Below are 57671 nucleotides of genomic sequence, written 5' to 3'. Positions count from 1 at the left end.
GCAACGCCGACGTCGAAGGCTCCTGGCTCCGTTCCGGCCCGTTCCGCGTACACGGAGGAGCTCTCTTCCCACTCGACCGCGCCCTCGAACGCGGAACCATCAGCATGCGCGGTTACGAACGGACCCTTCGCGTCGCCTGGACCCTCGCCGACCTCGACCAGTCCCCGACGCCTACGCCCGACCACATCGGCCGGGCCCTTTACCTCCGGAGAGGAGCGCCCCCATGACCGAGAGCTTCTGTGCGATCCCTGCCGCATCCGAACGATGCCGGGGTGCGTTCGATGGCCAGGGCTGCACTCCGCTTGCGGACCCGGACTGCCGGTGCGGTGCGGGTGGGGGCGGGGCGAACCCGCCCGACCGCACGGTTTCTCGCCGGGTGAGAGACGTTCCGGGCGTGAGCGCCTCCGTCCGCGAAGACCGCCGCTCTCTCCGCCGCTCGGAGGCGACGGCCTCCCCGTCGCCGCGATCCGGCAGGGGGGCGGCCGGAAGGGAGTGAAGCGGAAAAGGGGAGGGCGGCCGGAGATCGCCCCGGAGATCGCGTCGCTGAGCGCCCGCACCTCCGTGCCGTCGTCCAGGCGAGCACGAACCGGTCGTCGGTCTGCGCGCGCTGCCCTGTCCTTGCCGCTGTGTCGGTCCTCGCGGCCGCATCGGACCAGCGATCCACCCTGCGGACGCGGCTCGGGGGCTGCGGCGATGGCCGATAGCGACACTGTTCTCGGGACGCCGGTGCGAGAGATGCTCGCGCTGCTTCGACCGGTCATCGCCGACGGTGCGGATCTCGGTGGAGCGCAGGCGATCGCTGCGGTGTTCGCCGAGGCGGCGTTCTCGACGCTCGTCGAACCGGGGGATACCGATGCGGTCGCCCTGCTGACCGCTCTCGGCGCTCGGCGAACGTTGCGTGCTGTGGCGCTGGGCGAATCGGGGGAGTCCGTCCGCGAACGGACTCTGAGGTCCGAAGCTCACGATCCCGCGCTGAACGCTGAACGCATCAACCGCGCTCTCCAGCGCTGGCGGACTCGGCTCGGCCAGGACTCGCCCGCGCGAGCTCTTCACCGAGCCCACCTGCTCAGAGTGACGCTCGTCCTCCCCGATTCGCCGTTCTGGCCGTCCGGATTGGACAGCCTCGAACACGGCCGCCCGCTCGCGCTGTGGGTCCGTGGAGATCCCTCTTCGCTGAGCGGGCTACGCCGGTCCATCTCGCTCGTCGGGTCGAGGACCGCCACGGGTTACGGCACGCATGTCGCGCTGGAGAGTTCCGCCGGTCTCAGCGATCGAGGTTTCGCCATCCTGTCTGGCGGAGCCCTTGGAATCGACGCTGCCGCTCACCGCGCGGCGATCGCGAGCCACCGGCTGACAGTGTGTTCCCTCGCCGGGGGCGCGGACCGCCTCTACCCGGCGGCGAACACCGAACTCCTGACCCGCATCCTGGCCTCTGGTCTGATCCTCGCAGAACTCCCACCGGGCTCGGCTCCGACCCGGTGGCGGTTCCTGATGCGAAACCGTCTGATCGCCGCCGTCAGCCAGGCGACCGTCGTCATCGAGGCCGGGCGCCGGTCTGGTTCGCTGAACACCGCCGGCCACGCTGCTCAGCTCGGTCGTCCTCTTGGGGCTGTGCCCGGGCCGGTGACCTCACCGGAATCTGCGGGGTGCCATCGTCTGATCCGCGAATACGCTGCCACCTGCGTCACCTCGGCAGAGGAGATGGCTGAGCTGGCGGACCCCTTCACCGTCGCTGGGCCAGACCCGGTGGCGGAACCCGTCGATACCCGCATTCTTCGCGAGCTCTCCCGGACGGCCCCGCGCTCACGCATCGACGTAGCTGCACGGACAGGAATCGAACCTGCCGAGCTCTCCGCCGCGCTCGGCAGGATGTCCGCGCTGGGCCTTGCGATCGAGAGCGCCGGCGGCTGGAGGGCGGTCCAGAGGTGAAGGAGCCGCTTCCCCTCTCTTGCGCTGTCGCTCCGGAGCCTTGCACTGCGGGGCTCGGAAGCCGCTGGCGCTGGGGTGACCCCACGCGGGCGATGCTGCTCGCCTGCGGAGGGTCGTACGGCGGGTTGGCCCTCGCTGAGGGAAGCTGAGGAGGTGGACTTCCCGCACGCGATCGACGGGTACGCGCGTCATCTCACGGCCGAACGCGGCTACTCGCCGCAGACGGTCCGCGCGTACCGATCGGACCTGGCGAGTCTCATCGACTTCGCCGGCCGGCGAGGAGTGCGCGACACAGACGATCTCACCCTCGACCTCTACCGGGACTGGTTGTGGGACGCTGCCCAGCGCGGCCTCGCCAAGGCGACCCTCGCCCGGCGTTCCGCCTCCGCCCGCGGATTCAGTGCCTGGCTCGCCCGCCGTGGAGCCTCCGGAGGCGGCCCCCCTGTCCCCATCGCGGAAGACTCCATCGCTGACCGTGCCGCAGCGGGCATCGTTCCACTCGCCGGCTCCGCCCCGCTCGCCGCTTCTGACCCGCTCGCCGGCTCCGTTTCGGCATTCTCCACCTCGGCGTCCGCCAGCTCCGGCTTCGCTTCGACGCCCGCTGGGGCCGTGATCTCCGGCAGCTCCCCCCCGGCCGTCACCGGTTCTGACTCGATGCCTGCCATCTCAGGCCGTTTCTGTGCCGTCTCCGCTTCCGCTGCTCCCGCAGGCGACGTCCCGATCGTTCCCGTTCCGGCCCTCTCGGCCCCCGATGCCGCGGCACGATTGCGGGCGCCCAAAGCGGACAAGACGCTTCCTCGGGTGCTCCCCCGTGCCCACATGGACGGCATTCTCGCCTCACTCGCTGCCAGCGCGGCCGGAGGAGAGGCGGCCGCGGTGCGGGATGTCGCCGTGGTCGAAGTGCTTTACGCGGCGGGTGTCCGGGTGAGCGAGCTCACCGGGCTCGATGTGGATGATGTCGACTTCGATCGATTGACGGTTCGCGTGCTCGGGAAAGGGCGGAAGGAGCGCGTCGTGCCGTTCGGGTTTCCGGCCCGGGACGCGCTTCGTGGTTACCTGCGGGCGGCGCGGCCCCAGCTGGCGACGCCCGGGTCGGGGCCGGCGCTCTTCCTGGGTTCCCGGGGCGGGAGGCTCGGGACCCGGGCGGTCTACCGGGTCGTCGCACGTCTGCTGGCCGCTGTGCCCGGTGGCGGACCGGCTGGCCCGCACACGCTCCGGCACACGGCGGCCACCCACCTGCTGGACGGGGGAGCCGACCTGCGAGCGGTCCAGGAGATTCTGGGGCACGCCAGCCTGGGGACCACGCAGATCTACACCCATGTCTCGGCGGAGCGGTTGAAAGAGACGTACCGGATTGCCCACCCGCGGGCTTGATGCCCGAACGGGACCCAGCGGAAGCAGGATGGACGGTGGCAGTGTCGCGAAGAAGAGCAGCGGTGAGACATACCCGCCGTCGATGCGGACGCCGACATGGAGGCAGGCGCCGTCGCAGTGACCGCCCGTTGCGACGGCGGTGAGCGGATCTCCCGGAGACACGGACTCACCGACGGTGAGCGTCGTCGTCACCGGCTCGTAACTTGAGAGGACGCCGCTCGTGTGTTCCACGGTGAGCACGGGCCGATCGGCCACCGTCCCGGCGAAGCGGACGACACCGGATGCCGGGGCTGTGACGGGAGTGCCGGGCGCTGCGGCGAGGTCGATGCCGCGATGTCCGGCGGCGTACGGGGTGGGCGGCGCAGCGAAGCTCTTGAGCAGGCGGACGGGGGAGACCAGCCAGGACCAGCGTCCGGACCGGGAGACGCGGTCGCCGAGGGCGCGCGTGGCTCTGCTCGCCGTTTCGGCCGGATGCGCCAACGCCGGAAGGGCTGCCTGCGCTGGCCGGGACCGGGCGGCGGCGAATGCTGTCTCAGGTGCGGGTGCTGTCGTCTCGTCGCTCGCGATCCGTCCCTCGCGGACGGGGAGCGTCCCCGCCAGCATCCCGAGCATCGCTCCGATCGCGACCAGCTGCCACCGGTGTCCCGCCCGGTGGGGTGGCCTGTGCCCGCCTGCGCGAACCGCTGGCGACGATGTTCCCCGCATGCGCGCCCCTTTCTCCTGGCTCCCCACTCTTTCGGCGTCGGGAGGCGCTCGCACACGCCGTTCGCTATCTGTGCAGAACGTGGTTCCGCCGCAGCCCTGTGGACGACCCGCCGGACGCTAGCTCCCGCAACCGTGCGACCCGGCGTACCGTGTCTCACGCCCCCCTGAGACGGGTGGGCATACAACCGAAGAAGGATGAGATGTCTGAGCAAAACAGGGAACCCGCGGAGACGAGCGAGGAGAGCGCACTACAGCCCACGGCCGCGATGCGGCGGAAAGTCACCGGTCTGGCGCTTGCGGCAGCGGTCGGGGGCTTCCTGTTCGGGTTCGATTCGTCCGTCATCAATGGGGCCGTCGACTCGATTCAGAGGAATTTCGCACTGAACGCCTTCGTCACAGGGTTCATCGTCGCTATCGCCTTCTTCGGGTGCGCCGTCGGCGCGTTTGTCGCGGGGCGGCTCGCCGACCGGTGGGGCCGGTTGCGGGTCATGCTTCTGGGCGCCGTTCTCTTCCTCATCAGCTCGGTCGGGGCCGGGCTCGCGTTCTCCGTATGGGATCTCGGTCTGTGGCGCATCGTCGGCGGTCTCGGAATCGGAATCGCCTCCGTCGTGGCTCCGGCGTACATCGCCGAGATCTCCCCGCGGCAGTCGCGGGGACGCCTCGGGTCCCTGCAACAGCTCGCGATCACCCTCGGCATCTTCGTGGCGCTGCTGTCCGACGCTCTGCTCGCAGGGATCGCGGGGTCGGCGTCCAGCCAGCTCTGGCTCGGGCTCGAAGCGTGGCGCTGGATGTTCCTTGTCGGCGTCATCCCGTCGGTGGTCTACGGCGTCCTGGCACTGACGCTGCCGGAGTCGCCGCGCTATCTGCTGACGACCGGCCGGCACAAAGATGCACGGGCCATTTTCTCGACGATGGTGCCAGAGGGCGATGTCGACCGGCAGGTCCGCGACATCGAGCGCGTGATCGAGGAAGACAAAGAGGGCAGGAGGGGGACCCTCGCCGGAAACCGCTTCGGCCTCAAACCGATCGTGTGGATCGGAGTCATCCTCTCGGTGTTCCAGCAGTTCGTCGGCATCAACGTGATCTTCTACTACTCGACAACGCTCTGGCGTGCGGTCGGCTTTACGGAGAGCAACTCCCTCCTGATCACGGTGATCACCTCGGTGACCAACGTCGTCGTGACGATCGTGGCGATCCTCCTGGTCGACCGGGTTGGGCGCCGGCCGATCCTGCTTACGGGATCGGTCGGGATGGCGCTGGCGCTCGGCGTCATGGCTCTCTCGTTCACCTTCGCGGTCAAGCAGGACGGGGCTGTCTCCCTCCCGAGTCCGTGGGGTCCGCTCGCACTGGTGGCCGCCAACGTGTTCGTCGTCTGCTTCGGTGCGTCGTGGGGGCCGCTGGTGTGGGTTCTGCTGGGCGAGATTTTCCCCTCCCGCATCCGAGGCAAGGCGCTCGGAGTCGCCGCAGCGGCCCAGTGGATCGCGAACTTCCTGGTCACCGTCTCCTTCCCGCCGATGTCGGACTTCTCGCTGCCGTTCACCTACGGGATGTACGCTGTATTCGCGGCCCTGTCGTGGTTCTTCGTGTTCTTCAAGATCCCGGAGACGAACGGCATGGCGCTGGAGCACGCTGAGACGCTCTTCCAGGAGGCAGGTGGCCGTCGGCGTGGCATCCAGGTACGTTCCAGCGGCGACTCGGTCTAGGTGTGATGTCCAGGGGGGTTGTTTCGGCGATACGGTCGTGAGGAGTTGAGGGGCGAGGGCCTCCGGTTGTGAAGTGGAGCTGTTCAGTTCAACCGCTTCACGATCCAGGAGGCCTTCGTGTCCCACGTTAACGCTGCTCTCACACCGCGCGCTCGTCTGCGCCTTGCCAGGCTCATCGTCGAGGACCATTGGCTGGTCTCCGTCGCAGCGAAGATGTTTATGGTCTCGCCCGTTACCGCGCGGAAATGGGCGGCGAGGTTCCGCGCCGAAGGCACGGGAGGGATGACCGACCGGTCTAGCCGCCCACGATCGATGCCAACGCGGACGCCGTTGCCCGTGCTCAAGCGGATCGTGCGGGCGAGGTGGCGACGACGCCTGGGGCCGGTGCAGATCGCCGGCGAGCTTGGCCTTCCCGCCTCGACCGTCCACGCCGTCCTGGTGTGCTGCCGCATCAACCGGCTCTGCACCATTGATCGGGTCACGGGCGAGCCGATCCGTCGCTACGAGCACGACCACCCTGGATCGCTGATCCATGTCGACGTGACGAAGTTCGGCAACATCCCCGACGGCGGCGGCTGACGATTCGTCGGCCGCGTCCAGGGCGAACGCAACCGGGAAGCGACCGCCACCCGCACGAAGAGCAGGAACCACCGCTACGAGCCACGGTTGGGCACCGTGTTCGTCTACACGATCATCGACGACCACTCCCGCGTCGCCTACGCCGAGATCTGCTCCGACGAGAAGGCGGACACCGCGATCGGTGTCCTGCGGCGTGCTGTCGCCTGGTTCGCCGACCGGGATGTCAGCGTCGAACTCGTCCTCTCGGACAACGGCTCCGCCTACAAGTCCTACGCCTGGCGAGACGCCTGCACAGAGCTCGGGATCAGGGCGAAGAAGACCCGACCATACCGACCACAGACCAACGGGAAGATCGAACGCTTCCACCGCACACTCGCCGACGGCTGGGCCTACGCCCAGTTCTATGGTTCAGAGGCCGAACGACGAGAAGCACTCCCCGGCTGGCCCCACTTCTACAATCATCACCAGCACCACTCCGCCATCAGAGCCCCACCCATTAGCAGAATCGACAACAACCTCCCTGGACATCACACCTAGCCCATCTGGGCCTCTCCGACGCGTATATCCGCACCATCGCGTGGCGTGGTGAAGCGGTCGGCGTCGGTGGCGACGGAGCACAGGTCCATCTCGCGATGGCGGCGTGGAACTGGAGTTCCCCGCATTCGGCGGACACCGGCATCGATCTCGCCTGGTCGCAGTGGCGACGGCCGTCTCCGGACACGCTGCCGGTGAAGGCGAAGTGCTCGACGGCCTACACGATCGGGACGCTCGCTTCCATCGACGCGCGCAAGCAGGGTGCGGATCACCGATGCCCTGTTCGTTACGCACGATGGGCGTATCGCCGATGTCACCGGAGCGAACATCTTCCTGGTGAAAGGCCGAACACTTCTGACGCCGATCGCGGACAGTTTCCTGGGCGGTATCACCCGGAAGACCATCCTCGACAGAGCGCACGAACTGGAGCTCCTGACCGAGGTCCGCCATATCGACCCGTCTGAACTCGTGCAGGCGGACGAGGCGTTCGTCTGCGGCACTGCATACGAAGTAGTGCCGGTCCGAAGCGTCGGTGACCATGTCTTTCGCTCCTCACAGGTCGGTCAGACGGTACGGAACTGGTATCTGGACAGGGTTCATGGTCGGTAGCGTGATGGGCGAGGCGCGGAGCCTTGCGGGAGATCGTCTGCTCATGGTGGGTCTGGACTGGCCAGCGGTGGACACCGCTCTTCAGCTGAGAGTCGACGTCACTGTGATCTGCTCGCGAGCGATCGCGCGCTCAGGACTGCGGAAGCTCGACGGCGTGAAGGTCCTGCTGGTCGAGGACCACAGCCGGCTGGACGACTGCCTGGCGGTCCTCGCGCTCGAACGGAATGGACAGCGCACCCATCGACCTCAACACGGCGACGGCTGAGCAACTCGAGACACTGCCGCGGATCGGTCCGGTTCTGGCGCGTCGCATCCTCGACTGGCTCACCGCGAACGGCCGGTTCGCGGCGGTCACCGATTTGATGGAGGTGACCGGGATCGGCCAGAAGGTCTTCGACGGTCTTCGAGACCGGGTGCGGGTCTGATGCCCGACTTCCGTCTCGCCGCCCCCGCCGCTCTGCTCTGGGCGGCCTGCGCCCTCGGCGTCGGTGTGCCGCAGGCGGCGCCGTTCGTCGCCGTGCTGGACGCTCTCGGAGCAGTCCTCGTTCTCCTGGCCGCCCTCCTGCTCGATCGCTCCCCTCTGCGTGGGGCCTCCGCGATCGTTGCGGTCGGGCTGGCGACGGCGGCGGCCGGCCTGGCTGTCGTCGCCGCCATCGCTCCGCTGCGGGTCGACGCTGCGCTATCCGCCGCTGCCGCGGCGGGGGAGCGGGCGCAAGTGGCGATGCGTATCGAGAGTACACCTCGGCGTGTCGCCGCCGGCTTCGACGGCGAGACGTGGTGGAGCATCTGCGGAACGACTGTGGCGATGCGCGGTGCGACACAGGGTCCGGCCGCCGGCGGGGACGGCGCGCGGAGAGCGCGCGCCGGTGTTCCGATCCGGCTCGTGGCCCCGGCTTCCGCTGAACGGGTTACCCGGCTCGCTCTCGGCGCGACAGCGTTGGCTGAGGTCTCGCTCCGCGTGGAGGAGCCGGGTGGGGCGACGGCCTACTCGGTGTTCGCGGACTTCGAACCCTCCGTCGGCGAGGGACCGTCGCCGTGGCTCGTTTGGACGGGCCCGCTCCGCGCTGGGCTGGCCGGGGCGTCCTCCGGAACGCCGGGAGACGGTGGCGACCTTCTGCCCGGTCTCGCGATCGGGGACGAGACGGCCGTCGGCTCCTCCTTGGACGCGGCGATGAAGGCGAGCTCCCTGAGCCATCTCACCGCGGTCTCCGGGGCGAACTGCGCCATCGTGACCGGGCTGGCGTTTCTGGCCTCCGCCCGGATCGGGCTCGGCCGACGTCTGCGCATCGTCGTCGCGGCCGGGGCGCTCGGCCTCTTCGTGTTGCTCGTCGGACCGGGGGCGAGTGTCCTGCGGGCCGCGGCGATGGCGCTCGTGATCTTGATCGCTCTCGCGCGCGGGCGCTCGGCAGCGGGTCTTCCCACTCTGTCGCTGGCGGCCATCGTCCTGCTGTTCCACGATCCCTGGCTGGCGCGCGACTACGGCTTCGCGCTCTCGGTGCTGGCTACGGCCGGGCTGCTGTTGCTCTCGCGCCCGCTCGGTGAGGCTCTGGCACACCTGCTGCTGCGCCGCCTGGCTTTCACGCTCGCCGTTCCGGTGGCGGCACAGGTGGCCTGCCAGCCGGTCCTGCTGCTGCTCGCCCCCGGGTTGCCGCTCTACGGAGTGGTGGCGAATCTCCTGGCTGCGCCGGCTGCGCCGATCGCCACCGTCCTCGGCTCTCTGGCCTGTGCGCTGCTCCCGTTCGCTCCGTTCGCAGGCCAGGCGATCGTCTGGCTCGCCTGGCTGCCCTCGGCCTGGATCGCCGCTGTCGCCCGATTCGTGAGCAGTCTGCCCGGCGCGGCGCTCCCGTGGCCTGGCGGATCGGTCGGCGTCGCGCTCTGCGTGTTCCTGACGATCACGGTGGGGCTGGTGCTCGCCCGCAGGCATCTGCCGGGTATGATCGCCAGGCTCGCCGTCATCGCCCTGGTCACTGCGGCTGGGGCTACACGGGAGCAATGGGGGTACCGTGCTCGCCCGGGTGCTCGGACTCCCTCCTGGCTGGCAGATCGCTGCGTGCGATGTCGGGCAGCGCGATGCCCTGGTGATCCGCGACGGCGGTTCGGTCGCGATGGTCGACGTCGGTCGCTCCGCCGAGCCGGCCGCCTCCTGCCTCGACCGGCTCGGCGTCGGCCGAATCGCGCTGCTCGTGCTGACCCACTACGACGCCGACCACGTCGGCGGTCTCGACGGAGTCGTCGGGCGGGTCGACCGTGCTCTCGTGGGGCCGCCGACGCGCCCGGCCGACGAGGCCGTGCTCCGCACGCTCGCTGCGGCGGGCGTCGCGACCGAGCAGAGCAGAGCCGGACTCTCCGGCCGCCTCGGAGGCGTGAGCTGGCAATTGCTCTGGCCACCGGGCGAGGAGCCATCGGGCGCGACGTTCTCCGGCAACGCCGGGAGCCTCGTCCTCGAAACGAAGGGGAACGGACTACGAACGCTCGTCCTCGGTGATCTGGGCGAGGAGGCGCAGAATCGGCTTGTCAGCACGGGGACGGTGCGACCAGCGGACGTCGTCAAGGTCGCCCACCACGGTTCGGCCGATCAGAGCCGTCGGCTCTACGAACTCCTCAGCGCCCGGCTCGGTCTGATCTCCGTCGGCGCGGACAACGGCTACGGCCATCCCACCCGGCACGCCCTCGATCTGCTCGCTGCGGCGGGCACGGCTGTGGCTCGCACCGACCGGTCGGGGACGCTGCTTGTCTCGCCGGGAGCCGGCGGGCCTATTCTCTGGGGCGAGCGGCCGGCGGAGGCCGATGCCAATGGTCACCCCTATCCTGGATACGGACGAGGAGGAATGTGGCCACCCGAGCATCGAGCAGAGCCGGCGCGAGCAGATCGCGTGCCGCAGCGATCGCGATCCCGCAGCTGTCCTGGAGCCAGATCCGGCCGGCTCCCGTCGTGCTCGTATCCGGTACGGAGAGTTTTCTCGCCGACCGGGCGGTGCGTCAGCTCCGCGAAGCTCTCCGTGCGGCCGATCCCAGCCTGGAGATCAGCGATGTTTCGGCCGCCGACTACGCCGCGGGGGAGCTGCTCACACTCGCGAGCCCTTCCCTCTTCGGCGAACCGAGGCTGATCAGGGTCGAGGCGGTCGAGAGGTGCAGCGATGCCTTTCTCTCCGAGACACTGTCCTACCTGGAGGAGCCCGCCGAGGGGGCGGTCGTCGTGCTCCGGCACGCGGGCGGTGTGCGAGGCAAGAAGCTGCTGGACGCGATCCGCTCCGGGACCGGGAACGGGGTCGAAGTGGTGTGCGCCGAACTGAAGAAGGACGCGGAGAAGTACGAGTTCGCTCAGGCGGAGTTCGCGCGGGCGGGTCGCTCTATCTCGCCGGGCGCGCTCAGAGCCGTCACCTCGGCGTTCGCCGACGATCTGGCTGAGCTCGCCGCGGCCTGTCAGCAGTTGCTGTCCGACTCTGCCGAGCAGATCGTCGAGGCGACCGTCGACAAGTACTACAGCGGGCGCATGGAGACCAACGCCTTCCATGTCGCCGACGTCGCTCTTGCCGGGCGCTACGGAGAGGCGCTGGTGACGATGCGGCACGCGCTCGCCTCCGGAGCCGACCCGGTGCCGATGGTGGCTGCTTTCGCAAGCAAGATCCGCACGATGGCCAAACTCGCCGGCGCACGAGGCGGCTCCGGGCAGTTGGCCCAGCAGTTCGGGCTGGCGCCGTGGCAGGTCGACCGGGCCAGACGCGATCTGCAGGGCTGGGCGGAGGAGGACCTCGGCCGGTGCATCGAGGTGCTCGCCGAGACCGATGCCAACGTCAAGGGAGGTGGACGCGACCCGGTCTTCGCCCTGGAGACGATGATCAGAGTCGTGAGTTCCCGGGTCCGTCTCTGATGGCGTCCGAGCTGGCCCCCACCGGCGGAGCCGACCGCCTCGGGACACAGCGAACCCCCGGTTCCGGATCGGAAGCGGGGGTTCGTCGCGGCGCGGGACAGGTTCCGCGATGGTCGTCGCGTCAGAGAGCGGCGACCTGCTTGGCGATCGCAGACTTGCGGTTCGCCGCCTGGTTCTTGTGGATGACGCCCTTGCTGGCCGCTTTGTCGAGCTTCTTCGACGCCAGACGTAGCGCAGAGGACGCCTTCTCCTTGTCACCGGTGGCCACGGCCTCGCGGGTGGCGCGGATGGCCGTCTTGAGCTCGCTCTTGACCGCCTTGTTGCGCTCCTGCGCCTTCTTGTTGGTGCGGTTACGCTTGATCTGCGACTTGATGTTTGCCACGGATGATTACTTTCGTTCGTGAGTGATTTCGGATGTGCCGTTCAGCGAGAGAGGGCGCCTCGCGGCGTTCGTGCGGACAGACCCACACGCAAGCCAACACATCATTTTAGCAGCGGCCAATGCGCGGACCAAATGTGCCCGATCGGCCGCGGCCGGCGGCTGGCGCGTACGAACCGGAAGTGAGCTCGTCGATCAGCGACGGTCCGTTTGGCTCCCAGCTCAGGGTGATCCTGGCCTTCGTGCCGCGAGCGCTCTGCGAGAGCAGCAGCGCCTCTGCGAGTGCGCCGCCAAGGCGGTCGGCTGTCTCCGCCGCGCTCTCCTCCTCGACGCGACCGGCGAGTCCCGCCGCGTCGGCCGCCGCGATCCCGAGCTCGCGGACCGTCGGGTTGGCGCCGCTGGCCCCGATATAGATCTCGCCGGCTCCGCCGTTCTCGAGAGCGAGCGCATAGACCGCCGCGAGGTCGTCCACATGCACGGTCGCCCAGTGCTGGGAGCCGTCGCCGATGAGACGGAGCGCCGGAGCAGTGGCCGACCCACGGGGAGCGTCGGCGAGCAGCCGGGCAAGTCCGCCGCCGCGACCGTAGACGATCGAAGGCGCGACGACGATGCCGCGCACGCCGTCCGCGGCGAGGACGAGCGCTTCCGTCGCCCCACGCCAGACGGTCAGTGCGGGTGGCGCGGACGGGGATTCCTCGGCGATGTCCGCGGCGTCGCCGTACGTCCAGATCCCGCCGGTGTGGACGAACGGCTTCCCGCTGCCGGCGAGTCCGGCGAGCACCGCCGGCACCAGGACCGGGTCGGCCTCCTTCGTGGAGGCGAGGTGGACGACGCCGTCGCTGGCGCGGGCGGCGTCCTCGACGAGCGCGGCGTCGGCCGCGTCGCCGACGATGGCGTCCGCGCCCGCCGCGCGCACCGCAGCGGTCTTCGCTTCGTCGCGCACCAGGGCGGTCACCGAGTGGCCCTCCGCGAGGAGACAGGGGAGGACAGAGGAGCCGATGTAGCCGGTCGCGCCGGTGAGGAGAATCTTCATGCCATCGGTCAACGCTGCGGACGGCGCCAGGCATTCCCGCACGGGCGGGCGGCGAACGATCCCGCAAGATGCGCTGGGCGAGCGCGACATCCCGGTGATCTTCGGTCCGATTCTCTCCTCGCGGTCCACAGTGGCGCTGCGCGATCGGGAACCTCGCCAAGCTGACGGCGGCCGGGCATTTCGCGTCGCGATCACGACCGATCATCCGGTCGTCCCCATCAACTCCCTGGTGCATCAGGCCTCGTTCGCGGTGAACGAGGAGCTTCCGCGTCGGCGCGCTCGCCCCGGGCCTGGACGGCGTCGGCCGCGTGACCGCGAGCGCGCCGAGCGCTTCGTCTGATTCGTTCCGGTCGCGAGACACCCGCGGCGGGTTCATGGGAGAATGGCGGCACGATGTCACCACGAGCCCTGAAAGTCCTCGAGCCCGCCGCGACCGACCCGGCGCTCATCCGCAACTTCTGCATCATCGCCCACATCGACCACGGCAAATCGACGCTGGCCGACCGCATGCTCCAGATCACCGGCGTCGTCGCCGAGCGGGACATGCGCGCCCAGTACCTGGACCGCATGGACATCGAGCGCGAGCGCGGCATCACCATCAAGAGCCAGGCGGTCCGGATGCCGTGGGGCTTCGACGGCGACTTCTACGCCCTCAATATGATCGACACCCCGGGCCATGTCGACTTCACCTATGAGGTGTCCCGCTCGCTGGCGGCCTGCGAGGGCGCGATCCTGCTCGTGGACGCGGCCCAGGGCATCGAGGCGCAGACCCTCGCGAACCTGTATCTGGCGCTGGAGAACGACCTCACCGTCATCCCGGTGCTCAACAAGATCGATCTGCCCGCCGCCGATCCGGACAAGTACGCGGCCGAACTCGCCGGCCTCATCGGCGGCAAGCCCGGCGACGTGCTCCGCGTCTCCGGCAAGACCGGCGTGGGTGTGGACGATTTGCTCGACCGGGTGGTCCAGGAGATCCCGGCGCCGGTCGGCGCCGCCGACGCACCGGCGCGCGCCATGATCTTCGACTCCGTGTACGACAGCTACCGCGGCGTAGTGACCTATGTCAGGATGATGGACGGCCGTCTGGGTCCGCGCGAGCGAATCCAGATGATGTCCACCCGAGCCACCCACGAGATCCTCGAGATCGGCGTCTCCTCGCCCGAGCCGACCGCGTCCAAGGGTCTCGCCGTCGGCGAGGTGGGATATTTGATCACCGGTGTGAAGGATGTCCGCCAGTCGAAAGTCGGCGACACCGTGACCTCTGCGGCGAAGCCCGCCGTGGACCCGCTGCCCGGCTACACCGAGCCGAAGCCGATGGTGTTCTCAGGCCTGTACCCGATCGACGGCAGCGACTACCCGGAGCTGCGCGAGGCCCTCGACAAGCTGAAGCTCTCGGACGCCGCCCTCGTCTACGAACCGGAGACCTCGGTCGCGCTCGGGTTCGGTTTCCGCTGCGGCTTCCTCGGGCTCCTGCACCTGGAGATCATCACCGAGCGGCTCTCCCGCGAGTTCGGACTCGACTTGATCACCACCGCACCGAGCGTCATCTACGAGGTGACCACCGAAGACAGGAACGTCATCACGGTCACCAACCCGAGCGAGTACCCGGCGGGCAAAATCGAGCGGGTGGAAGAGCCGATCGTCAAAGCGGCCATCCTGGCGCCGAAGGACTACGTCGGCGTCATCATGGAACTCTGTCAGAGCCGCCGCGGCACCTTCCTCGGCATGGAGTACCTCGGCGAGGACCGCGTCGAGATCCGCTACACCATGCCCCTCGGCGAGATCGTCTTCGACTTCTTCGACAACCTCAAGAGCAGTACCGCCGGGTACGCCTCGCTCGACTACGAGCCGGCCGGTGAGCAGGAGGCCGACCTCGTTAAGGTCGACATCCTCCTCCAGGGCGAGCAAGTGGATGCGTTCAGCGCGATCGTCCACCGCGAGAAGGCGTACGCCTACGGCACGATGATGGCCGGCCGCCTGCGCGAGTTGATCCCGCGGCAGCAATTCGAGGTCCCGATCCAGGCAGCGATCGGCGCCCGGATCATCGCTCGTGAGAACATCCGCGCCATCCGGAAGGACGTTCTCGCGAAGTGCTACGGCGGCGACATCACCCGCAAGCGCAAGCTGCTCGAGAAGCAGAAAGAGGGCAAGAAGCGGATGAAGATGGTCGGTCGCGTCGAGGTGCCGCAGGAAGCGTTCATCGCGGCACTGTCGGGAGAGGTGGGGAAGAAAGGCAAGAAATGAGCTTTGGCCGGCGTCTTATCGAGCGCTGTGCCGGACAGCCCTCGCCCACACCGTGGCCATGCCGCCGCTCCCCGCAGGTTCGCGCTCCGCGCCCGATTGACGCAGGACAGACACGATGCAGCGTTCTCCTCTCTCCGATCAGCCCGTCACGTACGCCGCGGTCGGCGCCACCCAGGCCGCGGATCTGATGTTCTACCCGCCGCGGGGCTACAAACCGCTGGAGCGGCAAGTCCGGCTCGGCAGCGGTGAAGAGCGGTTCGAGTCCGCTGCGAAGGCGCTCATGACGTGGGGAGTGCAACGGGGGAGCGGCATCCAGATCACCGAGGTCGATGAGGGCACCGGCATCCAGTACGAGGGAATCGAATACAACCCCGACGGATCGCCCCGCGGGATGCGGGAGCCCCGGGTGAGCCAGGACGTCTTCGCCGACGGCGGCTCGCCCTTCATCCGCAACGGCATGTCGGCGGTGCTGCGGGTCCAGGTGGGACCATTCCACTTCTCCGCTCCCGTGCGGGTGGTCGCCGTGGTGGACGAACCCAATCGGCGCGGTTTCGCATACGGGACGCTCAAGGGGCATCCGGAAAGCGGAGAAGAGCTCTTCCTGGTGGAGTTCCGCGAAGATGGAACGGTCTGGTTCGTGTTGCGCGCGCTCTCGCGGCCCTCGAACGCGCTCTTCTGGATCGCGTCGCCGCTGCTCGGGGCGATGCAGCGGCGGTTCACCGCCCGCTATCTGCGGTCGCTGCTCCCGGCTCGAGCTGGCTGATGCCGGGTCCGCTTCCGCTCGGGGAGCCGGCGCCGGCCGATGGGGCGATCCCCGACAACGCCGGGGGCGGCTCGGCAGACCGGGACTTCGGCGTCTACCTGCATGTGCCGTTCTGCCGTGTGCGCTGCGGCTACTGCGACTTCAACACGTACACCGCGACCGAAGTGCGCGGTGTCTCCCAGACGGACTACGCGGATCACGCTGTGGCGGAGGTGCGGTTCGCCGCTCGGGCGCTCGGGCGCAGCGGCCTCCCGGCCCGGCCTGTCTCGACCGTCTTCTTCGGCGGCGGCACGCCCACGCTGCTCCCGCCGGAGGCTCTTGGCAGGATGCTCGGCGCCGTGCGCGAGCAATGGGGCTTCGTACCGCAAGCGGAAGTCACGACCGAGGCGAACCCGGACTCGGTGGACGCGGCCGATCTGCTCCGGCTCGCCGCCGCCGGGTTTACTCGGGTCTCCTTCGGGATGCAGTCCGCCGTCCCGCGCGTCCTCGCGACCCTGGAGCGCACCCACGACCCAGAGCGTATCCCCCTCGTGGTCCAGTGGGCGCGGGACGCAGGTTTGCAGGTCAGCCTCGATCTCATCTACGGCACACCCGGGGAGACGCTCGGCGACTGGGAGCGCTCGCTCGACACCGCGCTCTCTTGTGTACCCGACCACCTCTCTGCGTACTCGCTGATCGTCGAACCGGGCACGAAGCTCGCCCGGCAGATCGCAGCGGGGCAGCTCCCGGAGCCTGACGACGATCTTCAGGCCGATATGTACGAACGCGCCGACACCCGGCTGGCCGGTGCGGGCTACGACTGGTACGAGGTCAGTAACTGGGCGAAGGACGACGGCCACCGTTCCCGCCACAACCTCGCCTACTGGCTTGGCCACGACTGGTGGGGCATCGGCCCCGGCGCTCACAGCCATATCGGCGGCGACGGCGGCGGAGTGCGCTGGTGGAACGTGAAGCATCCCGCAGCCTATGCGCAGCGGGTCCTCGCGGGGCAGTCGCCCGCGGCAGGACGGGAGACCCTGGGCGCCGAGACCCAGCGTGTCGAGCGCGTGCTGCTCCGGATGCGCATTCGCGAGGGAATCGCAAGCGCCGAGCTGGAGCCGACCGGCCGTCGCGCCGTGGCCGGACTCATCGCCGATGGTCTGGTGGATGCGAAAGCCGCCCTCGCCGGGACAGTGACGCTGTCTCTGCGGGGGCGGCTGCTGGCTGACGCCGTGGTCCGGCGGCTGCTCGCCGAGGAGTGAAGCGAGCGACGGTCAGCTGACGAACTTGATGGCCATCGGATACGTGTAGTCGGCGCCCTGGTTGGCCTTCATCGCCGCTATGACGCTGAGCACGATGTTCACCACCCAGACCGCGAAGAGGACGATCAGCCCGACACCCACGAAGCTGGTGATCCAGCCCAGCAGATAGCCGATGAAGAGCGTGATCTGGAAGTTCAAAGCCGTCGTGGTGTGTGCGCGCACGAAGGGACCGCGGTCTTTCAGCACGAGATAGCCGACCAGCGCCGGGATCCAGTTGAACAGGATGCCGCCGACATGGACGAGCGTCGCCCAGAGCTTCTCGTCGGCTGGGCTCAAGTGCTGCGAGCTGCCTCCGTACGGCTGCTGGGGCGGCGGGGGCGTTGCGGACATGGGTCTCTCCTCCTACCTAGACGCCCACCGGGTGGTGAACGAGTGACGGGCTAATCATAGGGGGCGCGGGCGAATCTGAGAACAGCAGCGAGAAATCGGCCACTCGGCCGAGCGGACCTCGACCGGGAAGCTGTGTGGTGCCTCATCGCTCTCTCGCGCGGTCGTGGACCTGTCCCCACGCCGAGGAGATATGATTGGCACTCAGGATCAGCGAGTGCTAAGAGACGATCGAGGAGGCGGAGCATGGTCTCGGAACGAAGCCTCGATGTGCTGCGTGCGATCGTGCAGGACTACGTCTCTTCCTGTGAGCCCGTCGGCTCGAAGAGCATTGTCGAACGCCACTCCTTCGGGGTGTCAGCGGCAACGATCCGCAACGACATGGCCTTGCTCGAAGAAGAGGAGCTGATCGCGGCTCCGCACACCTCGTCCGGCCGCATCCCGACCGACAAGGGCTACCGGCTCTTCGTCGACCATCTCGCGGAGGCGCGCCCGCTCTCACCGGCCCAGCGCACGGCGATCGAGATCTTACTGGGGCAGTCGGTGGACCTGGACGATGTTCTCTCGCGCACCGTCCGTCTGCTCTCGCAGCTGACCAATCAGACCGCGATCGTGCAGTATCCCTCCCTGTCGCGCTCGCGCATCCGGCACATCGAACTCGTCTCGCTTGCGCCGCGCCGGCTGCTCAGTGTGCTGATCACCGACTCGGGCGCTGTGGAACAGCGCGTGATCGAGCTGACGGACGAGCTGGCGGAAGCGGACATCGCCGAGATCCGCGGCGCCATCAACGGTGCGGCGGCTGGGCTGTCCCTCGCCGATGCGGCCGTCCGGCTGAGCGAGCTTCCGGATGCGCTCGCAGACCGGGCGCGCGCGCTTGTGGCCCCGGTCGCGAGCGCCCTGCTCGATCAGATCGCCGCGAACCGGCAGGATCGGCTCATGATGGCGGGCGCGGCGAACCTGGTGCGCACCGGCGACGACTTCCCCTCCAGCATCACTCCGGTGCTGGAGGCGATCGAAGAGCAGGTCGTCCTGCTGCGTCTCTTCGACGAGATGGCGCACGACCAGCACAGCGTCGCGGTCAGCATCGGCCGGGAGAACGACGGCTTCGGGCTCACCGAGGCTTCGGTCATGTCCAGCGGCTACAGTTCGGCGGGAGCGGACATCGCCCGCGTCGGACTCATCGGCCCGCTCCGCATGGACTACTCGGGCAATATGGCTGCCGTGCGCGCCGTGGCCCGCTACCTCTCCCGGCTTCTCGGCGACTGAGCCGGGACTGGCGAAAACCGACGACAAGCACACCTACGCGACAAGCATCGACAAGAAGGAAAAGCCTTACGTGGCCGACCACTACGAAGTCCTGGGCGTTGAGCGCAACGCCACCCCCGACGAGATCAAAAAAGCGTATCGCCGCCTCGCGCGTGAGCTGCACCCGGACGTGAACCCGAGCACCGAGGCGCAGGAGCGTTTCAAGCTTGTGACGCACGCCTACGACGTCCTGAGCGACCCGCAGCAGCGGCAGCAGTACGACCGTGGCGGCGCAAGCGGATTCGGCGGAGGCGGCGGGGCCGACTTCTCCGGATTCGGGGACATCTTCGAGACGTTCTTCGGCGGAGGCGGGGCGAGCCGCGGGCCGAGGTCCCGGCGCGAGAGAGGTCAGGACGCGCTGCTGCGGGTGGAGGTGGACCTCGACGAGGTGGTGTTCGGCGCCCATCGCGACCTCGAAGTGGACACCGCCATCGTCTGCGAGACCTGCGACGGCTCCTGCTGCCAGCCGGGGACCGCGCCCGTCCCCTGCGACATCTGCCACGGAACCGGCAGCATCCAGCGCTCGGTCCGATCCTTGCTTGGCAATGTGATGACGTCGAGCCCGTGCGGTTCCTGCCGCGGGTACGGCACCGTCATCGCGACACCGTGCGTCACCTGCCAGGGCCAGGGCCGGGTGCGCGCCCGCCGCACAGTGCCGGTGGACATCCCCGCCGGTGTGGATACGGGCCTGCGCCTTCAAATGCCGGGCTCGGGTGAAGCCGGTCCTGCGGGCGGCCCGAATGGCGATCTGTATCTGGAGATCAAGGTCAAGCACCATGACGTCTTCAGTCGTGACGGCGACGATCTGCTCTGCACGCTGGAAGTGTCGATGGCGGACGCCATTCTCGGCGCCGCGGCGACCATCAAGGCGCTCGACGGCGATATCCGGCTGGAACTCAAACCGGGAACCCAGAGCGCGGACATCGTCAGTGTGAAGGACCGCGGCATCACCCATCTGCGTTGCAGCGGCCGCGGCGACCTGCGCGTCGGCATCCAAGTGGTCACCCCGACCAAACTCGACCACAGGGAGAAGGAGCTGATCAAGAAGTTCGCGGAGAGCCACAAGGCCAGCGAACCGTCGCTGGCGCGTTTCCAGCAGGGTCTGTTCGCGAAGCTGCGCGATCGGTTCCTGAACGTCTAGCATGGCCTCCCTGTACCTCTGCGAGGACCTCGACGCCGCCATCGGCGATCGGCTGACGCTCACCGGGCCTGAGGCCAGGCACGCGGTCACGGTGAACCGCACGCGGCCGGGTGAGCGCATCCTGATCGGCAACGGCCGCGGGCTGGTCGCCGCGGGCGAGGTGCTCGTCGCCACGGGCTCCGAGCTGACGATCGACGTCGCTGCGCTCGATCGCATCCAGAGGCGCGAACCGGCGATCACCCTGGTGCAGGCGCTCGCGAAGGGCGACCGCGACGAACGGGCGATCCAGGCGGCGACCGAACTCGGAGCGGATGCGGTGATCCCGTGGGCGGCCGCCCGGTCGGTCTCCCGCTGGGAGGGGACGAAAATCGCCAAGGGCCGGGAGCGCTGGGCGACGATCGTCCGCGAGGCGGGCAAACAGTCCCTCCGCCCCTGGACGCCGGAGGTCGGCGAGCTGTCGACCACGAGGCAGATCGCCGCTCTGGCTGTGACGCACCGCGTCCTGGTGCTCGAACCGTCCGCTGGCGGACGGCTCACCGATGTGACCCCGGACGCCCGACCGCTCGCGCTCGTGGTGGGCCCCGAGGGCGGCATCGACCCGGCCGAGCTCGACGTCTTCCGCGCCGCGGGGGCCGAGCTCCTCCGCCTTGGCGACACCATCCTTCGAACGTCCACCGCGGGACCGGCCGCCCTGGCCGTGCTCTCCGCGGCCACCCGGCGCTGGTGAAGCTGGTGAATAGGATGGACGCTATGACAGAGCGGCAGGATGAGCGGTCGGTCTTCACCCGCATCATCGCGGGAGAGATCCCGGCGGACGTGGTGTACGACGGCGAGCGGCTGATCGCATTCAAGGACATCGCCCCGCAGGCGCCCGTGCATCTCCTGGTCGTCCCCAAGACCGACCAGTACCGCGATGTGGTCGAACTCGCCGCGGGGGACCCGGAGCTGCTCGCCGAACTGGTCGCCACCGCCCGATCGCTCGCCGCTGAGCACGCGGACGGCGACTTCCGCCTGATCTTCAACACCGGGGCGAACGCGGGGCAGACCGTGTTCCACGTCCACGCTCATGTTCTGAGCACGCCAGCGGGCGGGCTCGAGGAAGGAAGCCTTGCCGACGAGTGAACCGACACCGCCGCTGAGCCCCGAGGGTGCGGCCGAGGCCCATCTGAGCGTCGACGGCGTCCAGATGGTCCGGCTGCTCGGGCCCCAGGATCGGCTGCTCACCACGCTGGAACGGCAGTTTCCGCTGGTGAGCGTTCACGTCCGTGGCGACGAGATCAGCCTAACTGGCGACCCGGCGCAGGTCGAAGGGGCGCGGCGTCTGGTCGAGGAGCTGCTGCACCTGGTGCGCAACGGCCAGGACATCGGCCCAGCGGACGTCGCGAACTCTGCCAAGATGCTCCAGAGCGGGCTGAATCTGAGCCCGTCGGACGTGCTCGGCCAGGCCATTCTGACCGCGCGCGGCAAGAGCATCCGCCCCAAGACGCTCGGGCAGAGCGAGTACGTGGACGCCATCGACCACAACACGATCGTGTTCGGGATCGGCCCAGCCGGAACCGGGAAGACGTATCTCGCGATGGCCAAGGCAGTGCAGGCGCTTCAGCGCAAAGAGGTGACCCGCATCATTCTGACGCGGCCGGCCGTCGAAGCCGGCGAGCGGCTCGGCTACTTGCCGGGGACCCTCACGGACAAGATCGACCCCTATCTGCGCCCACTCTACGACGCCCTCAACGAGATGATGGACCCCGAGCTGGTTCCGAAGCTGCTGGCCGCAGGCACGATCGAGGTGGCGCCGCTGGCCTATATGCGCGGCCGCACGCTGAACGACTCGTTCATCGTTCTGGACGAAGCGCAGAACACCACGCCCGAGCAGATGAAGATGTTCCTCACACGGCTCGGGTTCAACGCGCGGATGGTCGTCACCGGCGACATCACCCAGATCGACCTGCCGAACGCGGCGAGCGGACTGCGGCTGGTGACATGCGTGCTGAACGGGATCGACGACATCCACTTCGCCCGGTTGACCAGCGACGACGTCGTGCGCCACAGCCTCGTCGGCCGGATCGTGGACGCCTACACCGAATACGACGCCAAACAGCAGGAGCGGCAGCACGAGCGCGAGCAGGCGGCCGAGTTCGCGGCCCGCGCCGAGCGCCGCTCCGGGGCATCGCGCGACCACCTCACCAAGCGACGACAGGGTCCGAGTAAATGAGTATCGAAGTCAACAACGAGTCCGCGATCGCTGCGGACGAGGCGAAGCTGCAGCGGCTCGCGGGGTACACTTTCGACATCATGCACGTCCACCCGGACGCCGAGCTGGCGATCCTGCTGGTGGATGAGGCGGCGATGGAGCAGTTGCATGTGCAGTGGATGGACGAACCCGGCCCGACCGATGTGCTCAGCTTCCCGATGGACGAGCTGCGCCCCGGCACAGAGGACGAGCCATCGCCCGCGGGTCTGCTGGGCGATGTGGTGCTCTGCCCGCAGGTGGCGCAGGTCCAGGCGGAGACCACGGGCCACACTCTGATGGATGAGCTGCTGCTCCTGATGACGCACGGCATCCTGCATCTGCTCGGCTTCGACCACGCCGAACCGGCGGAGGAACGGGAGATGTTCGGCATCCAGCGCGATATCCTGGTGGGCTTCGCCCGCTACGACCGGCAGCACTAGGCAGCGGCGATGCTCGCCGCGCTGTTCTTCGTCTTCACATTCGCCCTGGTGGCGTTCGGTGGCCTGATGGCCGCCGTCGAAGCCGCCCTGGGCGTGCAGTCCCGCGGTGACATCGCCGATCTGGCGGAGACCTCGCGCGCCAGCAAATCGCTCACGGTGATCGCGGAAGACCCGGGGCCCTACTTCAACGCTGTCAGCTTCAGCCGGATCATCGCCGAGACGACCGCCGCGGTGCTGGTGACGCTCGCCTTCGAGCAGATCTTCGAGGAGTGGTGGATCTCGCTCCTCCTGTCGGCGCTGATCATGACGGGCGTCTCGTTTGTGCTCGTCGGCGCGAGTCCGCGCAGTGTGGGCCGGGCGAACTCGACACTGCTGCTGCGCCTCACCGCGCCGTTGGTGCGCATCGTCTGCGTCGTGCTGGGCCCTATACCGGGCGGTCTGGTCGCCCTCGGTAACCGGGTGACGCCGTCCCGTGCCCGGTCGGCTCCGGTCACGAGCGAGGAGCAACTGCTCAGCATCGTGGACGAGGCGACGGAGTTAGACGTGCTGGAGGAGGACGACCGCGAGTTCATCCACTCGATCTTCGAGTTCAGCGACACGGTCGTGCGCGAAGTCATGATCCCGCGCACGGACATGATCACCGTCGACAAGAGCGCCGGTCTCGGCACCGCTATGGGACTGTTCTTCTCGAAAGGCGTCTCCCGCATCCCGGTCATCGATGACGACCCAGACGACGTGGTGGGCATCCTCTACCTCAAGGACGCGGCGAAGCTCAGTTTCGAGAGCGTGCCCGGCAGGGACGCGATCGCGCTCGGGGAGCTGGTGCGGCCGGCCCTCTTCGTACCGGAGTCGCAGAAAGCGGATGCCCTGCTGCGCGAGATGCAGCGCGAATCGAACCACCTTGCGATGGTCGTGGACGAGTACGGCGGCATCGCCGGACTGGTGACCCTGGAGGACCTCATCGAGGAGCTTGTCGGAGACATCTCGGACGAGTACGACCAGGAGGTCGCCCTCGTGCAGGAGGTCGGCGACGGCCGCCACCGGGTCGCGACACGCCTGCCGATCGACGATCTGGGCGAACTGTTCGATCTGGAGATCGAGGACGAGGATGTCGACAGCGTCGGCGGTCTCGTCGCCAAGGCGCTCGGCCGGCTCGCGGAGGTCGGGTCGACGGTGGCCGCGCACGGCCTGCGCTTCACGGTGGATCGCATCGAGGGACGGCACAAGCATGTCGCGAGCGTGCTGGTGGAGCGAGACACCGCGGTGCTGCCCGAATCCGCCGGGAAGTCGGACCGCGCTGCCAGGAACGACAAGCACAGAAACGACAAGAACAAGCAGCAGAGGGAGCCGCGACCGTGACCGATTACCGCGCCGGATTCGTTTCGTTCGTCGGCCGGCCGAATGTCGGCAAGTCGACACTGACTAACGCTCTGGTGGGCGAGAAGATCGCCATCACGAGTTCGAAGCCTCAGACGACCCGCCGTGCGATCCGCGGGATCATGCACCGGAGGGAAGGCCAGCTCATCCTGGTCGACACCCCCGGCGTCCACCGGCCGCGGACGCTGCTCGGCGAGCGGCTCAACACGCTCGTGGAATCGACGCTCGGGGATGTCGACGTCATCGGCTTCTGCGTGCCCGCCGACGAGAGGATCGGCCCAGGCGATCGCTTCATCAACGAGCGGCTGGACGACTACCCGCGCGCCAAGAAGGTCGCGATCGTCACCAAGATCGACTCCGCGAGGAAGACGCAGGTTGCCGAGCAACTGCTCGCGGTTTCGGCGCTGCGGGAGTGGGAGGCGATCGTTCCGGTCTCGGCGGTGAACAGTATCCAGCTCGACACCCTGACCACGGAGCTGATGAGACTGCTGCCGGTCTCGCCCGGCCCGCTCTACCCGGACGAATCCGTCACCGATGAGGGCGTGGAGGACCGCATCGCCGAATACATCCGCGAGGCCGTGCTCGACGGCGTCGAGGATGAGCTACCGCACTCCCTGGCCGTGACCATCGACGATCTGGTCGAACGCGATGACAAAGACCTCCTCGAGATCTACGCGAACCTCTTCGTCGAGCGCGACAGCCAGAAGGCTATCGTCATCGGCAAGGGCGGCAGCCGAATCCGGGAGGTCGGCGCTACTGCGCGAGAACCCATCGAGGCGCTGCTCGGGCGGCACGTTTTCCTGTCGATCCGGGTGAAGGTGGCGAAGGACTGGCAGCGCGACCCGAAGCAGCTGGGACGGCTCGGGTTCTGAATCCTGCACACGGGGAAAGGCTCTTGCCGGATCGTGGACAGGGGCGAACGCATCCATCACACGACTTGTGTACTCAGAGCGGGACCCCTCCACTCACATTGATTGCCGATCTCTCCCACAGAGTATCGAGCCTGCGCACGGCCCCGCGCCGCTTCTGGTTAGCGTGAATCCCGAATCCGCCACGAAGAAGGGGTGCCAGCATGTAGAAGAAGTCCGGTACGGGATCGCCTGCTGGAGCGCGCGGGCGCGGTCGTAGCCGCTACGCCTCGGCGCTCGCGCTCATCCTGATCGGGGGATCGCTCGGAATCGCCGGCCCGGCGCTCATCCCGAGCAGCGCCCTCGCCGCCGGGACCAGCCCGAGCTCTACGCCGAATCCGGCGCACATCCGACCGGCCAGTCGGCGGTGTTCACTACCACGGTGGGGCTGAATCCCTCCAAGGACGCTGGGACCTTCTGTGGCCATCGCGTCCAGGTCGGCTACCAGGTCGGCACCATCGGCTTCGAAAGCGTCGAAGACAGCTCGGGCCGCAACCTCTGGCTCTTCTTAACACAGGGTGCGACGGGCTGCGAGCCGTCCGCGGCGGACGGCGGCCACTGCGCCGGCGCACTCGACGGGAAAAGCGAGGCGAGCGTGCGCATCTGGAAGACCTGGCAGGCCGGGCGGACCTACTCGCTCCACGTCGCTGCCATCGCGGGTCGCCCGGGCTGGTGGCACGCGTCTGCCCTCGACGGTTCCGGCGGCGCCGAGACCGCTCTGGGCAACCTCCAGTTCGCGAACGGCGGGACTCGGCTCACGCCGTTGCGGAGCGTGGTCGAGTTCCCTCAACTGAGCGATCCCGGCGATCAATGCACGAAGCTGGAGGACAGCGATGCGACTTTCGGGCCTTTCCAGGTCGATGGAAAATTCTTCCGCTACGGGTCCGCGTCTGCGTACAGTTTCGCATGCGCCAACAAGGTGCTCCGCCTCAACGGCGACGGATCCGCGTTCCTCGCCACCCATTCGAAGCTGAAACCAGCCACGCTCCTCTCGAAGCCGAACGCGCTCGCGGTCTCCCCCTCTTCGCCTTCTGGCCGTCGCCGTTGATCCTGCAGCCCGCCGAGTCGGAGAAGGCGGCTACCTGGCAAGTGCGCTCCGACGGCACGATCCGCACCATGAACGACCGGTGGTGCATCGCCGACCAGCCCCGCTCGTTCTGGCACAATCCGTGGGTCGCTCTCGCCCGGTGTGCCTCCGTGCCGAACCAGCGCTGGAGCCAGGTGGACGGCCACTTCAAGAACGAGTCAACCGGACTCTGCCTGGCCACCTCCGACCACAGTACGTATCCCGCCTCCCGCCTGGCGACCGCCCCCTGCTCACGGGACGCCGACCAGCAATTCGTCAGCGTCGAGCCTCAGACGATCATGACCCGGTCGCCGGGCTCCTACCTCTGGCCGGACACTAGTGTGAAACCGGACAGCCCTGTGATGATCCGGCAGTCGGTTCCCGAACCGGGCTGGAAGCTGCTGCCCGACGGCACGATCCGCAGCCTCGACGACCAACAGTGCCTCGGCTTCAGCGGCTCCTCGACCGCGAACGGCACCCCGGTCGTCCTCGGGGCCTGCACCGGCGGCGGCCAGAAGTGGACGGCCACTCCCGACGGCGAACTCCGCACGCGCCTGGCGGACAACGTCTGCGCAACGGTCCAGGAGGGGAGCGTCGTCGGCTCCCGTTGCACGGGCGGGGCGAATCAGACGTTCTGGTTCTGATTCGCGGCCGAGGCCGCCGGGGCGGCGCCCGCAGTGTGTCAGCGGCTCATCGCGGCGGGCGCCGGGCGAGGCATCGGGGCGCCGCCGCGATAGCGCATCGCCCACTCCTCACGGACTGAGAATGTAGTACATGAAATATGGTATCGCGACCGGCGGCAGAAGCCCGGCGGCGTCTCCCTACCGAGAGAAGATTCGCGCGCCGGGATGCCGCCCGGCGGCCTCGCGCACCGTACCGTAGAGGAATGGCCGACCGGACCCGTCTCCTCAGCGCACTGGCGCGACACCGCTGGGTGCTCGAGCCAGCGCTCGCGCTCGCGCTGTTCGCGGCGTGGCTGGTCGCAGGCCTCCCGTTCTTGTTCTGGCCCGCACTGGCGATGGTCTTCTACGCGGCGAGTGTCGCGCTCGCGCGCGTGCTGCAGGGGGCGACCCTGACGCTGATCTGGTTCGGCCTACTGGCGGACCTAACCGAAGGGGATCCGCTCCCGACCGCTTTCCGGCTCATCTCGGCCGTCGCCGTCGTCACGGCGCTGTTCAGCATCGCATCGCACGGCGGGCGCGCGCTCCGCTGGCTGGGTTTCGTGTCGGCCCTGCTGTGGTCGCCGGTGGTCGCGTATCTGTTCACCGTGCGCGGGGAGGTGAAATTCCCGCGATTTGGACCGCTTATCGCCGGGTACTACACCAGCCAGGGCGTTGGGGTCGTGCTGATGAGCCTGCTGCTCGCGGTGGTGTTCGTGTCAGGGTGGCTGCTGGGCTTCCTGGTGTCGCGGGAACGGGTGGCGGAGAGAGACAGCCGGAGCATGCTCATGTGGCTCGCCGCCTCCGGGGGGACCCCGCCGACCACGGACGGCCCGCAAAGCGAGCGGCTGGTACGGCGGCTGAGCCGGCGCCAGCTGACCCTCGACATCGGCGGTGCGATCGCGTTCGTCCCGTTCTGCCTGCTGCTCGACCTGTCATCGGCTTACCTTCGGCAGGAGGGCGGGCGCAGCACTGTCGTGATCGTGATCGTGTTCGCGGTCGCGGTGGCGCTTTGGCGGATGGCCCCGGCGGTGGCGCTCGCGATCGCGTGGCTGGGGGCAGTGTTCCAGCTGACGACCGGGCACAACATCCTGGTCTGCGATATCGCCGTGCTGATGGTGCTCTACGCGACGGCCGCCTACGGCGATCAGGTCGTCCGGTACGCGGGCCTGATCTCGGCCGGCCTCGGCGCATTCGTCGCGGGGCTCTACCTGTCGCTGAGCGCCGCTCTCTCCCAGGGCTACTTCGATCTGCTGTCGGCTCAGTTCACCGGTCTCGCACTGCAATTCGCTTTCCTCTTCGTGGTCAGCGTGACCGTGCTCGGGCTCTCCTGGGTGCTCGGCGTTCTCATGCGCACTTGGCGGAACGCCCGCTACTCGCGGTCCGCGCAGATGGTCGCCGAGATCGAGCGGAACCGGGCCGAACAGGATGTGGCGATCGAGCAGGAGCGCACCCGCATCGCCCGCGACATGCACGATGTCGTCGCCCACTCGCTCGCGGTCGTCATCGCGCAGGCCGACGGTGCGCGCTACGCCCGCCGCACCGCGCCCGAGGCCGTCGATGAGGCGCTGACGACCATCGCTGCGACGGCCCGGTCGGCCCTCGCCGATGTGCGCGTGCTGCTCGCCGAACTGCGGCAGTCGCAGCCGGAGGGTCCCCAGCCGACGCTCGCGAGCCTCGATCAGACGGTCGAGCAGATCCGTGCCGCCGGCCTCGCCGTCGCCGTCGAACGCCTCGGCGAGTTCGATCGGCTCGGCTCCGCCCAGCAGATCGCCGCCTACCGCATCGTGCAGGAGGCGCTCACCAACGCCCTCCGGCACGGCGACACCACCAAGCCGGCCACCGTCGTGCTCGCCGAAACAGCGCGCATCGGCGGCGGATCCGGCCTCGTCATCACCGTGAGGAACAGCATGAAATCCGTCCCTGCCGAAACCGCGAGCACCGGCTCGCTCCCGCGCATCGGACACGGCTTGCCCGGGATGCGTGAGCGCGCCTCCCTCGCCGGCGGCACACTTTCTGCCGCCGCCGCCGAGGGAGTGTTCGTGGTCTCCGCGTTCCTCCCGGCCCTCGTGGCGACGCCGGGAGCGGAAGCGTGACCGTGCCGATCCGCGTCGCCCTGGTGGACGACCAGGCGCTGTTCCGCGCGGGGGTCCGGATGCTGGTGAGCTCGCAGGAGGACCTCGAATTCGCGGGGGAGGCCGCCAACGGCGCGGAGGGCGTCGAACTGGTGCGTCAGACGAACCCCGATGTGGTGCTGATGGACATCCGCATGCCGGTGATGGACGGCATCGCCGCCACCGGCGAGATCGTCGGACATGCCGCTCGCGAGGGCCGGACGCCGCCCCGCGTCGTCGTGCTCACCACCTTCGACCTGGACGAAGCGGCCGCGCGCGCCATCCGCGGCGGAGCGAGCGGATTCGTCCTGAAGGACGCCGAGCCGGAGTTCCTGCTGGCTGCCATCCGCACCGTGCATGCGGGCAACGCCGTCATCGCGGCGGGGGCGACCCAGAATCTCTTCGAGCGCTTCTCCACCGGCCGTGCGGCCCAGCCGGTGCCGGCCGAGTTCGCATCGCTGACCTCCCGGGAGCGGGAGATCTTCGCGCTCGCTGCCCGTGGCCTGAGCAACGCGGAGATCGCCGGAAGCGAGTTCCTGAGCGAAGCCACTGTGAAGACGCACATCAGCCGCATCCTGGGCAAGCTGGGTCTTCGCGACCGCGTTCAGATGGTCGTGTACGCCTTCGAGCATGGGCTGAACCGGGAAGCGGAGTAGCCCGGGTCATCCTTGAGAGGGACGCGGGATGAGTCTGCGGCGTGATGCGCTGAACCGCCCCGCTTCCTAGGGTTGCATACATGAATACATTCACCTCTGTGGCCCGTGTCGAGTCCGCCACCAAGACCTACGGCACCGGTGCCGGCCGCGTGAACGCCCTCGACGGGGTGACGCTCGGCATCCCGGCTGGCCAGTTCACCGCCGTCATGGGCCCGAGCGGTTCCGGCAAGTCCACGCTCATGCACGTCATGGCGGGGCTGGACAGCGTGACGAGCGGCCGGGTGTTCCTCGGCGACACCGAGATCACCGGGCTCGGGGACACCGAGCTGACGGTGCTGCGCCGCCGCCGGGTCGGCTTCGTCTTCCAGTCCTTCAACCTCGTTCCGACCCTGGATGTGCGGGCCAATATCCTGCTCCCATTCGAGATCGACGGCCGCAAGCCGACGATCGTGCAGCGGGAGTGGATCGATGGGCTCATCGAAACGCTCGGACTCACCGACCGCCTCACCCACCGGCCGCACGAGATCTCCGGCGGACAGCAGCAGCGCGTCGCGATCGTGCGCGCCCTGGCGACCCGCCCCGACCTGGTCTTCGCTGACGAGCCGACCGGCAACCTCGACTCCCGCACCGGACGCGAGGTGCTCGGCGTGCTCCGGGAGGCGGTCCGGACCTATGGCCAGAGCATCGCGATGGTGACGCACGACCCCGTCGCCGCGAGCTATGCAGACCATCTCGTGTTCCTCGCCGACGGCCGCATTGTCGCGGAGCGCGAGCCGTCCAGCGCCGAGGACATCTCGGCCTTCATGCTCGGGATGGAGGCGTTCGCGTGATCCGCGCCTTCCGGGCCAATGCCCGTGACCACCGCGCCAGCATCCTCGTCGCCGCCCTCAGCAGCGCGTTCGGTGCGACGCTGCTCGCGTGTGTCAATGTACTGAGCGCCTACATCGCGGGTTCCCCGTTCGGCGGCGGGGCCTCTGCGCAGATCGCTCTCGCCATCGTGGCGGCGATTTTCTTCGCGATCGCCGTGTACGTCGGCGCGATCGTGACCACCAACACCTTCGCAACGATCATCGCCGGACGCACGCGCACGATCGCCCTGCTGCGCCTCATCGGCTCCAGCGCCGGGGCTCAGCGCCGCTCCGTCGCCAGCGAGGGTCTGAGCGTCGGGACCATCGGCGCGCTGACCGGAGGAGTGGCGGCTACCGCACTGGCTCTCCTCGGCGTCCGGCTCTGCACGCTCACGGGAGTCCTCCCGGAGGGGTCCTATCCGGTGCTTACGCCGTCACTGCTCGCACCGGTGGCGGTAGTGGCACTGACAACCTGGCTCGCTTCCTGGATCGGCAGCCGGCGTGTGCTGACCGTCAGCCCGGTCCAGGCTCTCGGAGCGGCCCAGGAGCGACCGCCCGCCGCCGTCCGGAACCGGGGACGCCTGGCCGTCGCGCTCCTCCTCATCGTGGCCGGGGCACTGCTGCTCGCCGTCGGGCTTCTCCTCGGGCTGGGCGTCTTCGCGGGCTCCGGTTGGGGGGTTCTTGCGGAACTCGGCGCGTACGGCGTGCTGGTCGCGCTGCCCGGCGGGCTCCTTTCGTTCACCGGTGTTATCCTGGCTGCGCCGTTCTTCCTGCCCGCCGTGCTGCGCGGAGTCGGGATGCTGCTCGGCCGCGGCGCTGCCGAACGCCTCGCCGCAGCGAACGCCGTGCGAAACCCGGAGCGCAGCTCACGCACGGCGATCGGGCTGGTCATCGGCATCACGCTCGTGACGATGTTCGTGGTCGCGGCGGAGTCCTGGCTCCAGATGATCCGGGACGCTGCGGCCAAGAACCCGGGCCTGTACGACGGGGTTGAGAGCGTGCTCACCGTCACGATGCTGGTGTTCAGCGCGCTCATCGGGTTCTCTGCGATCATCGCCGCGGTCGGCGTCGTCAACAGTCTGTCGCTCAGCGTCCTGCACCGGCAGCGCGAGCTCGGCCTGCTCCGGGCGCTCGGCCTGAGCGCGCGTCAGGTGCGCCGGATGATCCTCGCGGAGAGCGTTCAACTCTCTGTCGCGGCCGTTCTGACCGGGCTTCTGCTGGGGACCCTCTACGGCTGGATCGGCGCGCAGTCACTGCTTGGGACGATCCCCGGCGGCGGTCTGTTCCTGCCATCCCTCCCGTGGCTCTTCCTCTCGCTCATGGCGTTCGCGACGGCGCTGCTGGCGGTCGGGGCATCCGTCGCCCCCACCCGCCGTGCCACCCGCATCGCTCCGGTCGCGGCGCTCGCGACCGAGTGACGGGCCTCCCAATTTGCTGAATGCCCCTCATGCCTCACCACGCCACAGGCTGTGTGCCGCATACTGATCGTCGCCCACGAGAGAGGAAGCCGCCCTGGACGGGATGATGACGCTGAGGATCGACAAGCCGCCGTTTCTCATCGCGGTGGATGTCATCGCTCTCCTGCTCGCGCTGTACCTACTCATTCGCCCCAGCGAGCGACGGCTCTTCGTGGGCGTCGCCGCGGCGGCGGGCGGCGGGATCGTCGGCGCGCTCCTGGTGTGGCTGACAGACGATGTGCTCGATCTCTTCGGCGTCGGGCTCACTCCGGTGACGACCATGTGGACGGCCCTGGGGTTCGCCGGGGTCGGGCTGGCGATCGCGAATCTGTTCCGTTCGCGGTGGTGGCGGAAACTGATCGCGGTGGTGAGCGTCCCGGTTTTCCTCGCCGCCGCCGCCGCGGGCGTCAATGTTGATTTCGGGGCGTACCGCAACCTGAACGATGCGCTCGGCGTCGTGCCCTACGGGCCGTTGAATCTCCACGCTGAATACGGCGAGATCGTCGCCGGTACCGACTGGGCTGGCACGACGCAGCAGACCGAAGCGCCGGCGAAGGGCGAAGTCGGCACGGTCCGCATTCCGGCCACCGTTTCGCATTTTCCCGCACGCCAGGCTGTCGTCTACCTGCCCCCGGTCGCGCTGGGCCCGAACCCACCAGCGCTTCCCGTTCTCTACGCGCTCTCCGGCCAGCCAGGGGCGCCCGCCGATATGTTCACCGCCGGGCGGATCGCAAGCTTCATGGACGCCTACGCCGCAGAGCACAACGGGTACGCGCCGATCGTGGTCGCCCCTGACCAGCTCGGCGGCCCCGGCCGCAACCCGATGTGCATCGACTCCCACGAGTTCGGCAATTCGGCCACCTACATCCTGACCGATGTGAGGAATTGGATCGCCTCGCATCTGCGCGTCAGCAGTGATCCCGCGGCTTGGGGCATATTCGGATACTCGGAGGGAGCGACCTGCGCTGTACAGTTCGCCAGCGGGCATCCGCAGCTCTTCGGTTCGGCGCTCGCTTCCTCCAGCGAACTCGGCCCTACGCTCGGCGTCGAGGCGCTGACCATCGCTCGGGGCTTCGGCGGGTCCCGTTCTGCTTACGAGAAGGCCCAGCCCGCGGCGATGATGGAGACGCACGCGCCCTATGAGAATTCGACGATGGTGCTCGGCGCGGGGCAGGACGACGCCAAGTACACGGCGTTCGCCAAGACGCTGCATGAGGACGCACTGCGTGCTGGCATTCACGCCGAGCTGCTCATTTCGCCAGGGACCGCCCACGACTGGAACACGGTGAGGCACACCCTCGCCAAGGGATTCCCGCAGATCGCGGGGCAGCTGGGGCTCACGGGAATCGGGACGGCGAGAACAGGGGAAACGGGATGAGCGATACGGAGCGCACGGCGACACCCGCTCCGCACCCAGCCAAACCGAAACAGGCTGGCCGCGTCGGCTTCTGGCTGTCGAGAGCCGCACGCCTCGTCGGCGCTCACCCGTTCACGACCGGTGTCACCCTTCTCATCCTCCTTCTTGCGCTTGTGACGAACCCGCTGCACGGCCCGCACCGGCCGCTGCGCCTCTGGCTCGGCACCGGTGCGGACCAGCTTGCGGCCGGGCACTGGTGGTCGCCGATCACCGCCGTGCTGTTCACGAACGACCTGTCCGAGCTGGTGGTCGCCCTGGCACTCACTGTCCTGATCGTCAGAGCGTCCGAGCGTTTGATGGGCACCTGGCGCACAGCCGTCGCCTTCTTCGCGACCGCCGTCTCCGGCGTCCTGGCCGGCACCGGTGTGCAGCTGATCGGCTCGCAGACCGGCGAGATGTGGGCGCGGAACGTCCATCACCTCGTGGTGCTGGACGTGTTCACCGCCCTCGGCGGCACGATCATGGCCGCGAGCGCGTTCGCCGGCACACTCTGGCGCCGTCGAATCCGTGTGATCACTCTGCTGATCGCGATCATGTACCTCCTGTACTCGGGCTTGCCGTCCGACCTCTACCGACTCCTCGCGGTGCTCAGCGGCCTCGCCCTCGGTGTGCTGATGTACCCGAAAGCGCGCACCGTCGGCTGGGCACGCTCCTCGCACCACGAGGTCCGGGTGCTGTTCGCCTCCGCGCTGACCATCTCAGCGCTCGGGCCGGTGATCGGCCTGCTCACGGCGTCCCGCTACGGGCTGCTCTCGCCGATCGGCCTCCTGTTCACCTCCGATGTGCCCACCACCGGGAGCGTTCTGCAGCACTGCCAGGCCTTCGCCGTGACAAGGGAATGCGTGCGAGACCTCACCCTGGCGCGCATCAACGGCCTCGGCCCGGTGCTGCTCTCTGTGCTCCCGCTGCTCCTGCTTCTCGTCGCGGCCGTCGGTCTGCTGCGCGGGCGCCGGTTCGCGGTATGGCTCGCCGTGGCCGTGAACGCGCTTCTCGCTGTGCTCTCGGCCCTTTACTTCGGCATCCTGCCGCTCGCCAACGCCCGACCGACCGTGACGCCGCGGTATTGGGAGGTCACCGCCATCCTGGCGCTCTCCTCCCTCGTGCCGGCCGTGATGGCCCTCCTCCTGATCCTGTTTCGCCGTCATTTCACCGTGATGCCGTCGGCGCGAGCGGTGCGCCGCTATGCGCTCACGGTCGTCATCGCCGGGGCCGGGCTTGTGGCGTTCTACGTGGTGACTGGCTGGCTGCAAAAAGACACCGGCTTCACCCGCCCGATCGACCTGGGCGACCTCTTCGAGGATGTGCTGGAGCGCTTCGTCCCAGTCTCGTTCCTCCGTCGTGAGCCCGTTCTGTATCTGCCCACCACCCCGTTCGCGACGGCTGTCTACCACAACATCGGGACCGTGTTCTGGCTCGTGGCAATCATCGCCGCCATTCCGCTGATGCTCGGCGCGGGCACAGGGCTGCGCCGCGTCACCGGTCACTCGCGGGTGCGTGTACTGCTCGAGCGGGGTGGAGGCGACGCGATCTCGTTCATGGCGACCTGGCACGGCAACAGCTACTGGTTCGACCCGGTCGATGGCCGGGCGATCGCCTATCGTGTCGTCGGCCGTGTGGCGCTGACCACCGGCGGACCTTTCGGGGCGTCCCCGCCCCACGACGCGGCGATCGAGCGGTTCGCGCGCTTCTGCGACGACAGCGGCTGGATACCGGTCTTCTACAGCGTGGAGGCGCATTACCAGGCGCTCTTCAACCGTCTCGGCTGGTTCACGATGACCGTCGCCGAGGAGACCGTCATCCGTCCGCAGCGATGGGAGACCACCGGTAAGAAATGGCAGGATGTGCGCACCTCCATCAATCGCGCCCAGCGGGCCGGTATCCGGGCGGAGTGGACGACCTTCGGCGCGCTGCCGCTCACGGCCACCGTGCAGCTCTCTGACATTTCCGAGCAGTGGGTGGCCGAGAAGGATCTGCCCGAGATGGGGTTCACGCTGGGCGGACTCGACGAACTGCGCGACCCCGCGGTCCGCCTCATGCTGGCCGTGGACGAGAACGGGCGCATCGAGGGCGTCACCTCCTGGCTCCCGTCCTACGAGGCGGGCCGGGTGATCGGCTGGACGCTGGACTTCATGCGCCGCCGTCCGGGCAGCATCAACGGTGTCATGGAGTTCCTCATCGCGGAGGCTGCCACACAGATGAAGGCCGACGGCGTGGAGTTCATGAGTCTTTCGGCGGCGCCGCTTGCGCACACAGCCGGCGCGGCGTCCGAGGGGCAGAGCGTCATGGACCTCGTTCTGAGCTACCTCAGCACCTCGCTGGAACCCGTGTACGGCTTCCGGTCCCTGCTCAAGTTCAAACAGAAGTTCCAGCCCGAGCTGCACCCGCTGATCATGGCGTATCCCGACCCGGTTGCCCTGCCCGCGATCGGCGTCGCCCTGGTCCGCGCCTACCTGCCCGGCTTGTCCGTCCGGCAGGCGGCCGCGCTTGCGATGGGGCGGAGCTGACGCGCATGCGTGTTACTCTGGGTCTCGTGTACGGCCTGATTCTCCTTAGCTGCCGCGACGAATCCTAAGTTCCGGGCCTCCTTCGTCGCGGAGTTCGTCGTTGGCTCTCCCGACCAGACCGCGAAGAGATATCGGACCATGAAGAACACCCAGGCTCCCAGTGCCATGCCCATCCACAAATACCGGCCTTTCCACGAGCAGATCGCCGTCGACCTGCCGGACCGCACCTGGCCTGCGAAGCGCATCGCTGTCGCCCCGCGCTGGTGCGCCGTCGACCTGCGCGACGGGAACCAGGCTCTCATCGACCCGATGAGCCCCGAGCGCAAACGCATCATGTTCGATCTGCTGGTGCGGATGGGCTACAAGGAGATCGAGGTCGGGTTCCCCTCGGCCAGTCAGACCGACTTCGACTTCGTCCGCAGCCTCATCGAAGAGAACGCGATCCCCGACGACGTCACCATCCAGGTCCTGACCCAGGCCCGCGAGCACCTCATCAAGCGTACGTATGACTCGCTCGTCGGCGCCAAGCGGGCCATCGTTCACCTCTACAACTCCACGAGCGTTCTGCAGCGGGAGGTGGTGTTCCGCTCCGACCGCCAGGGCATCGTGGACATCGCCCTCGCAGGCGCGCGACTGTGCCGCCAGTTCGAGGCGCTGGCGCCCGGCACCGAGATCTACTACGAGTACTCGCCGGAGAGCTACACTGGCACCGAGCTGGAGTTCGCCGCCGACATCTGCAACCAGGCGCTCGAGGTGTTCGAGCCGACGCCCGAGCGCAAAGTCATCATCAACCTGCCGGCCACCGTCGAGATGGCCACGCCGAACGTCTATGCTGACTCTATCGAGTGGATGTCGCGCCACCTGAACCACCGCGAGAACGTCATCCTCTCGCTGCACCCGCACAACGATCGCGGCACCGCCGTGGCGGCGGCCGAGCTCGGCTACCTGGCCGGAGCGGACCGCATCGAGGGCTGCCTGTTCGGCAATGGCGAGCGCACCGGCAACGTCGATCTGGTCACGCTGGGCGTCAACCTGTTCACCCAGGGCATCGACCCGCAGATCGACTTCAGCGACATCGACCACATCAAGCGCACCGTTGAGCACTGCAACCAGCTGCCGGTCGGGGAGCGCAGCCCCTGGGGCGGCGACCTGGTGTTCACCGCGTTCAGCGGCTCGCACCAGGACGCCATCAAGAAGGGCTTCGAGGCGATGGCCGCCCGGGCGCAGCGTGAGAGCGTGGACGTGGACGACTTGGTCTGGGCGGTTCCCTACCTGCCGATCGACCCCAAGGACCTCGGCCGGAGCTACGAAGCTGTCATCCGGGTCAACTCGCAGTCGGGCAAGGGTGGCGTGGCGTATCTGCTGAAGAGCGATCACGCCCTCGACCTGCCCCGCAAACTGCAGATCGAGTTCTCGGGCGTGGTGCAGGCGAAGACCGACGCGGAGGGAGGCGAGGTGACCAGCAACGAGATCTGGGCGATCTTCCAGGATGAGTACCTGCCCGCACCCGAAACCGAATCCGACGCCAAGTGGGGCCGTTTCGAACTCGGCAGCACGTCAACCGCGAACGAGAACGGAGACCACGTCACCCTCACCGTGACGCTCCGCGACGGCGAAACGGTGTCGAAGGCCACCGGCGAAGGCAACGGACCGATCGCGGCGTTCTTCGACATCCTGAACGCCCGCGGTATCAACGTGCATCTCTACGATTACTCGCAGCACACACTCTCCGCGAGCGAGTCAGCGACCGCCGCCGCCTACGTCGAGGTGAATGTGGACGGCCGCCGTCTCTGGGGCGTCGGCATCGACGCGGACACGACCACCGCCTCCTTCAAGGCCGTTATTTCGGCCGTGAACCGCTCTGTCCGCGCCTCCGCCTCCTCCGTCCCGGCCGAGCTCGCCGGAGTCTGAACCCCCGGGGAGCCCCGCCCCGCAGCTCCGTAAGAAAGGTGAGGAGCTTCCCCGCAGAGCCACGGGGGTGCGATCGGCTGTGTGGGCGGGGCGAGGTCAGTCTGCGGGGTAGTGGGGCTTTTCGATGCGGTAGCGGGGGATGGCGCCGGTGTCGGTCCGGTCGAGGGTGCGCTGGGCGCTCGGGCGGCGGCCGAACGCCATCCACCGCGGCGGCTGGATGCGGCCGAGTTCGCGCTGTTCGGGCAGACTCCAGCCGAATCTCACAGCCAGCAGCCGGATGACGAGGGTCACGACGACGCACACGAGCGCGGCGATGCTCGGCGGCACCGCCAGGTCGACCAACACGACGAGCACCACCGTGCCGGCGCCCGCCGCGACCGCGTAGAGCGATCCGACATGCATGAGAGCGATCGGGAGGTTCAGCAGCACATCGCGCAGGATGCTGCCGCCGACCGCCGAGACCACACCGACGAACACAGCCGGCACCTCCGGCAGCCCGAGCGAGAGCGCCTTCGTCGCGCCGATTGCGCCGAAAAGGCCGATGGTGAGCGCGTCGAGGAAGGTGATGATCGGATCGAGGCGGCGGAAGAGCCGAACCAGCAGCATCCCGGCGAGCGCCGAAACGACGGTGGCGATCAAATACCAGTTCGACTGGAGGGCCACCGGGTTCACATTCAGCAGCAGATCGCGGAGCAGACCGCCGCCGATTCCGGTCGCAACGCCGATTATGGCCACGCCGAGCAGGTCAATGCGGCGGTCGCGGAAGCCGGAGGCGAACATCGCGCCCTGCAGGCTGCCGACGCCGACGGCCACCAAATCGCCCCAGAGCGGGATCGAGAGGGCGGCGGTTGTCACCTGTCACTTCTATCACGCGGGATACTGGATGCGTGCCTGTCTACCGTGATGAAGCCGTTGTGCTCCGTACCCACAAGCTGGGGGAAGCCGACCGGATCGTCACTATGCTCAGCAGACAGCACGGCAAGATCCGTGCCGTGGCGAAGGGCGTGCGGCGCACGGCGTCCCGCTTCGGCTCGCGGCTGGAACCGTTCATGGTGGCCGATGTGCAGCTCTACGAGGGCCGGTCCCTGGACGTCGTGACCCAGGCCGAGACCATCGGGGCGTACGGCGCTGCGATCGCCGAGGACTATGCGAGCTACACGGCGGCGAACGCGATGGTGGAGGCCGCCGATCGGCTGACGGATGCGGAGGCGTCCCTGCAGCAGTATCTCCTGCTCGTCGGCGCGTTGCGCTCTCTGTCCCGGGGCGAGCACGGCCCTGGCCTCACGCTCGACTCGTACCTGCTGCGCGTGCTGTCGCTTGCGGGCTGGGCGCCGAGTTTCCAGGACTGCTCGCGCTGTGGGCGTCCCGGCCCGCACCGACAAGTCGTGGTGCAGCTCGGCGGTGTCGTCTGCCCGGACTGCGCACCTCAGGGCGCGTCGCGGGTGGACGCTGCCACCATCGCCCTCCTCGGCGCGCTACTGACCGGCGGTTGGGAAACGGCAGAGGCAGCCGGCGAGAGTACACGCTCGCAGGCGAGCGGCCTCGTCGCGGCGTACGCGCAGTGGCACCTCGAGCGCGGGCTGCGCTCCCTCCAGCACCTCCAGACCGATCGGCACCACCGGAAGGCGAGCGGATGACTCCCCGGCCCTACACGCACAAGGACGCGGTCGAGTACCGCCCGCTCGATTGGACCGGCGTCCACCCGCCGGCCTTCCCCCGGACGGCGATCCCCGAGCACGTCGCGATCGTGATGGACGGCAATGGCCGCTGGGCGAACCGTCAGGGCCTCACCCGCATCGAGGGGCACCGCGCCGGGGAGGCATCGTTGCTGGACGTGGTGGCCGGCGCCATTCAGGTCGGCGTCAAGCACCTCAGCGTCTACGCGTTCTCGACCGAGAATTGGAAGCGCTCGCCCGACGAGGTCCGCTTCCTCATGGGTTTCAACCGCGAGGTGCTGCACCGCCGCCGCGACCAGCTGAACGAGTGGGGTGTGCGCGTCCGCTGGGCCGGGCGCAAGCCCCGGCTGTGGTCGTCCGTGATCAAAGAGCTGCAGTACGCCGAGCAGCTCACGGCGGGCAACGATGTCCTGACGCTGACCATGTGCGTCAACTACGGGGGCCGGACCGAGATCGCGGATGCGGTGCGCTCCATCGCCGAGGAGGTCGCTGCGGGCAGGCTGAAGCCCTCCGCCGTGGGGGAGAAGACCATCCAGCGCCACCTCTACCTCCCCGACACGCCCGACGTCGACCTCTTCGTGCGCAGTTCGGGGGAGCAGCGGACGAGTAACTTCCTGCTCTGGCAGAGCGCGTACGCTGAGATGGTGTTCCTCGACAGACTCTGGCCGGACTTCTCCCGCACCGATCTGTGGGAGGCGATCGAGCTGTTCGCGAGGCGCAACCGGCGCTTCGGCGGCGCGGTCGACACACCGATGACGGAATAGCCGCACCACTGCTGGATGTTGCATCGTCCGTGAGCGAACCGCTCAAAATTCAGATCTGGTCCGACATCGCCTGCCCGTGGTGTTGGTCAGACAGGTCTGATTCATGTTGATCAACTTGATAATGGCTCGTACTACGGCCTCGCGCCCACCTCTCCAGCGTCTTGAGCGGTTTTGGTCATTCCCCTCTTTGATGATTAACCTGGGCAGAGACGATGTTGACTGATGATCATCTGGCAGTGGCACACAACTCCGAGCGAGAGCTGTTCCCGGCGTCCTCTCGAGGGCGAATGTTGCGTCGATCTCATCCCAAGCCTCGCCGCCGTCTCTTTAAAATTTTGCGGGGTTGAGAGACTGTAGGGTGTGGCGGGATTTCCTCATGTCGAGGTATGGATCGCGGAGCTCGCGGAGGCGCAGGCTGAATGGGGCTGGCTGCTTCGCGAGCTTGGCTTCGAGCGCGAGGCCGAGTGGCCCGAAGGTGAGTCCTGGGCCGCTGCTGGCGCGTATCTGACGCTCACGACCTCACCGAATCTGTCCAGAACGACGCATGATCGGAGGGCGCCAGGTGTGAACCATCTCGCGTTCCGGGCGGGGGCGCCTGACCGCGTCAACGACATCATGGCTCGGGCGGTGCAGCACGGCTGGCAACCGTTGTATCAGGACCGGTATCCGCATGCGGGAGGCCCGAATCATTACGCGGGCTGGTTGGAGAACTCAGCCGGGTTCAAGGCAGAGGTCGTTGCGGACGATTCGTGAGGACGAGGCAGCTCACGTGGTGCCCTTCGGCCAGCGCGTGATCCCGCGGAGCGGCTATCGGTAGGGGCTTGTCGAGTGACCTGCAGGACGGTATCCAATTTTATGTTGGAACTAGCTGGGCCGCGGGCCGCGATTTGTCGTGCATGTATGCGGCAGCATCCGCCTCTCGTCGTCCTCGATGAACCGACCGTGTCTCTTGATCCACTTGCCGAGGAGAAGGTGTACGCCGACTTTGCGAAGGCTATCCGTGATCGCGCTCAAGACGATGGCACTATCACCATTGTCGTCAGTCACCGGTTCTCTACCGCTCGAACCGCAGACGGGTTTGTCACGCGCGAAGATGTCGGCTAATGAAGCCTGTCGAGAAGGGTTCCTCGAAGATTTCGACTCCGTGAGCGAAGGTGCTTTTAGTGAAGATGGACGCGACGAGCTGGTCCGGCTCAACCCAAATGTGAAGATAGGGTACGAATGCTTCGTGCGGCTGGTAGGGGCCCGAAGCGAGGTTGCTCCAATCGATTCTCTCGATCTGGCTGTAGATCCGGTTGGTCACTCCGTTGCCCTCTTGGGCTGCTATCGAACTCTTTCCTCTGGGGACAACGTTGAGCCGCAAACTCAATCGTCGCTGTTCCTCCCTATATCCGGAGATCTCACCCGGCCAGAAAGCCCCCCAAAGGTGCGGAGATGAGTGGTAGGCCTTACCCACCTCTGTCAGCGAACCTCGCATGCTGTTGGTGACTTTCAGATAGTCGTACGAGGCGAGGTCTGCGACGAGACCCAAAGTTTCCTGACGACGTCCGTGATGAGCTACCGCCATGAAGGAAGTCTTGTCCGAATAGCTCTGCTAGCCACGATGCCACCAGGAGCTGCGGGAGCTGCGCGACATTGACATTCATCTGTTCGGCGAGTGCTGTCATCAATTGGTATCTCTGCCCGTTGATTGCGAACCGGTGCTCGATCGGCTCTGGTGAAGGGTGCGACTCGAGGTAAGCCGGCCGCTCGTAATCCTCACTCCACAGACGCTGGTAGTGATTCGCGGCAACCTTGTACTCTTCGGAAGTCGACAGGGCCTTTTGGCGGGGAATCGACGGGCTAATGGGGGACCGATCACGACCCTGCATGTGCCCGAGAAGTGCTCTTTCGAATACGTCGAGGCTGTAACCGTCCGCCGCTACATGATCGAAGACGATGAGAGCCACCCACCCGCCTTGGCGCGTGATGAAGGCATCTGCCCAGGCCAAGGGGCCCTCTTCCAGATCGGCGGCGAAAAAGATCGAGTCGCCAACGAACGCCCGGATCTCCTCCCAGGACAGAACTCGGTCGTGCATTCGTGTCGCGAAGCGCGGCTCGGGTCCGGTTGCACAGACTCTCTCGTTGCCCGCTCCGAGGTATCGATTCGATAGTCCGTCGACCTGCCGGAATGTCATGTCGAGTGCGGATGTTATTCGCTGTGAGTCGTCCTTAAAAGCTATCTTCTCCGTGATTTTGAGGTCGAGTACCGACCAGATTTTGGCCATAGGTGCCTATTGGTCGAGCCTGGAAATATCCCGGACGCAATCGATTGTTTCGGGTTCGACCACATAGGTATCTGATCAGCCATTGTCGATTCTCCAGTTCGTAGAGAGTCCGAGGGTGTTGAGGATTGGTTCAGCTTTGTGGAGGACCTCGGTCGACTCGTCGGACGCTTTAGATGGCCACGTGATCGCTCCACCCGCCCCGTACGACCAACTGCGTCTTGCATCTGGGCGCTGTCGCATAACCAGCGTCCGAATTGCGATGGACAGATCCACCGCTCCGGATAGGGAGAAATAGCCGATGGCTCCGGAGTACACGCCGCGCGGGTTTCCCTCGAGGGCCCGTGCAATCCGCATGGCGCTGGACTTGGGCGCTCCGGTCATGGATCCTGGAGGGAATGCAGCGGAAACGGCCGCTGCGCGATCCGTGGATTTGAGTTGAATCGAAATCGACGAGACCATCTGATGGACCGATACATAGGTCTCGACGCTAAATAGTCGCTCTACGCTCAGGGCGGCTGGATCGCCCGATTTCTACATATCGTTCCGAATAAGGTCGACGATCATCAGGTTCTCTGCCCGTTCCTTTTCGTCGCGCGCAAGTTCCTCGCGAACCTTTTGGTCCTCTGTATCGTCATCCTTTCGTTGGCGCGTTCCCTTGATCGGTTCTGCAAGCACGCGACCGTTCGGATCGATGGAGAGGAAACGTTCCGACGAACGGCTGAGGACGGAGATACCCCCGAGCTGGAGAAAGGAACCGAACGGAACAGGCTCGATGCGCCGAAGATGTCGGTATAGCTGCCGTTCTTGCGCGGAGGCACACACGTCCGGAAGGTCAAAAGTGGTCGTTAGACACACCTGGAATGCGTTCCCCTGGCGAATCTCTTCCCGACAAGTCTCAACCTGTTGCTCGTAGGCTGGCCGACTCGCTGGGGGAAACGGCACGGGCCTGAGGATCAACCCCTGGAAGCGCGGCCGAGGTGGTCCGCGTCGCGGCGACTCGGATTTGAGCGGCCGCCTGCTTTAGCCATGTTCTATTCGCAGCGTTGGCAGCGGAAGCGTTGACGCGGTCGTCCGCTGCGATTAGCGTCATTACCGTCGTTGTGCCTAGTACGTGATCCATGACGACTGCTCGGTCACAGAACAGAAGGTGGGCGTCGGTGCCGGCAGATAGCTTCGTGGGGGCGTCGACCTCATAACCCAGAAACCTTGCCCAACCGAGCAGGAAGGGGCATCCGAGATGTTCGGAGAGGTTTAGCGCCAATGCCCCGAGCAGTTGGTCGAGTGCCTCTGCGAAGGCGCGTTTTTGGATACCAGATCGGACGGCTTGAGAGTGGAGGCGGTGGTGAATTTCGGTGCCTGACCATTGTGTGACGCCTTCAACTGCAGTTAGCCTGCCAGAGAACGGCCCGTCGGAGCCGGCGAATATCGACCAACGGCTACGGTCAGGATTCCCGCCGGGTGTTTTGGAACTATCGAGCCACACGACATCTTGACTGGGGAACACGAAGTCGAGGAGTTCCGATGCGTCCGGTGTGGAATCGACGCCCAGGTTCGCAATGGTTACCTCAGCGGGCCTCATGGTGTGCCCTTGCTAGCGCCCGGAGCACGGGGGCATCACGAATCGTCTTCCCGCCGAAGGTTCTGGGGAAGCGCGGGATACAAAGCACCTGTGACGGCAGTTCGACCGTCTCGAGGGAACCGGTGAGAGCGTCACGAAAGGCCGTGCTACTAGCGCCCTCAGCAAGCTCAACATAAAGCTCGATTCGAGTTGAAAAAGCGGCTATGCACATGCCCGTGCCGATGGCGGCTTCTTCAACTCTGGAGAGATTGACTTTCCTGCCGGCGATGGACACTTGACTGTCCACCCGGCCGAGCACTGTGAATCGATCGGATCCGTCGTCATTCACTATGTCCACCGTGCGGAACCAGCCGTCGATGCACCGCGGATCTTCCTGGCTGAGGTAGGGCGAGTGCTGCATGCGGACTGCAAGTGCGCCGCTTGACGTGTCGAGTTCCCGGACGCCCGATGTGGAAAACCAGCGCAACGTTTCTGCTATCTGGCTCTGCGCAAGCAGCCCCGTCTCGGTGGTACCAAATATATTCACGGGCGAATTAGCGACAGCCGCCAGCCGGGCTGCCATTTCAGCAGTCAGTCGTTCCCCGGCAAAAAGAACTGCTTCAAGCGAGGAGAGGTACGCCCCCGCACGGTACTCAACCAAATGATGTAGCGCGGTTGGAACGGTCACAAGCGCACGTCCGCGTTGGTCCGGCACACCCAGCTCATTTGCCGTCATCTGCCGGGCGAAGCTCACGTCCTTGCCCGCAGCGAGCCCGCTCAGGATCGCGCCGACGAGCCCAAATGTGTGAAACGGCGAGCTTCCGAGGATCACCTCGCTGGTCCCAGAGCCGAGGTACCCCATCTGCTGATAGCGTTCGACCTCGGTGCGCACGCTGGACACGTCACGGCGGACCAGGCGGAATCTTCCGGTCGTCCCGGAAGTCAGCTGGATCATGAGCTCCGTGGACGGCGCTCCCGAATCGGCCTCCATTGGCGCTCTGACGACGCCAGCTTCTTCGAAGCTGAAGCTGGGCTTAACCGTTGATACGACCTCGGTTGTTGCCGTGTCGGATAGACGGGGATCAATAATGACCGGGCTCGCATCTAGGAGCCAAATCGACACGAGCGCATCGACGAAGGCTGGAGGGTCGGCCAACTTCACCAGGACCCTGTCGCCCGCAGCTATGCCCGCACTTCGTAAGAGGTTCGACGCTTCTTCTACGCATTGCTCAAGGACTTTGCGCTGTGTTCCGAACTGCGTTAGGCGTGGCCTCCGCGGGGCGTCAAGTAGAGAATGCGCGAAGTCAATGCGAGAGATGGAGTCGGCAACGAGGCGGGTCATTCTGGAGACTTTCTGGTCAGGGTTGATCAGCATCAGGGCGTGCGAATGGGTGAGCGGCGGCGCTGTCGCGACGCACAGACAACGCGTCACCTACTAGTCGCCAGAGAGCGAGGAAGGGCAGTCCAGCGGCTCCGGCAATGATCAGTGTCCCCACAAGCGGAACGGATGCCTCGGGTACGAGTGAGATAGCGAGCACACCGGCGACGACGGCCACATCGACCGCGGGACTCATGAGAGAGAAGTATCGTCCGATCTGGTCTCCGGGTACGCGACGCTGAATTTCAGTTAAGTAGATCGCTACGCCGACTTTAGAACCCCGAGTAGGCCAAGTAACACCACCAGCACGCTCAGACTCGGTGACCACAGCGTGGCTAACCACAGCGGGACCTCGGCAAGGGTGATCGCGACATACCAGCTTGTAGGCGACAAAATGCGAAGCCGCCCCACAACCAGTCCGCCGACTATTCCGCCTGCGGCTAACGCAGCTATCAAGAAACCCACCTTGTCTTGCGTCGTTCGCAGCGTCACCACCAACATCGCTGGCAAGAGCAGCCGTTGCACGCCGATGCCCACCGAGTACAAGACCCCGCTGAGCGTGTACTCAAGGATCAAGCGGTCGCTTCGGATGAGCGATCAAGCGCGTCGATAAGGGCTCATCAGGCGTTCGTGAATCCCTGTACGGGTGCGCCGCCGTTGCGGTGCAGTGGTACCGACTTCTGGCCTCGGAAGAGTGAACACCAGGCCGGCAGACGCTAGAGCGAGCACCGCCTCGAAATAGAAGATGTAGGTGTAGTCGGTTGCGGTGGCAATGATGGTGGCCACGAGAGGGCCCATCACCAAGCCGAGACGCTCTGTGGCAACGATGTAACCGCTCGCTTGTTGTTGCATCGCGTCCGGAATAACGCTCGCACGAAGGGCCATACGCGAAGAGATCGCAGGCAACCCCACAACACCGACAAGCACTGCAACCAGACTTGCCAGGGCTGGCGTCGTGGCCAGCGGATAGAGCATGACGACGACCGCACTTGCCAACGATGAAGAGACGGCGATCTTTCTCGGGTCTCGTGTTGAAACCAGATCTCCCACGAGCGGACCAAGGAGCACGTTCGGGAGCACCTGAAGAGCAAGCGCTAGACCTGATTCGATGCCCAGGCCGAAACGATCGACGAGCAGCAGAACGGCCGCCACGGCCGTCATTGCTGAACCCACCTGCGTCAGCAGCAAACTTACGATGAAGGTGTCTACCCGCCGACTGTCAGTTCGCAACGCGCGTCCTGCGCTTATCGAAGGAGCGGAGTGCGCGCACCATCTCCGGGGCGCGGTGAAGCTCCACGAGAATCTCCGGCGGTGGCACCGCCTGCACGCCAAGCCAGTCGAGGACCCGAACGAAATGTGACCGGTAGCTAGCGGCGAGATCTTCTCGGACACTCAACGGAAAGTCCCAGCCGTCATTCGTCGCCAACCGCAACTGCATGTTGGACCGTGCGTTCAATGACGGTCTCAGGGTCCATCTCAACATCAGCCGGTTTCCGATCTGGTCGGAACAAGTCCCAGATAGGGTCTTCCGACGCTCCCGTCGCTAGGTGTGATGTCCAGGGAGGTTGTTGTCGATTCTGCTAATGGGTGGGGCTCTGATGGCGGAGTGGTGCTGGTGATGATTGTAGAAGTGGGGTCAGCCGGGGAGTGCTTCTCGTCGTTCGGCCTCTGAACCATAGAACTGGGCGTAGGCCCAGCCGTCGGCGAGTGTGCGGTGGAAGCGTTTGATCTTCCCGTTGGTCTGTGGTCGGTATGGTCGGGTCTTCTTCGCCCTGATCCCGAGCTCTGTGCAGGCGTCTCGCCAGGCGTAGGACTTGTAGGCGGAGCCGTTGTCCGAGAGGACGAGTTCGACGCTGACATCCCGGTCGGCGAACCAGGCGACAGCACGCCGCAGGACACCGATCGCGGTGTCCGCCTTCTCGTCGGAGCAGATCTCGGCGTAGGCGACGCGGGAGTGGTCGTCGATGATCGTGTAGACGAACACGGTGCCCAACCGTGGCTCGTAGCGGTGGTTCCTGCTCTTCGTGCGGGTGGCGGTCGCTTCCCGGTTGCGTTCGCCCTGGACGCGGCCGACGAATCGTCAGCCGCCGCCGTTGGGGATGTTGCCGAACTTCGTCACGTCGACATGGATCAGCGATCCAGGGTGGTCGTGCTCGTAGCGACGGATCGGCTCGCCCGTGACCCGATCAATGGTGCAGAGCCGGTTGATGCGGCAGCACACCAGGACGGCGTGGACGGTCGAGGCGGGAAGGCCAAGCTCGCCGGCGATCTGCACCGGCCCCAGGCGTCGTCGCCACCTCGCCCGCACGATCCGCTTGAGCACGGGCAACGGCGTCCGCGTTGGCATCGATCGTGGGCGGCTAGACCGGTCGGTCATCCCTCCCGTGCCTTCGGCGCGGAACCTCGCCGCCCATTTCCGCGCGGTAACGGGCGAGACCATAAACATCTTCGCTGCGACGGAGACCAGCCAATGGTCCTCGACGATGAGCCTGGCAAGGCGCAGACGAGCGCGCGGTGTGAGAGCAGCGTTAACGTGGGACACGAAGGCCTCCTGGATCGTGAAGCGGTTGAACTGAACAGCTCCACTTCACAACCGGAGGCCCTCGCCCCTCAACTCCTCACGACCGTATCGCCGAAACAACCCCCCTGGACATCACACCTAGACGGTCTGTACGAGAAAATCGCTGAATGCGCGTGTGCCGCGAGCGAAGAAGTTTGCCTTCACCTACCCGGATGTGCTGCCTGATCCGTCGAACACTCCCAAGAAGGGCAACTCCGTCGATGTTCCTTTCACCGATGCGGATGTTCCGTATCTCCACCGGGTCGAGGACGAACTCAATGCTCTGATTCGCGAAGAGTCGGCGAAGTATGGTTTCACCGTGGTGGATGTCAGCGCTCGCAGCGAGGCACGGACGGCGTGCAGCGTTGCGCGACACTGGGTGAACAGTTTCGACGCTCTGAATTCGCTTGACCAGGACGGCGATGCCTTCCACCCGACGAGTCTGGGGATTGCGCACTACGTCAATCAAGTACGTGACGGCAAAATAATAAGCTCCCTTGAGGGGGCGGAGCCGGGTTCCCGGCCCGTCCACCGTCGTGATCAGCGTGCATGTCTCGACGGCGAATGATGGATCTCGACGCGAGAGACCAAGTAGGACACGTGAAAGCACCATGAAGGGCTCCCGGGTGGGCGGATTCCAGTGGTTGTTGCAACACGACGATTAGCTGGCGAGTAGTTTAGCGAGGCGTTCGGCTGGGGTTTCCCAGCCGAGCGTTTTGCGTGGGCGGGTGTTGAGCTCGTGGGCGACGTTCGTCAGGTCGGTTGCGGTGAATCGGGCGAGGTCTGTTCCCTTTCCCTTGGGGAAGTATTGGCGAAGGAGTCCGTTGGTGTTCTCGTTGCTGCCGCGTTGCCAGGGACTCGCGGGGTCGCAGAAGTAGACCGGGATGTCGGTGGCTATCGTGAACGACTTGTGAGCTGCCATTTCCGAGCCCTGGTCCCAGGTGATCGAGCGACGGAGTTCGCGTGGGAGTGTCTTGACGGCGCTGATCAGTCCGTCCCGGACGGATTCTGCGGTGCGATCGATGGGGAGATGGATCAGCATCACGAACCGGGTGGAGCGTTCCACGAGGGTGCCGATGGCGCTGTTGCGGTGTCCGCCGATGATGAGGTCGCCTTCCCAATGTCCGGGAACGGCGCGGTCCTCGATTTCGGCGGGACGGTCGGAGATCATTACCATCGGATCCGCGAAACGATGTCTGCGAGCGGCGCCAGAACGATGCGGTTTCCGCTTGGCCCGGCCGGTCCGCAGCACCATCGTGAGCTCGCGGCGGAGTTGTCCACGGCCCTGCACGTAGAAGGCTTGATAGATCGTCTCGTGCGCCACGCGCATCTCCGCATCGCCGGGGAACTCGCGGATCAGCGACCGGCTGATCTGCTCCGGCGACCAACGTAGCGTCAGCTTCCGTTGAACGTAACTGCGCAGCTGCGGATTGCGGACCAGCCTCGTGGCTTTCGGTCGCGGTCGGCGGCTGGCCGCTTTCCGATGCGCCACGTATGGATGGTAGCCGCCCTCTCCAGGAAGCTGATTCCGGCGAATCTCTCGACTGATCGTCGACACCGAGCGACCAAGCTTGGCCGCGACCCGACACAACGAAAGGCCGGCCCTGGTCAGGTCCCGGATCAGCTCACGCTCCTGCAGGGAGAGGAATCGTGGGTGGAGTGCGGCTTCGAGCGAACGCATCGACGCCCGCTGAACAGGATCAACAACGACAGGCACCCTGTCTTTGTAATCGACCACGCGACCATCTGGATAAATGCGTCGCCCGTTCGACTGTCCCAGAGGTATCCCGTGTTCGGGCTGATTCCGACTCGTCCCACCGCTTCGCGGCGCGAGAGCCCGCTGCTCCGCAGCTCCAGGTACTCGTCCTTGCATGGGTGCGCGCTCATGCCGCCGCCGGTGTAGCCGTGACTAGCCAGGCCCGCCTTGCGAACCCATTGCGCGCACGTCGCGGGGTTGAACCCTAGCTCCCTCGCCGCGATCGTCGTACTCCTGGACTCCTTGAAAATGACGAAGAAGGCTTCACGCTCCGCCTGGGTGTACTTCCTCTTCCCCGCACTGCGCCTTAAACGGGACACGGTCCTTGCAACTCCTAGAAACTCCAGATGTTGCAACAACCGCTAGAACCCAAGAGTGGGCGAGCCCCAGTAGTTTGTGAGGCCCTGCCGGAGGAGCCGCTGCTCGGAGACGAACGCTTGCACCAGCAGCAGTTCGACCGCGGTGACGCCGAGATCCTTCAGATAGCCGATGGCCGACTCGTGAGCCAGCCCTGCGTAGGTGCCGCGCAGCTCCTCCGGGACCTCCGGGTTCAGCCGGCTGAGGCCGCGCACATGCGCCTCGTAGACGACGGTGCGCTCCAGCGGTGTGCCCGGTTTGCCGACGCCGCCCCAGTCGAAGCCTTCACCGACCACGATCGAGCGCCATTCGTCCGCACCCACCCGTACCAGCCCTCGCGCGTAGGGGTCCAGCAGCAGCGTCTCCGAGGCGAAGACGTTCTGCGGCGAAGCGGGACCGGACACCCGGATGGCGTAGAGGCTGCCCGCCTGCAACGATTGGGAGCGCCCGGCCCAGACGTTGCCCGCGTCCTTCGTCATCGTCACGGTCTTGACCAGCCAGCTCGGGTCCTGGGGGTCGAACAGGCAGAGTTCCATCGCGTCGGCGTGCTCGGAGTAGACCCTCAGCTCGCCGCCCTGCGGTCCGATGCGGACACCGAGATCGCGGAGAGGGTCGGCGGAGGTCATGCGTCTTACAGTAGTGAACAGCAGTCGGTTCGCTCAGTGACGGGAGGAGTCGCGGTGCCGGTCTATCTCGATCACGCGGCCACCACGCCGTTGCGCCCCGAGGCCGCGGAGGCTCTGGTCGCGGCGCTCGGCGTCGTCGGGAACCCCGCCAGCATCCACAGCCAGGGCCAGCAGGCACGGCGGATGCTGGAAGAGGCGCGCGAGACGGTCGCGGCGACGCTCGGCTGCGACCCGGTGGAGGTTGTCTTCACCTCCGGCGGCACCGAAGCGATCAACCTCGCGGTCAAAGGGATGTACTGGTCGCGGAACACCGGCCGCAAACGGCCGCGCATCCTCCTCCCAGGCGGCGAGCACCACGCGACCACGGATACGGTCGAGTGGCTGGAGCGGGCGGAGGGCGCGCGCCCCGAGTGGCTTCCGCTCGACGCGGCGGGCCGCATCCTTCCGCCGGAGTTCGAGGGCGGCGAGGACATCGCGCTCCTTTCTTTCCTCGCCGTCAACAACGAGGTCGGCACCGTGCAGCCCACCGCCGAACTCGTGGCGCTTTCACGCGCGGCGGGGGTCCCGGCACACGTCGACGCGGTCTCCGCCTACGGTCACCTTCCGATCGACTTCGCCGCGCTCGGTGCCGACGCACTGAGCGTCTCCGCCCACAAGATCGGCGGGCCGGTGGGCATCGGCGCGCTCGTGCTCGCGAGGACAGCTGCGGTCGTGCCGCTTCTGCACGGCGGCGGACAGCAGCGCCAGGTGCGCAGCGGCACACAGGATGTGGCGGCTGCGGTCGCCTTCGCGGCGGCCGCGCGGGCGGCCGAGTCTGAGCGGGAGGCGGAGTCGTCGCGGCTGACGGCGCTGACGGCTCGGCTCGTCGCGGGTGTGCGGGCGGCGGTCCCATCGGCGCGGCTGAGCGGGCCGGAGCCCGCGTCGGGGGAGCGGGTCGCCGGGAACGCGCACTTCGTGTTCCCGGGCGCGCAGGGCGACTCCCTGCTCTTCCTCCTCGACCGGGCGGGGGTGTCGGTGTCGACGGGCTCCGCCTGCACGGCCGGCATCCCGGAGCCCTCGCCGGTTCTGCTCGCGATGGGCAGGGGCGAGGCCGACGCGCGGAGCGCCCTGCGGTTCACCCTTGGGCGAACGTCGACCGCCGCGGATGTGGACGCTCTGCTTGCGGCCCTCCCGGACGTCTGCGCCCGGGCCACCCGCGCGGGTCTCGCCGAGCGGGCGACCCGGCTTGTCTGATACAAAGGCAGGATGAAACGGGATCTCATCACGGTTGATGTCAAAACGACTAGCCTGCGCGACGCCGAGGCGGCCCTCCGGCAGGTGCTCGGCTCCTACAAGAACCCGAGAGTGGTCGCCCTGACCGCGATCGGGCCGAACTGGTGGCAGTGGTCCTCGCACATCCAGCTCCTCGCCGCGATCGAGTTCGACGACTGATCTCGTGCGGCGCTCGCCCAGCTGCGGCGGCGTAGGATTCCTCGGGTGAGGGTTCTGGCAGCGATGAGCGGCGGCGTCGACTCGGCCGTGGCTGCGGCGCGCGCGGTCGAGGCGGGGCACGAAGTGGTCGGGGTGCATTTGGCGCTGAGCCGGCTGCCAGGAACCCTGCACACGGGCAGCCGCGGTTGCTGCACGATCGAGGACTCTATGGACGCGCAGCGTGCAGCGAACGTCATCGGCATCCCCTATTACGTCTGGGACTTCTCCGAGCGCTTCGCCCTCGATGTCGTGGACGATTTCATCGCCGAGTACTCCGCGGGCCGCACCCCCAACCCGTGCATGCGCTGCAACGAGAAGATCAAGTTCGCCGCGCTGCTCGAGAAGGCGCTCGATCTCGGTTTCGACGCCGTGTGTACGGGACACTATGCCAGCATCGTGACGGACGCCGATGGCAACCGAGAACTGCACCGGGCAAGCGCGTGGGCGAAGGATCAGTCGTATGTCCTCGGCGTGCTGACCGCTGACCAGCTGGCGCACTCGATGTTCCCGCTCGGCGTCACACCCTCCAAGGCGGAGGTTCGGGCCGAGGCCGCCGCGCGGGGGCTGACGGTGGCGGCGAAACCGGACTCGCACGACATCTGCTTCATCCCGGACGGGGACACCCGCGGCTGGCTCGCCGAGCGGGTGGGCGCCGAGACCGGAGATATCCTGGACCGCAGCGGGGCCCGGATCGGAACGCACGAGGGCGCACACGCCTACACAGTCGGCCAGCGCAAGGGCCTGAACATCGGTTTCCCCTCGCCGGACGGCCGGCCGCGTTTCGTGCTCGAAGTGCGCCCGAAGGACAACACCGTCGTCGTCGGCCCGAAAGAGGCTCTGGACATCGCGGAGATCGCCGGTGCGCGGTACACCTGGGCGGGGACGCCGCCCGCATCCCCGGACACGCCGTTCGCCTGCGAGGTGCAGATCCGGGCGCACGCCGACCCGGTGCCCGCCGTGGCCCGGGTGGCCGGTGGCGAGCTCGTGATCCGTCCGGACGCCCCCCTCAACGGCGTCGCACCCGGGCAGACCGCCGTGGTGTACGCGGGGACCCGCGTCCTCGGCCAGACCACCATCGACCGCGCCGTCTCCGCCGTCCCGGTCTGACGCCCGCCCCGGTCGGCTCTGCCGGCCCGGTGGGGCGTGGGGCGGGCATCGGGGTCAGCGGTCGTTTATATGCTTGCTGAGTGGCGGAGACGACGGAAGACCAGGTGGCGGCGGACGCTCGAGCGGAGGCTCAGGGGCTGACGACGCGGATACTGGAACTGCGGGACGCTTACTACGAGCTGGACACGGTGCTCGTCAGCGATGAGGAGTACGACCGGATGCTGCGGCGGCTCGAAGAGCTGGAGCGCCTGCATCCCGAGTTGCAGAGCCAGGACAGCCCGACGCAGACGGTCGGCGGGCGGGCGCAGACCACGCTGTTCGCACCGGTGGAGCACGCCGAGCGGATGCTGAGCCTCGACAATGTGTTCTCATTCGAGGCCTTCGAGGCCTGGGCGGCGAAGATCGAGCGGGACGCCGGCCGGCGGGTGGACTACCTCTGCGAGCTCAAGATCGACGGTCTGGCGATCAATCTGCGCTACGAGAACGGCGTGCTGGTGACGGCTGCGACCCGCGGCGACGGCGTGGTCGGCGAGGACGTCACCGAGAACATCCGCCACATCCCGGCCATCACACAGCGGCTCTCCGGAGCGGGCCCGTTCCCGCCGGTCGTGGAGGTTCGCGGCGAAGTCTTCTTCCCGGTCGCGAAATTCGAAGAACTGAACGCCAACCAGCAAGCGGCGGGCGAGCGGGTGTTCGCGAACGCTCGCAACGCGGCCAGTGGCTCGCTGCGGCAGAAGGCGGAGGGTAAGAACCCCGCGCAGCGGAGGCTCATGCGCGATCGGCTGGGCCGGCTGCGCATGCTGGTACACGGCATCGGCGCGTGGCCCAACCCGCCGGTGGCCACTCAATCCGGGGTGTACGAGCTTCTGCGCTCCTGGGGCCTGCCCACCTCGGCGCACGGCCGCGTGTTCGGGACGGTGCAGGAGGCCGCCGACTTCATCGGGCGCTCCGCCGAGCGCCGGGACACCGTCGAGCACGAGATCGACGGCGTCGTGATCAAGGTCGACGAACTCGTGCTCCACGACGAGCTGGGAGCGACGTCGCGGGCCCCACGCTGGGCGATCGCTTACAAGTACCCGCCCGAGCAGGTCAACACCAAGCTCCTCGACATCGTCGTCAGCGTCGGCCGCACCGGGCGGGCGACGCCGTTCGCGGTCATGGAGAAGGTCAAGGTCGCGGGTTCCGAGGTGCGTCAGGCGACGCTGCACAATCAGGATGTGGTCAAGGCCAAGGGCGTGCTGATCGGCGACACGGTGGTGCTGCGTAAGGCGGGCGACGTCATCCCCGAGGTGCTCGGCCCGGTGGTCGAGCTGCGCGACGGCACCGAGCGCGAGTTCGCGATGCCGACGGACTGCCCGGAGTGCGGCACGCCGCTGGCCCCCGCCAAAGAGGGCGACATCGACCTGCGCTGCCCGAACGCGGAGTTCTGCCCGGCGCAGGTGCGGGGGCGGGTGGAGCACATCGGCTCGCGCGGCGGGCTCGACATCGAGGCGCTCGGGGAGGTGGCTGCCGCGGCCCTGACTCAGCCGCGCTTCCCCGAGAGAGCGCCGCTGCCGACCGAGGCGGGACTGTTCGGGCTCCGATTGGAGGACCTGTTCCCGATCGAGGTCGTGGTGCGGGATTCTGAGACCGGGCTGCCGAAACTGACCGAGACGGGCGTCGAAAAGGTAGACGCCCCGTTCCGTCGCCGGCGACAGAAGAAGGATGGAGCGTTCGACCCCGAGGCGGAGGCGTTCGACGGCGACGAGATCGCGGTCCCGTCCAAGAGCGCGATCGAGCTTCTGGCCAACCTGCGGGCGGCGCGCACCAAGCCGCTGTGGCGTATTCTGGTCTCTCTCAACATCCGTCACGTCGGCCCGGTCGCGGCTCGCGCTCTGGCGGACCATTTCGGATCGCTCGACGCGATCCGGGCTGCATCGCGCGACGAGCTGGCGGCGGTGGACGGTGTCGGCGGCATCGTCGCGGACGCTGTGCTGTCCTGGTTCGAGATCGGCTGGCACTGCGAGATCGTCGAGAACTGGGCTCGTGACGGCGTGCAGTTCGCGATACCGGGCCACCCCGGCCCCGGGCGGGCGGACACGGGGGGCGGAGTGCTCTCCGGTCTCACGGTCGTGGCGACGGGATCGCTGGAAGGGTACACCCGCGAGGCCGCGCAGGAGGCGATCGTCGCGGCCGGGGGGAAAGCCGCGTCCAGCGTGTCGAAGAAGACCGATTTCGTCGCGGCCGGTCCCGGGGCGGGGTCCAAACTCGCCAAGGCGGAAGAACTGGGGGTGCGCGTTCTCGATGCCGCGCAGTTCACGATTCTGGTGGAACAGGGCCCAGGCGCCCTCCCGGAGGTCGCAGAGTAGTCCCTTGTTTGTGGAAATAGGGAGTGATTTCTTCCCGAGAAATGGGGGTAGAACTTCCGGGCGGTCCTCAGCGGCTCCCGGTACAGTAGAAGTGCGCGTTCGCTCGTTGCGTGCCTATGGGCTTGGCTCGCTCGTGGAGGGAGATTCGGAAAGAATGCTGGTCGGCTTCGCAGCGTTCTCGATCGTTACCTCGGTCGTCTCGGGACTCACCGGGGCCGTCAGCGTTCCCGCGGAACTCCCGGACCGGCTCACCGCCGGCCCTAGCGTCAGCCTCGCCGCGTCCGGTCTGTCGCCGGCCGGTGACGTCCCCGCGAACTCGGCTTCCGTCCCCGGGGCGGTCCCGGTCGCCGCTCGCTCGCCGTTGCTGTCGAGCATCCAGACCGTCGATCCCGCGGCGCTCCCCGGCTTCCTGAGCGCTCACGCGGCGGAGGTCCACCGGCTTCTCGCCCGCCCGCCGGCCGCCGCCGATGTCGCTCAGCTCTGGAAGCTCCTCGATCCGGCCCGGCGATCGGCGCTGCTGCAGAGCAGTCCGCACCTGGTCGGCAATCTGGAGGGCATCCCGTACTCCGTCCGCGGGAAGGCGAACACACTGGACCTGGACCGCACGATCGCGTCGGCCGAGCGGCGGTTGAGCACCGAGCGGGGCAAGGACGGGCGGGTCGTCCTCCAACGCCGGCTGGACACGCTGGGCAAGGTGAAGGCTGCGCTCGCCAGGAAAGACGGCGTCGAGCGCACCCTCGTCACCCTGGACCCTGCCGGGGACGCCCGGGCGGCGATCGCGGTCGGCGATCTCAGCACGGCGTCGTATGTCAGCGTCCTCGTGCCGGGCATGTACATGTCAGTCAAGGAGCAGATCGGGTCGTGGGCGACGGTCGCGCAGGAACTGCACGACCAGCAGAGCGCGCACCTGAAGGGTTTCCCGGGCGGCCACAGCGCTCCGGGCGTCGCGGTCGTCGCGTGGATCGGCTACCAGACCCCGGTCCTGATGAATATCGGCAGCCTGACGCTCGCAGAACAGGGCGCGGACAGCCTGGAGCGGACGCTCGAGGGCATCCGCAGCCTCCGTGCGGGCGATCAGCCGTATCTCTGCGTGTTCGCGCACTCGTACGGCTCGACGGCCGCGCTGCTCGCTCTCGAGCGCCACACGGTGACGGTGGACGCGCTCGCCCTGATGGGCTCGTCGGGTTCCAATGCCCAGTCGGTCGAGGACCTCTCCGTCGCGAACGGTAATGTCTACGTTGGCGAGGCGCCGATGGACCCGATCGTGGACAGCGCGTTCTTCGGTTCCGACCCGGGAGCGCCCTTCTACGGCGCGAAGTCGATGGGGGTGGAGGGGGCGGTCGACCCGATCACGCACAAGACGCTCGCCGGCTCGACCGGACACAACGAGTACTTCATGGCCGGCACAGAGTCCATGCGCAACCTGGCGATGATCGGGATCGACAAGGGCGGGCTGGTCATCCCGGCGAGCGGCCTCCTCCAGCGGACGCAAGCCGTCCCGAACCGCTGAACCGGTTCGGGTCGCGGACCTGGTCGCTGTCGGGACCGTCCCTGTGTGCGCTGCCGCCGAGCCGCAGAACGGCGGAGTGAGCCGGCGAAGACTTCACGCTGAGGAGGCGAGGCCGGGGCCGCCGACTCATCGCCCGCGACCGGGCTGCGCAGGCGTCAGGAGGCGTGCCACGCGGTCAGCCGGCGGGGGACGCGGTCTGTCCGGGTGACCATAGAATTGACGGTGTCCACCCCGAGAAGCTCACGGAGACGCATGTCTGAAATCAGCGCAGAACAGGTCGCGCACTTGGCGAATCTCGCCCGGATCGACCTCAGCCCGGAAGAGATCGCCTCGCTCACGAGCGAGCTCGGTCAGATCGTCGAGGCGGTCGCCAAGGTGCAGGAGGTCGCGGGCCCCGAGGTCCCGGCCACGAGCCACCCGCTGCCGCTCGTCAACGTGTTCCGTGCCGACGAGGTGCGTCCGTCGCTGACCGTCGACCAGGCGCTGTCCGGCGCCCCCGCGCGTGAGGGCGACCGTTTCGAGGTCGCCAGTATCCTGGACGAAGACTGAGACGGGGAGACACGACCATGACGGATCTGACCCGGCTCTCCGCCGCCGCTCTCGCCGATCTGCTCGCCGCGGGCGAGATCTCCTCGGTGGAGGCCACCCGTGCCCATCTGGGCCGCATCGAGGCGGTGGACGCGGATGTCCACGCGTTCCTCCACGTCGCCGGTGAGAAGGCGCTCCGCACCGCCGCCGAGATCGACGGCCGCCGTGCCTCCGGTGAGAAGCTCGGCCCGTTCGCGGGGGTTCCTGTCGCGATCAAGGATGTGCTCGCGACGAACGACATGCCCTCCACCTCCGGATCGAAGATCCTCGAAGGCTGGCTGCCGCCCTACGATGCGACCGTGGTGCGCAAGCTGCGCGAGGC

50 protein-coding genes and 7 pseudogenes (2 of these 57 only partly in view) are annotated in these 57671 nt (G+C 67.3%); 44 read left to right on the top strand and 13 right to left on the bottom strand.

Annotated elements, in window-relative coordinates; genetic code table 11:
- From LXX_RS07360 to LXX_RS16770, 3 genes are all read left to right on the top strand, one after another.
- On the top strand, positions 1 to 227 hold the end of the coding sequence (locus LXX_RS07360) for a YifB family Mg chelatase-like AAA ATPase (protein WP_011186278.1). The gene continues 1309 nt to the left of window position 1, outside the view; 227 of the gene's 1536 nt are visible here — the last part of the coding sequence; its start codon lies off the left edge, out of view; the stop codon is at positions 225 to 227.
- A gap of 466 nt (positions 228 to 693) precedes the next feature.
- Entirely contained in the window at positions 694 to 1929 is a 1236-nt protein-coding gene (gene dprA / locus LXX_RS07355; protein WP_011186277.1) for a DNA-processing protein DprA, read from the top strand.
- A 153-nt stretch (positions 1930 to 2082) separates the two neighbouring features.
- Positions 2083 to 3303 carry a tyrosine-type recombinase/integrase gene (locus LXX_RS16770; RefSeq protein WP_041767589.1) on the top strand — a complete coding sequence of 407 codons (1221 nt, stop codon included), beginning with the start codon at positions 2083 to 2085 and terminating at the stop codon, positions 3301 to 3303.
- 72 nt (positions 3304 to 3375) lie between these two features.
- On the opposite strand, the pseudogene LXX_RS13640 reads toward LXX_RS16770, so the two are convergent.
- Positions 3376 to 3906, bottom strand: a pseudogene (locus LXX_RS13640) (murein hydrolase activator EnvC); the annotation flags it as partial.
- 368 nt (positions 3907 to 4274) lie between these two features.
- Between LXX_RS13640 and LXX_RS07345 the strand changes: the two are divergent.
- From LXX_RS07345 to LXX_RS16760, 7 genes and pseudogenes are all read left to right on the top strand, one after another.
- Entirely contained in the window at positions 4275 to 5711 is a 1437-nt protein-coding gene (locus LXX_RS07345; protein ID WP_041767588.1) for a sugar porter family MFS transporter, read from the top strand.
- A 117-nt stretch (positions 5712 to 5828) separates the two neighbouring features.
- A pseudogene (locus tag LXX_RS07340) lies at positions 5829 to 6827 on the top strand (IS481-like element ISLxx4 family transposase).
- A 237-nt stretch (positions 6828 to 7064) separates the two neighbouring features.
- A pseudogene (locus tag LXX_RS12715) lies at positions 7065 to 7433 on the top strand (aminotransferase class IV); the annotation flags it as partial.
- Between the two features lie 67 nt (positions 7434 to 7500).
- The gene (locus LXX_RS07330) at positions 7501 to 7698 is read left to right on the top strand and encodes a hypothetical protein (protein ID WP_192807294.1); all 198 of its coding nucleotides are present in this window, start codon (positions 7501 to 7503) and stop codon (positions 7696 to 7698) included.
- Positions 7658 to 7858: a ComEA family DNA-binding protein gene (locus LXX_RS07325; RefSeq protein ID WP_041767586.1), complete on the top strand. Its 201-nt coding sequence runs from the start codon at positions 7658 to 7660 to the stop codon at positions 7856 to 7858. Before LXX_RS07330 ends, LXX_RS07325 begins: the two co-directional genes overlap by 41 nt.
- Positions 7858 to 9291: pseudogene (locus tag LXX_RS16765) on the top strand (ComEC/Rec2 family competence protein); the annotation flags it as partial. The gene LXX_RS07325 and the pseudogene LXX_RS16765, both read left to right, overlap by 1 nt.
- 247 nt (positions 9292 to 9538) lie before the next feature.
- Positions 9539 to 9961 (top strand): annotated as a pseudogene (locus LXX_RS16760) (ComEC/Rec2 family competence protein); the annotation flags it as partial.
- Here the strand turns inward: LXX_RS16760 and LXX_RS15625 are convergent.
- The gene (locus LXX_RS15625; protein ID WP_050737883.1) at positions 9896 to 10234 is read right to left on the bottom strand and encodes a hypothetical protein; all 339 of its coding nucleotides are present in this window, start codon (positions 10232 to 10234) and stop codon (positions 9896 to 9898) included. The pseudogene LXX_RS16760 and the gene LXX_RS15625 sit on opposite strands and share 66 nt — an antisense overlap.
- A 29-nt stretch (positions 10235 to 10263) precedes the next feature.
- Between LXX_RS15625 and holA the strand changes: the two genes are divergently transcribed.
- Positions 10264 to 11304, top strand: a complete 1041-nt coding sequence (gene holA / locus LXX_RS07315) for a DNA polymerase III subunit delta (protein ID WP_011186275.1) — start codon at positions 10264 to 10266, stop codon at positions 11302 to 11304.
- Between the two features lie 121 nt (positions 11305 to 11425).
- Here the strand turns inward: holA and rpsT are convergent, their stop codons facing one another.
- Positions 11426 to 11686, bottom strand: a complete 261-nt coding sequence (gene rpsT / locus LXX_RS07310) for a 30S ribosomal protein S20 (RefSeq protein WP_011186274.1) — start codon at positions 11684 to 11686, stop codon at positions 11426 to 11428.
- Between the two features lie 106 nt (positions 11687 to 11792).
- Positions 11793 to 12716 carry an NAD-dependent epimerase/dehydratase family protein gene (locus tag LXX_RS07305; RefSeq protein WP_041767585.1) on the bottom strand — a complete coding sequence of 308 codons (924 nt, stop codon included), beginning with the start codon at positions 12714 to 12716 and terminating at the stop codon, positions 11793 to 11795.
- On the opposite strand from LXX_RS07305, the gene LXX_RS16755 reads away from it, so the two are divergent.
- From LXX_RS16755 to hemW, 4 genes are all read left to right on the top strand, one after another.
- Positions 12715 to 13056, top strand: a complete 342-nt coding sequence (locus LXX_RS16755) for a hypothetical protein (RefSeq protein ID WP_041767584.1) — start codon at positions 12715 to 12717, stop codon at positions 13054 to 13056. The two genes, LXX_RS07305 and LXX_RS16755, sit on opposite strands and share 2 nt — an antisense overlap.
- A gap of 53 nt (positions 13057 to 13109) precedes the next feature.
- Positions 13110 to 14960 carry a translation elongation factor 4 gene (gene lepA / locus LXX_RS07295; protein ID WP_011186272.1) on the top strand — a complete coding sequence of 617 codons (1851 nt, stop codon included), beginning with the start codon at positions 13110 to 13112 and terminating at the stop codon, positions 14958 to 14960.
- A gap of 115 nt (positions 14961 to 15075) precedes the next feature.
- Positions 15076 to 15723: a DUF1990 family protein gene (locus tag LXX_RS07290; protein WP_041767583.1), complete on the top strand. Its 648-nt coding sequence runs from the start codon at positions 15076 to 15078 to the stop codon at positions 15721 to 15723.
- Positions 15723 to 16964 carry a radical SAM family heme chaperone HemW gene (gene hemW, locus LXX_RS07285; protein WP_011186270.1) on the top strand — a complete coding sequence of 414 codons (1242 nt, stop codon included), beginning with the start codon at positions 15723 to 15725 and terminating at the stop codon, positions 16962 to 16964. The genes LXX_RS07290 and hemW overlap by 1 nt, the downstream gene beginning before the upstream one ends.
- Positions 16965 to 16976: 12 nt before the next feature.
- On the opposite strand, the gene LXX_RS07280 is transcribed toward hemW, so the two are convergent.
- Positions 16977 to 17354, bottom strand: coding sequence for a DUF4870 domain-containing protein (locus tag LXX_RS07280; RefSeq protein WP_011186269.1), 378 nt, complete (start codon positions 17352 to 17354; stop codon positions 16977 to 16979).
- A 243-nt stretch (positions 17355 to 17597) separates the two neighbouring features.
- On the opposite strand from LXX_RS07280, the gene hrcA reads away from it, so the two are divergent.
- From hrcA to leuA, 17 genes are all read left to right on the top strand, one after another.
- On the top strand, positions 17598 to 18617 hold the full coding sequence (gene hrcA / locus LXX_RS07275; protein ID WP_011186268.1) for a heat-inducible transcriptional repressor HrcA: 1020 nt from the start codon (positions 17598 to 17600) through the stop codon (positions 18615 to 18617).
- 70 nt (positions 18618 to 18687) lie between these two features.
- A complete protein-coding gene (gene dnaJ, locus LXX_RS07270) occupies positions 18688 to 19797 on the top strand; it encodes a molecular chaperone DnaJ (RefSeq protein WP_011186267.1) in 1110 nt (369 codons plus the stop codon).
- Position 19798: 1 nt separating this feature from the next.
- On the top strand, positions 19799 to 20524 hold the full coding sequence (locus LXX_RS07265; RefSeq protein WP_011186266.1) for a 16S rRNA (uracil(1498)-N(3))-methyltransferase: 726 nt from the start codon (positions 19799 to 19801) through the stop codon (positions 20522 to 20524).
- A 23-nt stretch (positions 20525 to 20547) separates the two neighbouring features.
- Positions 20548 to 20919, top strand: a complete 372-nt coding sequence (locus LXX_RS07260) for a histidine triad nucleotide-binding protein (RefSeq protein WP_041767582.1) — start codon at positions 20548 to 20550, stop codon at positions 20917 to 20919.
- Positions 20906 to 22009, top strand: a complete 1104-nt coding sequence (locus LXX_RS07255) for a PhoH family protein (protein ID WP_011186264.1) — start codon at positions 20906 to 20908, stop codon at positions 22007 to 22009. Before LXX_RS07260 ends, LXX_RS07255 begins: the two co-directional genes overlap by 14 nt.
- Positions 22006 to 22467: an rRNA maturation RNase YbeY gene (ybeY, locus tag LXX_RS07250; protein WP_011186263.1), complete on the top strand. Its 462-nt coding sequence runs from the start codon at positions 22006 to 22008 to the stop codon at positions 22465 to 22467. The genes LXX_RS07255 and ybeY overlap by 4 nt, the downstream gene beginning before the upstream one ends.
- A 9-nt stretch (positions 22468 to 22476) precedes the next feature.
- Entirely contained in the window at positions 22477 to 23826 is a 1350-nt protein-coding gene (locus LXX_RS07245) for a hemolysin family protein (RefSeq protein WP_041767581.1), read from the top strand.
- Positions 23823 to 24716, top strand: coding sequence for a GTPase Era (gene era, locus LXX_RS07240; RefSeq protein ID WP_011186261.1), 894 nt, complete (start codon positions 23823 to 23825; stop codon positions 24714 to 24716). Before LXX_RS07245 ends, era begins: the two co-directional genes overlap by 4 nt.
- A gap of 418 nt (positions 24717 to 25134) precedes the next feature.
- On the top strand, positions 25135 to 25800 hold the full coding sequence (locus tag LXX_RS14865; protein WP_176714783.1) for a hypothetical protein: 666 nt from the start codon (positions 25135 to 25137) through the stop codon (positions 25798 to 25800).
- Positions 25797 to 26462 (top strand): RICIN domain-containing protein, encoded by a 666-nt coding sequence (locus LXX_RS07230; protein ID WP_176714782.1) that lies wholly within the window; start codon positions 25797 to 25799, stop codon positions 26460 to 26462. The genes LXX_RS14865 and LXX_RS07230 overlap by 4 nt, the downstream gene beginning before the upstream one ends.
- Positions 26463 to 26704: 242 nt before the next feature.
- Entirely contained in the window at positions 26705 to 28573 is a 1869-nt protein-coding gene (locus tag LXX_RS07225) for a sensor histidine kinase (protein WP_041767578.1), read from the top strand.
- The gene (locus tag LXX_RS07220) at positions 28570 to 29247 is read left to right on the top strand and encodes a response regulator (RefSeq protein ID WP_041767577.1); all 678 of its coding nucleotides are present in this window, start codon (positions 28570 to 28572) and stop codon (positions 29245 to 29247) included. The genes LXX_RS07225 and LXX_RS07220 overlap by 4 nt, the downstream gene beginning before the upstream one ends.
- Positions 29248 to 29327: 80 nt before the next feature.
- The gene (locus LXX_RS07215) at positions 29328 to 30077 is read left to right on the top strand and encodes an ABC transporter ATP-binding protein (RefSeq protein WP_041767576.1); all 750 of its coding nucleotides are present in this window, start codon (positions 29328 to 29330) and stop codon (positions 30075 to 30077) included.
- Positions 30074 to 31513, top strand: a complete 1440-nt coding sequence (locus LXX_RS07210) for an ABC transporter permease (protein ID WP_041767575.1) — start codon at positions 30074 to 30076, stop codon at positions 31511 to 31513. Before LXX_RS07215 ends, LXX_RS07210 begins: the two co-directional genes overlap by 4 nt.
- 103 nt (positions 31514 to 31616) lie before the next feature.
- Positions 31617 to 32930, top strand: coding sequence for an alpha/beta hydrolase (locus LXX_RS07205; RefSeq protein ID WP_223227612.1), 1314 nt, complete (start codon positions 31617 to 31619; stop codon positions 32928 to 32930).
- On the top strand, positions 32927 to 35473 hold the full coding sequence (locus LXX_RS07200) for a bifunctional lysylphosphatidylglycerol flippase/synthetase MprF (RefSeq protein ID WP_081423118.1): 2547 nt from the start codon (positions 32927 to 32929) through the stop codon (positions 35471 to 35473). Before LXX_RS07205 ends, LXX_RS07200 begins: the two co-directional genes overlap by 4 nt.
- A 138-nt stretch (positions 35474 to 35611) precedes the next feature.
- Positions 35612 to 37384 carry a 2-isopropylmalate synthase gene (gene leuA, locus LXX_RS07195; RefSeq protein ID WP_041767574.1) on the top strand — a complete coding sequence of 591 codons (1773 nt, stop codon included), beginning with the start codon at positions 35612 to 35614 and terminating at the stop codon, positions 37382 to 37384.
- A 96-nt stretch (positions 37385 to 37480) separates the two neighbouring features.
- Here the strand turns inward: leuA and LXX_RS07190 are convergent, their stop codons facing one another.
- Positions 37481 to 38239, bottom strand: a complete 759-nt coding sequence (locus tag LXX_RS07190) for a trimeric intracellular cation channel family protein (protein WP_011186253.1) — start codon at positions 38237 to 38239, stop codon at positions 37481 to 37483.
- A 32-nt stretch (positions 38240 to 38271) separates the two neighbouring features.
- Between LXX_RS07190 and recO the strand changes: the two genes are divergently transcribed.
- The 4 genes from recO to LXX_RS14335 all read left to right on the top strand — a co-directional run bounded on the left by recO (position 38272) and on the right by LXX_RS14335 (position 41262).
- Positions 38272 to 39021, top strand: a complete 750-nt coding sequence (recO, locus tag LXX_RS07185; protein WP_011186252.1) for a DNA repair protein RecO — start codon at positions 38272 to 38274, stop codon at positions 39019 to 39021.
- Entirely contained in the window at positions 39018 to 39824 is an 807-nt protein-coding gene (locus tag LXX_RS07180) for an isoprenyl transferase (RefSeq protein ID WP_011186251.1), read from the top strand. Before recO ends, LXX_RS07180 begins: the two co-directional genes overlap by 4 nt.
- Before the next feature lie 360 nt (positions 39825 to 40184).
- The gene (locus LXX_RS07175; RefSeq protein ID WP_011186250.1) at positions 40185 to 40577 is read left to right on the top strand and encodes a VOC family protein; all 393 of its coding nucleotides are present in this window, start codon (positions 40185 to 40187) and stop codon (positions 40575 to 40577) included.
- A 247-nt stretch (positions 40578 to 40824) separates the two neighbouring features.
- A complete protein-coding gene (locus tag LXX_RS14335; RefSeq protein ID WP_141692836.1) occupies positions 40825 to 41262 on the top strand; it encodes a hypothetical protein in 438 nt (145 codons plus the stop codon).
- A gap of 904 nt (positions 41263 to 42166) precedes the next feature.
- On the opposite strand, the pseudogene LXX_RS15615 reads toward LXX_RS14335, so the two are convergent.
- From LXX_RS15615 to LXX_RS07135, 4 genes and pseudogenes are all read right to left on the bottom strand, one after another.
- A pseudogene (locus LXX_RS15615) lies at positions 42167 to 43033 on the bottom strand (anthranilate synthase component I family protein).
- Positions 43034 to 43656: 623 nt separating this feature from the next.
- Positions 43657 to 45024, bottom strand: coding sequence for an AMP-binding protein (locus LXX_RS07155; protein ID WP_011186249.1), 1368 nt, complete (start codon positions 45022 to 45024; stop codon positions 43657 to 43659).
- 600 nt (positions 45025 to 45624) lie between these two features.
- Positions 45625 to 46215, bottom strand: coding sequence for an MFS transporter (locus LXX_RS07145; protein ID WP_141692835.1), 591 nt, complete (start codon positions 46213 to 46215; stop codon positions 45625 to 45627).
- 355 nt (positions 46216 to 46570) lie between these two features.
- Positions 46571 to 47569: pseudogene (locus tag LXX_RS07135) on the bottom strand (IS481-like element ISLxx4 family transposase).
- A 154-nt stretch (positions 47570 to 47723) separates the two neighbouring features.
- Between LXX_RS07135 and LXX_RS07130 the strand changes: the two are divergent.
- Entirely contained in the window at positions 47724 to 48155 is a 432-nt protein-coding gene (locus tag LXX_RS07130; RefSeq protein ID WP_041767567.1) for a hypothetical protein, read from the top strand.
- Between the two features lie 93 nt (positions 48156 to 48248).
- Here the strand turns inward: LXX_RS07130 and LXX_RS07125 are convergent, their stop codons facing one another.
- From LXX_RS07125 to LXX_RS07120, 3 genes are read right to left on the bottom strand one after another with little or no spacing between them, the layout of a single operon-like run.
- Positions 48249 to 49268: an IS30 family transposase gene (locus tag LXX_RS07125; RefSeq protein WP_223227743.1), complete on the bottom strand. Its 1020-nt coding sequence runs from the start codon at positions 49266 to 49268 to the stop codon at positions 48249 to 48251.
- Complete coding sequence (locus LXX_RS16750; protein WP_223227607.1) at positions 49208 to 49663, bottom strand: transposase; 456 nt, start codon at positions 49661 to 49663, stop codon at positions 49208 to 49210. Before LXX_RS16750 ends, LXX_RS07125 begins: the two co-directional genes overlap by 61 nt.
- Before the next feature lie 42 nt (positions 49664 to 49705).
- Positions 49706 to 50326: a glycogen debranching protein gene (locus LXX_RS07120; protein ID WP_011186247.1), complete on the bottom strand. Its 621-nt coding sequence runs from the start codon at positions 50324 to 50326 to the stop codon at positions 49706 to 49708.
- Positions 50327 to 50380: 54 nt separating this feature from the next.
- Here LXX_RS07120 and LXX_RS07115 point away from each other — a divergent pair, with 54 nt between their 5' ends.
- The 7 genes from LXX_RS07115 to gatA all read left to right on the top strand — a co-directional run.
- Positions 50381 to 51559, top strand: coding sequence for a cysteine desulfurase family protein (locus tag LXX_RS07115; protein ID WP_011186246.1), 1179 nt, complete (start codon positions 50381 to 50383; stop codon positions 51557 to 51559).
- 12 nt (positions 51560 to 51571) lie between these two features.
- Complete coding sequence (locus LXX_RS07110) at positions 51572 to 51757, top strand: hypothetical protein (protein WP_011186245.1); 186 nt, start codon at positions 51572 to 51574, stop codon at positions 51755 to 51757.
- Positions 51758 to 51802: 45 nt separating this feature from the next.
- Positions 51803 to 52903, top strand: a complete 1101-nt coding sequence (mnmA, locus tag LXX_RS07105) for a tRNA 2-thiouridine(34) synthase MnmA (RefSeq protein WP_011186244.1) — start codon at positions 51803 to 51805, stop codon at positions 52901 to 52903.
- Between the two features lie 80 nt (positions 52904 to 52983).
- Entirely contained in the window at positions 52984 to 55251 is a 2268-nt protein-coding gene (ligA, locus tag LXX_RS07100) for an NAD-dependent DNA ligase LigA (RefSeq protein ID WP_011186243.1), read from the top strand.
- Between the two features lie 154 nt (positions 55252 to 55405).
- Entirely contained in the window at positions 55406 to 56761 is a 1356-nt protein-coding gene (locus LXX_RS07095; protein WP_011186242.1) for an alpha/beta hydrolase, read from the top strand.
- A 252-nt stretch (positions 56762 to 57013) separates the two neighbouring features.
- The gene (gene gatC / locus LXX_RS07090) at positions 57014 to 57310 is read left to right on the top strand and encodes an Asp-tRNA(Asn)/Glu-tRNA(Gln) amidotransferase subunit GatC (protein ID WP_011186241.1); all 297 of its coding nucleotides are present in this window, start codon (positions 57014 to 57016) and stop codon (positions 57308 to 57310) included.
- A gap of 17 nt (positions 57311 to 57327) precedes the next feature.
- Positions 57328 to 57671: the 5' portion of an Asp-tRNA(Asn)/Glu-tRNA(Gln) amidotransferase subunit GatA gene (gene gatA, locus LXX_RS07085; RefSeq protein WP_011186240.1), read on the top strand. The gene runs 1204 nt beyond the window's last position; 344 of the gene's 1548 nt are visible here — the first part of the coding sequence; it begins with the start codon at positions 57328 to 57330; its stop codon lies off the right edge, out of view.

It is taken from the genome of Leifsonia xyli subsp. xyli str. CTCB07, assembly GCF_000007665.1.
GTDB lineage: Bacteria > Actinomycetota > Actinomycetes > Actinomycetales > Microbacteriaceae > Leifsonia > Leifsonia xyli_C.
This window is presented reverse-complemented; position numbering and strand designations above follow the sequence as displayed.

Excerpts from the sequence above, each read along its gene's own strand:
- dprA (WP_011186277.1), top strand. The coding sequence starts at position 694 with ATGGCCGATAGCGACACTGTTCTCGGGACGCCGGTGCGAGAGATGCTC.
- LXX_RS07345 (WP_041767588.1), top strand. The coding sequence starts at position 4,275 with ATGCGGCGGAAAGTCACCGGTCTGGCGCTTGCGGCAGCGGTCGGGGGC.
- LXX_RS07325 (WP_041767586.1), top strand. The coding sequence starts at position 7,658 with ATGGACAGCGCACCCATCGACCTCAACACGGCGACGGCTGAGCAACTC.
- LXX_RS16755 (WP_041767584.1), top strand. The coding sequence starts at position 12,715 with ATGCCATCGGTCAACGCTGCGGACGGCGCCAGGCATTCCCGCACGGGC.
- LXX_RS07305 (WP_041767585.1), bottom strand. The coding sequence starts at position 12,716 with ATGAAGATTCTCCTCACCGGCGCGACCGGCTACATCGGCTCCTCTGTC.
- lepA (WP_011186272.1), top strand. The coding sequence starts at position 13,110 with ATGTCACCACGAGCCCTGAAAGTCCTCGAGCCCGCCGCGACCGACCCG.
- LXX_RS07290 (WP_041767583.1), top strand. The coding sequence starts at position 15,076 with ATGCAGCGTTCTCCTCTCTCCGATCAGCCCGTCACGTACGCCGCGGTC.
- hemW (WP_011186270.1), top strand. The coding sequence starts at position 15,723 with ATGCCGGGTCCGCTTCCGCTCGGGGAGCCGGCGCCGGCCGATGGGGCG.
- LXX_RS07280 (WP_011186269.1), bottom strand. The coding sequence starts at position 17,354 with ATGTCCGCAACGCCCCCGCCGCCCCAGCAGCCGTACGGAGGCAGCTCG.
- hrcA (WP_011186268.1), top strand. The coding sequence starts at position 17,598 with ATGGTCTCGGAACGAAGCCTCGATGTGCTGCGTGCGATCGTGCAGGAC.
- LXX_RS07265 (WP_011186266.1), top strand. The coding sequence starts at position 19,799 with ATGGCCTCCCTGTACCTCTGCGAGGACCTCGACGCCGCCATCGGCGAT.
- LXX_RS07260 (WP_041767582.1), top strand. The coding sequence starts at position 20,548 with ATGACAGAGCGGCAGGATGAGCGGTCGGTCTTCACCCGCATCATCGCG.
- ybeY (WP_011186263.1), top strand. The coding sequence starts at position 22,006 with ATGAGTATCGAAGTCAACAACGAGTCCGCGATCGCTGCGGACGAGGCG.
- LXX_RS07245 (WP_041767581.1), top strand. The coding sequence starts at position 22,477 with ATGCTCGCCGCGCTGTTCTTCGTCTTCACATTCGCCCTGGTGGCGTTC.
- LXX_RS07225 (WP_041767578.1), top strand. The coding sequence starts at position 26,705 with ATGGCCGACCGGACCCGTCTCCTCAGCGCACTGGCGCGACACCGCTGG.
- LXX_RS07215 (WP_041767576.1), top strand. The coding sequence starts at position 29,328 with ATGAATACATTCACCTCTGTGGCCCGTGTCGAGTCCGCCACCAAGACC.
- LXX_RS07205 (WP_223227612.1), top strand. The coding sequence starts at position 31,617 with ATGATGACGCTGAGGATCGACAAGCCGCCGTTTCTCATCGCGGTGGAT.
- LXX_RS07200 (WP_081423118.1), top strand. The coding sequence starts at position 32,927 with ATGAGCGATACGGAGCGCACGGCGACACCCGCTCCGCACCCAGCCAAA.
- leuA (WP_041767574.1), top strand. The coding sequence starts at position 35,612 with ATGAAGAACACCCAGGCTCCCAGTGCCATGCCCATCCACAAATACCGG.
- LXX_RS07180 (WP_011186251.1), top strand. The coding sequence starts at position 39,018 with ATGACTCCCCGGCCCTACACGCACAAGGACGCGGTCGAGTACCGCCCG.
- LXX_RS07155 (WP_011186249.1), bottom strand. The coding sequence starts at position 45,024 with ATGCTGATCAACCCTGACCAGAAAGTCTCCAGAATGACCCGCCTCGTT.
- LXX_RS07125 (WP_223227743.1), bottom strand. The coding sequence starts at position 49,268 with ATGCGTTCGCTCGAAGCCGCACTCCACCCACGATTCCTCTCCCTGCAG.
- LXX_RS07120 (WP_011186247.1), bottom strand. The coding sequence starts at position 50,326 with ATGACCTCCGCCGACCCTCTCCGCGATCTCGGTGTCCGCATCGGACCG.
- LXX_RS07110 (WP_011186245.1), top strand. The coding sequence starts at position 51,572 with ATGAAACGGGATCTCATCACGGTTGATGTCAAAACGACTAGCCTGCGC.
- LXX_RS07095 (WP_011186242.1), top strand. The coding sequence starts at position 55,406 with ATGCTGGTCGGCTTCGCAGCGTTCTCGATCGTTACCTCGGTCGTCTCG.
- gatC (WP_011186241.1), top strand. The coding sequence starts at position 57,014 with ATGTCTGAAATCAGCGCAGAACAGGTCGCGCACTTGGCGAATCTCGCC.